The 57,671-nt window shown below is 42.5% G+C and carries 52 protein-coding genes and 1 riboswitch; of the genes, 35 read left to right on the plus strand and 17 right to left on the minus strand.

Annotation, left to right across the window (positions count from 1 at the left end; genetic code table 11):
* Nucleotides 1-379: 379 nt before the first annotated feature.
* The 3 genes from EIZ39_RS00005 to EIZ39_RS00015 are packed head-to-tail and all read right to left on the minus strand — an operon-like array spanning nt 380 to nt 4,074.
* Entirely contained in the window at nt 380-1,279 is a 900-nt protein-coding gene (locus EIZ39_RS00005; RefSeq protein ID WP_129196148.1) for a hypothetical protein, read from the minus strand.
* Complete coding sequence (locus EIZ39_RS00010; RefSeq protein WP_129196150.1) at nt 1,260-2,837, minus strand: hypothetical protein; 1,578 nt, start codon at nt 2,835-2,837, stop codon at nt 1,260-1,262. Before EIZ39_RS00010 ends, EIZ39_RS00005 begins: the two co-directional genes overlap by 20 nt.
* The gene (locus EIZ39_RS00015) at nt 2,830-4,074 is read right to left on the minus strand and encodes an O-antigen ligase family protein (protein ID WP_129196152.1); all 1,245 of its coding nucleotides are present in this window, start codon (nt 4,072-4,074) and stop codon (nt 2,830-2,832) included. The genes EIZ39_RS00010 and EIZ39_RS00015 overlap by 8 nt, the downstream gene beginning before the upstream one ends.
* 188 nt (nt 4,075-4,262) lie before the next feature.
* Between EIZ39_RS00015 and EIZ39_RS00020 the strand changes: the two genes are divergently transcribed.
* Together EIZ39_RS00020 and murJ are read left to right on the plus strand one after the other, a co-directional pair.
* Nucleotides 4,263-5,390 (plus strand): glycosyltransferase, encoded by a 1,128-nt coding sequence (locus tag EIZ39_RS00020; RefSeq protein ID WP_129196154.1) that lies wholly within the window; start codon nt 4,263-4,265, stop codon nt 5,388-5,390.
* Nucleotides 5,383-6,921, plus strand: coding sequence for a murein biosynthesis integral membrane protein MurJ (gene murJ / locus EIZ39_RS00025; protein WP_164984817.1), 1,539 nt, complete (start codon nt 5,383-5,385; stop codon nt 6,919-6,921). The genes EIZ39_RS00020 and murJ overlap by 8 nt, the downstream gene beginning before the upstream one ends.
* Here the strand turns inward: murJ and EIZ39_RS00030 are convergent.
* Nucleotides 6,899-7,153, minus strand: coding sequence for a hypothetical protein (locus EIZ39_RS00030; RefSeq protein WP_129196159.1), 255 nt, complete (start codon nt 7,151-7,153; stop codon nt 6,899-6,901). The two genes, murJ and EIZ39_RS00030, sit on opposite strands and share 23 nt — an antisense overlap.
* 163 nt (nt 7,154-7,316) lie before the next feature.
* Nucleotides 7,317-8,402 carry a polysaccharide pyruvyl transferase CsaB gene (gene csaB / locus EIZ39_RS00035; protein ID WP_129196160.1) on the minus strand — a complete coding sequence of 362 codons (1,086 nt, stop codon included), beginning with the start codon at nt 8,400-8,402 and terminating at the stop codon, nt 7,317-7,319.
* Between the two features lie 181 nt (nt 8,403-8,583).
* Here csaB and EIZ39_RS00040 point away from each other — a divergent pair, with 181 nt between their 5' ends.
* The 10 genes from EIZ39_RS00040 (at nt 8,584) to EIZ39_RS00085 (ending at nt 20,469) form a co-directional block, all read left to right on the plus strand.
* Nucleotides 8,584-9,585 (plus strand): LCP family protein, encoded by a 1,002-nt coding sequence (locus EIZ39_RS00040; protein ID WP_164984818.1) that lies wholly within the window; start codon nt 8,584-8,586, stop codon nt 9,583-9,585.
* A gap of 130 nt (nt 9,586-9,715) precedes the next feature.
* Nucleotides 9,716-11,161 carry a spore germination protein gene (locus EIZ39_RS00045; RefSeq protein WP_129197861.1) on the plus strand — a complete coding sequence of 482 codons (1,446 nt, stop codon included), beginning with the start codon at nt 9,716-9,718 and terminating at the stop codon, nt 11,159-11,161.
* Nucleotides 11,162-11,266: 105 nt separating this feature from the next.
* Nucleotides 11,267-12,946: an AMP-binding protein gene (locus tag EIZ39_RS00050; protein WP_129196164.1), complete on the plus strand. Its 1,680-nt coding sequence runs from the start codon at nt 11,267-11,269 to the stop codon at nt 12,944-12,946.
* A gap of 173 nt (nt 12,947-13,119) precedes the next feature.
* Nucleotides 13,120-13,707 (plus strand): fatty acid metabolism transcriptional regulator FadR, encoded by a 588-nt coding sequence (locus EIZ39_RS00055; RefSeq protein WP_129196166.1) that lies wholly within the window; start codon nt 13,120-13,122, stop codon nt 13,705-13,707.
* Between the two features lie 66 nt (nt 13,708-13,773).
* On the plus strand, nt 13,774-14,559 hold the full coding sequence (locus tag EIZ39_RS00060) for an enoyl-CoA hydratase (RefSeq protein WP_129196168.1): 786 nt from the start codon (nt 13,774-13,776) through the stop codon (nt 14,557-14,559).
* 33 nt (nt 14,560-14,592) lie between these two features.
* Nucleotides 14,593-15,360, plus strand: coding sequence for an electron transfer flavoprotein subunit beta/FixA family protein (locus EIZ39_RS00065; protein WP_129196170.1), 768 nt, complete (start codon nt 14,593-14,595; stop codon nt 15,358-15,360).
* 15 nt (nt 15,361-15,375) lie between these two features.
* Nucleotides 15,376-16,350, plus strand: coding sequence for an electron transfer flavoprotein subunit alpha/FixB family protein (locus tag EIZ39_RS00070; RefSeq protein ID WP_129196172.1), 975 nt, complete (start codon nt 15,376-15,378; stop codon nt 16,348-16,350).
* Between the two features lie 152 nt (nt 16,351-16,502).
* Nucleotides 16,503-16,820, plus strand: a complete 318-nt coding sequence (trxA, locus tag EIZ39_RS00075; protein ID WP_129196174.1) for a thioredoxin — start codon at nt 16,503-16,505, stop codon at nt 16,818-16,820.
* 179 nt (nt 16,821-16,999) lie between these two features.
* On the plus strand, nt 17,000-18,790 hold the full coding sequence (gene uvrC, locus EIZ39_RS00080) for an excinuclease ABC subunit UvrC (RefSeq protein ID WP_129196176.1): 1,791 nt from the start codon (nt 17,000-17,002) through the stop codon (nt 18,788-18,790).
* 87 nt (nt 18,791-18,877) lie between these two features.
* Nucleotides 18,878-19,069: riboswitch (Lysine riboswitch) on the plus strand.
* Between the two features lie 161 nt (nt 19,070-19,230).
* The gene (locus tag EIZ39_RS00085) at nt 19,231-20,469 is read left to right on the plus strand and encodes an aspartate kinase (RefSeq protein ID WP_129196178.1); all 1,239 of its coding nucleotides are present in this window, start codon (nt 19,231-19,233) and stop codon (nt 20,467-20,469) included.
* Between the two features lie 50 nt (nt 20,470-20,519).
* Here the strand turns inward: EIZ39_RS00085 and EIZ39_RS00090 are convergent, their stop codons facing one another.
* A complete protein-coding gene (locus EIZ39_RS00090; RefSeq protein ID WP_129196180.1) occupies nt 20,520-21,095 on the minus strand; it encodes a biotin transporter BioY in 576 nt (191 codons plus the stop codon).
* Nucleotides 21,096-21,181: 86 nt separating this feature from the next.
* Nucleotides 21,182-21,658 (minus strand): DUF2507 domain-containing protein, encoded by a 477-nt coding sequence (locus EIZ39_RS00095; protein WP_164984819.1) that lies wholly within the window; start codon nt 21,656-21,658, stop codon nt 21,182-21,184.
* Between the two features lie 313 nt (nt 21,659-21,971).
* Here EIZ39_RS00095 and EIZ39_RS00100 point away from each other — a divergent pair, with 313 nt between their 5' ends.
* The 7 genes from EIZ39_RS00100 (at nt 21,972) to EIZ39_RS00130 (ending at nt 26,746) form a co-directional block, all read left to right on the plus strand.
* Nucleotides 21,972-22,619, plus strand: coding sequence for a succinate dehydrogenase cytochrome b558 subunit (locus EIZ39_RS00100; RefSeq protein ID WP_129196185.1), 648 nt, complete (start codon nt 21,972-21,974; stop codon nt 22,617-22,619).
* A gap of 12 nt (nt 22,620-22,631) precedes the next feature.
* The gene (gene sdhA / locus EIZ39_RS00105; protein WP_129196186.1) at nt 22,632-24,386 is read left to right on the plus strand and encodes a succinate dehydrogenase flavoprotein subunit; all 1,755 of its coding nucleotides are present in this window, start codon (nt 22,632-22,634) and stop codon (nt 24,384-24,386) included.
* Nucleotides 24,386-25,135: a succinate dehydrogenase iron-sulfur subunit gene (gene sdhB / locus EIZ39_RS00110; RefSeq protein WP_129196188.1), complete on the plus strand. Its 750-nt coding sequence runs from the start codon at nt 24,386-24,388 to the stop codon at nt 25,133-25,135. The genes sdhA and sdhB overlap by 1 nt, the downstream gene beginning before the upstream one ends.
* Nucleotides 25,136-25,244: 109 nt before the next feature.
* The gene (locus EIZ39_RS00115) at nt 25,245-25,634 is read left to right on the plus strand and encodes a hypothetical protein (RefSeq protein WP_164984820.1); all 390 of its coding nucleotides are present in this window, start codon (nt 25,245-25,247) and stop codon (nt 25,632-25,634) included.
* A 12-nt stretch (nt 25,635-25,646) separates the two neighbouring features.
* Entirely contained in the window at nt 25,647-25,997 is a 351-nt protein-coding gene (locus EIZ39_RS00120) for a sulfite exporter TauE/SafE family protein (protein ID WP_205668495.1), read from the plus strand.
* On the plus strand, nt 25,994-26,392 hold the full coding sequence (locus EIZ39_RS00125) for a sulfite exporter TauE/SafE family protein (protein WP_129196194.1): 399 nt from the start codon (nt 25,994-25,996) through the stop codon (nt 26,390-26,392). Before EIZ39_RS00120 ends, EIZ39_RS00125 begins: the two co-directional genes overlap by 4 nt.
* A 123-nt stretch (nt 26,393-26,515) precedes the next feature.
* A complete protein-coding gene (locus tag EIZ39_RS00130; RefSeq protein ID WP_129197863.1) occupies nt 26,516-26,746 on the plus strand; it encodes a helix-turn-helix domain-containing protein in 231 nt (76 codons plus the stop codon).
* Between the two features lie 141 nt (nt 26,747-26,887).
* Here the strand turns inward: EIZ39_RS00130 and EIZ39_RS27045 are convergent, their stop codons facing one another.
* The 3 genes from EIZ39_RS27045 to EIZ39_RS00145 form a co-directional block, all read right to left on the minus strand.
* Nucleotides 26,888-27,226, minus strand: coding sequence for a hypothetical protein (locus EIZ39_RS27045; RefSeq protein WP_205668496.1), 339 nt, complete (start codon nt 27,224-27,226; stop codon nt 26,888-26,890).
* A 110-nt stretch (nt 27,227-27,336) separates the two neighbouring features.
* The gene (locus tag EIZ39_RS00140; protein WP_129196196.1) at nt 27,337-27,678 is read right to left on the minus strand and encodes a hypothetical protein; all 342 of its coding nucleotides are present in this window, start codon (nt 27,676-27,678) and stop codon (nt 27,337-27,339) included.
* 158 nt (nt 27,679-27,836) lie between these two features.
* Nucleotides 27,837-28,064 (minus strand): hypothetical protein, encoded by a 228-nt coding sequence (locus EIZ39_RS00145; RefSeq protein WP_129196198.1) that lies wholly within the window; start codon nt 28,062-28,064, stop codon nt 27,837-27,839.
* A gap of 262 nt (nt 28,065-28,326) precedes the next feature.
* On the opposite strand from EIZ39_RS00145, the gene EIZ39_RS00150 reads away from it, so the two are divergent.
* The 14 genes from EIZ39_RS00150 (at nt 28,327) to yihA (ending at nt 44,294) form a co-directional block, all read left to right on the plus strand.
* Complete coding sequence (locus EIZ39_RS00150; RefSeq protein ID WP_129196200.1) at nt 28,327-28,587, plus strand: metal-sensitive transcriptional regulator; 261 nt, start codon at nt 28,327-28,329, stop codon at nt 28,585-28,587.
* Between the two features lie 57 nt (nt 28,588-28,644).
* Nucleotides 28,645-29,592: a thioredoxin-disulfide reductase gene (gene trxB, locus EIZ39_RS00155; protein WP_129196202.1), complete on the plus strand. Its 948-nt coding sequence runs from the start codon at nt 28,645-28,647 to the stop codon at nt 29,590-29,592.
* Between the two features lie 146 nt (nt 29,593-29,738).
* Nucleotides 29,739-31,313: a putative polysaccharide biosynthesis protein gene (locus EIZ39_RS00160; protein WP_164984821.1), complete on the plus strand. Its 1,575-nt coding sequence runs from the start codon at nt 29,739-29,741 to the stop codon at nt 31,311-31,313.
* Nucleotides 31,314-31,373: 60 nt separating this feature from the next.
* A complete protein-coding gene (gene racE, locus EIZ39_RS00165; protein WP_129196206.1) occupies nt 31,374-32,210 on the plus strand; it encodes a glutamate racemase in 837 nt (278 codons plus the stop codon).
* 60 nt (nt 32,211-32,270) lie between these two features.
* A complete protein-coding gene (locus tag EIZ39_RS00170) occupies nt 32,271-33,344 on the plus strand; it encodes a GerMN domain-containing protein (protein ID WP_129196208.1) in 1,074 nt (357 codons plus the stop codon).
* Between the two features lie 130 nt (nt 33,345-33,474).
* Nucleotides 33,475-34,218, plus strand: a complete 744-nt coding sequence (gene rph, locus EIZ39_RS00175; RefSeq protein ID WP_129196210.1) for a ribonuclease PH — start codon at nt 33,475-33,477, stop codon at nt 34,216-34,218.
* Nucleotides 34,219-34,222: 4 nt separating this feature from the next.
* Nucleotides 34,223-34,819, plus strand: a complete 597-nt coding sequence (locus tag EIZ39_RS00180; RefSeq protein WP_129196212.1) for an XTP/dITP diphosphatase — start codon at nt 34,223-34,225, stop codon at nt 34,817-34,819.
* 66 nt (nt 34,820-34,885) lie between these two features.
* Nucleotides 34,886-35,968, plus strand: a complete 1,083-nt coding sequence (locus EIZ39_RS00185) for a tetratricopeptide repeat protein (RefSeq protein WP_129196214.1) — start codon at nt 34,886-34,888, stop codon at nt 35,966-35,968.
* Nucleotides 35,969-36,133: 165 nt separating this feature from the next.
* Nucleotides 36,134-37,426 carry a trigger factor gene (gene tig / locus EIZ39_RS00190; RefSeq protein ID WP_129196216.1) on the plus strand — a complete coding sequence of 431 codons (1,293 nt, stop codon included), beginning with the start codon at nt 36,134-36,136 and terminating at the stop codon, nt 37,424-37,426.
* Between the two features lie 96 nt (nt 37,427-37,522).
* The gene (gene clpP / locus EIZ39_RS00195) at nt 37,523-38,113 is read left to right on the plus strand and encodes an ATP-dependent Clp endopeptidase proteolytic subunit ClpP (protein ID WP_129196218.1); all 591 of its coding nucleotides are present in this window, start codon (nt 37,523-37,525) and stop codon (nt 38,111-38,113) included.
* Nucleotides 38,114-38,124: 11 nt separating this feature from the next.
* Nucleotides 38,125-39,390 carry an ATP-dependent protease ATP-binding subunit ClpX gene (gene clpX / locus EIZ39_RS00200; protein WP_129196220.1) on the plus strand — a complete coding sequence of 422 codons (1,266 nt, stop codon included), beginning with the start codon at nt 38,125-38,127 and terminating at the stop codon, nt 39,388-39,390.
* Nucleotides 39,391-39,596: 206 nt separating this feature from the next.
* Nucleotides 39,597-41,282 carry an ATP-dependent protease LonB gene (lonB, locus tag EIZ39_RS00205; RefSeq protein ID WP_129196222.1) on the plus strand — a complete coding sequence of 562 codons (1,686 nt, stop codon included), beginning with the start codon at nt 39,597-39,599 and terminating at the stop codon, nt 41,280-41,282.
* A 76-nt stretch (nt 41,283-41,358) separates the two neighbouring features.
* Nucleotides 41,359-43,692: an endopeptidase La gene (gene lon / locus EIZ39_RS00210; RefSeq protein WP_129197865.1), complete on the plus strand. Its 2,334-nt coding sequence runs from the start codon at nt 41,359-41,361 to the stop codon at nt 43,690-43,692.
* The gene (gene yihA / locus EIZ39_RS00215) at nt 43,689-44,294 is read left to right on the plus strand and encodes a ribosome biogenesis GTP-binding protein YihA/YsxC (protein WP_129196224.1); all 606 of its coding nucleotides are present in this window, start codon (nt 43,689-43,691) and stop codon (nt 44,292-44,294) included. The genes lon and yihA overlap by 4 nt, the downstream gene beginning before the upstream one ends.
* 174 nt (nt 44,295-44,468) lie before the next feature.
* Here the strand turns inward: yihA and EIZ39_RS00220 are convergent, their stop codons facing one another.
* Together EIZ39_RS00220 and EIZ39_RS00225 are read right to left on the minus strand one after the other, a co-directional pair.
* Nucleotides 44,469-45,266 carry a Cof-type HAD-IIB family hydrolase gene (locus EIZ39_RS00220; protein ID WP_129196226.1) on the minus strand — a complete coding sequence of 266 codons (798 nt, stop codon included), beginning with the start codon at nt 45,264-45,266 and terminating at the stop codon, nt 44,469-44,471.
* A gap of 11 nt (nt 45,267-45,277) precedes the next feature.
* Entirely contained in the window at nt 45,278-46,207 is a 930-nt protein-coding gene (locus tag EIZ39_RS00225; RefSeq protein WP_129196228.1) for a DMT family transporter, read from the minus strand.
* A gap of 193 nt (nt 46,208-46,400) precedes the next feature.
* Between EIZ39_RS00225 and EIZ39_RS00230 the strand changes: the two genes are divergently transcribed.
* Entirely contained in the window at nt 46,401-48,020 is a 1,620-nt protein-coding gene (locus EIZ39_RS00230) for a methyl-accepting chemotaxis protein (protein WP_129196230.1), read from the plus strand.
* Between the two features lie 134 nt (nt 48,021-48,154).
* Here EIZ39_RS00230 and EIZ39_RS00235 read toward each other — a convergent pair whose 3' ends face one another.
* Nucleotides 48,155-48,982 (minus strand): ABC transporter permease, encoded by an 828-nt coding sequence (locus EIZ39_RS00235; RefSeq protein ID WP_129196232.1) that lies wholly within the window; start codon nt 48,980-48,982, stop codon nt 48,155-48,157.
* Nucleotides 48,979-49,749, minus strand: a complete 771-nt coding sequence (locus EIZ39_RS00240; protein ID WP_129196234.1) for an ABC transporter ATP-binding protein — start codon at nt 49,747-49,749, stop codon at nt 48,979-48,981. The genes EIZ39_RS00235 and EIZ39_RS00240 overlap by 4 nt, the downstream gene beginning before the upstream one ends.
* A gap of 387 nt (nt 49,750-50,136) precedes the next feature.
* Here EIZ39_RS00240 and EIZ39_RS00245 point away from each other — a divergent pair, with 387 nt between their 5' ends.
* Nucleotides 50,137-54,567, plus strand: a complete 4,431-nt coding sequence (locus EIZ39_RS00245) for an Ig-like domain-containing protein (protein ID WP_164984822.1) — start codon at nt 50,137-50,139, stop codon at nt 54,565-54,567.
* Between the two features lie 41 nt (nt 54,568-54,608).
* Here EIZ39_RS00245 and EIZ39_RS00250 read toward each other — a convergent pair whose 3' ends face one another.
* Genes EIZ39_RS00250 through EIZ39_RS00260 form a run of 3 tightly spaced genes read right to left on the minus strand, consistent with a single transcriptional unit; the run spans nt 54,609 to nt 57,631 of the window.
* Complete coding sequence (locus EIZ39_RS00250) at nt 54,609-56,564, minus strand: hypothetical protein (protein WP_129196238.1); 1,956 nt, start codon at nt 56,562-56,564, stop codon at nt 54,609-54,611.
* Between the two features lie 11 nt (nt 56,565-56,575).
* Nucleotides 56,576-57,244, minus strand: coding sequence for a PilW family protein (locus tag EIZ39_RS00255; protein WP_129196240.1), 669 nt, complete (start codon nt 57,242-57,244; stop codon nt 56,576-56,578).
* 3 nt (nt 57,245-57,247) lie between these two features.
* A complete protein-coding gene (locus tag EIZ39_RS00260; RefSeq protein WP_129196242.1) occupies nt 57,248-57,631 on the minus strand; it encodes a prepilin-type N-terminal cleavage/methylation domain-containing protein in 384 nt (127 codons plus the stop codon).
* Nucleotides 57,632-57,671: the final 40 nt, after the last annotated feature.

Raw genomic sequence — 57,671 nt, forward strand, 5'->3', positions numbered from 1 at the left:
AAGTGTCCAAACTTAGGGGGCTAAGCCGATACGGTCCGTTATTTTTGGGGAATTCCTCGTTTCTTAGGGGTAATCGGACATTGATTCCGCTATTCGGTCGTTTAAAGAGCCTTTTCTCTCATTTTTGGTTAAATAAGGGATGATATGTCCGAAAGCACCTATAATAAGAGGCTTTTCAAGAAAATAAAGGCTCCATTGTCCGATCAATCTGAAAAACCTAAACACAAACAAAAAAGGGCATTTTCATCAACATGGCAGTTGAGAGAAGCCCTTCTTTGGTGATTTTGACTGCAGATTGAATATCCTCGGGAAGCTGTTAAAATGAAATCAGTTACCTTTGGGGTCTGATTCTTTGTTTTGGTCACTTCTTTTCTCAATCTTATTCAGTCACCGGCACTTCTTCTTGAATCCCCTCAAGATCCCCAGCTTTAATCTTTTCTTCGTAATGCTTTACCCATTTTTCGATTTCTTCAGGAGGTTGGACACGATCAACAATGCCTGGATCACCAAACTTAAAGAAACGGAAGAAGGTTTCTTGGTCTACGTAACCACCGCCAGGAAGCGGCATCACAATCCAGGTGCTATTCTGATAAATGTACCTGTCTTTTTTACCAATCCAAAGCGTTGTTTTTACAACGGTATTTTCCAACACATGCTGTAGAGATTCATTATTTTCTAGTCTAGATTTCAAATCCTCAAACAGGGGGGAGGTGGATTTTTCGATCCACTCCTTCCCATTAATTCTCACTTGGATAACGTCACAAGGAACACTCAAGATCTCTTGATCAGGAAGTTGCTGCGCACTTTCCATGAGAGGAAGCCAGTCTAGGAAGCCTTGGAATGGATCGTACGGCAGAACTTGATCTTCAGAAGCTTGAAACCATACATCCCCCTTTTTCAGGTAGTAATGGTCTTCCCAACGATAGTAGTTAAAAGGAATGCCAGCCATCCTTCCATTAACGAGATAGGCTTCCATGGGACGAATCATGACTCCTTCATACATACTGGTGGTCTTCCGATCTCCAATGCTGTTAGAAACATGGCCTGTGTACCAGAACTGGGCGCTGGAATCAATATCGTCATCAGGGTGACCTTCAATTGTAGTTTCCACTGCTTCCTGAAGCAGCTGACGTGCATCGATGAGTTTCAACTCCGTCTGTTGTTGCTGTTCTGTCGGTGTATATACCGTCTTGCTGGAAGGAATTACTGTACATCCGCTCAGCAAAAGACTTAAACTTAAGCCGATGAGTGACAATCCTCTAAGTTGTAGGCTTCCCATGACGAATCCTCCTTCCCGCTAGATAGAGTATGAGAGCCACTGTCATTCCAATTAAGAGGGAATTAACAGGAATTGAATGTCTGCCCCAGACAAAAATCTTATGCGTTCCCTGAATCGAAGTGATCAGCTCCTGATGTCCATCTCCGTTGATATCGGCATAGATGGCATTGTTCATGGTGAGGAACACTTTCCAAATCTGTGCTAATCCTTCTTCCGTAAATCGGAAACCTGTAAGGTAACGCGTATCTTTAGCACGAACCGCGCTTTTGCTTAATCCCACCAACTCATGTTGGTTACCTGTTTTCAGGTAGTCCTCGAATCGGAAGCTTCGTTCTTCCGTATTCCAAAGGATCTTCCAAGTTCCATCCGCTTCAGGAGAAAGCAGAGTAGAATATGGATGTTTAAGCATGATTTCTTCTTTTCCATCGTTATTTAAGTCAACCATCTTATACTGACTTTGGGCTAAACCTTTATGCATATCTCTTGTCAGCTCATGGGTTACGGTCATCTTGCCATCTACCATCTGTAAGAGGTGGACATCCGACCCGAGTACCAATAAGCCTTCGTGCCCGTCGCCAAGCTTAATAGCATCAATGATTCTAGTAGCAGGAGATGGAGTCTGGAAGAAAGAGTCTGCATAGGTTCCACTTAGATAACCATTCTTTAGTGTTACGCCTTGATATTTGGTTCCTACTTGATCTTTCTTGTCATAAGCGCCGTCATTTTTAGCTAACTCTTGCTCAATATTTTCAATGTTTAGCAGCATGGCTCGATAAGGAGCGGTCCCAAATTGCATCATACCCTCTGTTAAAGGCTGGCGTTGGATAAGCGGTTCAAGCTCCAGTCGTTCGTTAAGGGTGTAATAGGGAAAACCGATATATTCCTTAGGTAAGAGAGCAACAATGCGCTCACGGTCTAATTGTTCCTGTGGAATACGATTCATCTGACCATTATCCCATTTATAGACATAGAGAGATAAAGGCTCTTCGTCTAGGATATAGGTGGGCACGATGGGTTTAGAAGGGTCGAGCGTTGCTTTGACCTCTTCAGCATTTCCTAAAGTAATAATTTCTTCTTTACCATCACCGTCAATATCGCGAGCAATAATCGAGAAGTAGGATGTCCTTTCACCAATATAGAGCTGCTCGGAATTCCATACCTTATAGAAATACGGAAGCATCTGAACTGTCTTATGAGGTAGGGCTACATTGAGCACAAGAGCGACGGCAAGAGCAATCGTAAAGGCGGATAACCGAATCTGAGCATACCACCGACTAATCGGAAAAAGAAACAAAAAGATAAACCCAACCGATAGGATGAAAGGAATAAAGTCTAGTTCCCGAAAAGCATTTTCCATGGATTGATCCAAGAGCAGGAAAAGGAAGGTATAGACGATCGCTTTCTTCCGGGCCTCTTGCGGAATGAGCCAAAACATAAGCAACGCCAGAGGCACAACCAAGAGTCCATAGTAAGAGAACTCTGCTAAGGCTGGAATGACGAGTAAACGATGAAAAAAGTAAAGATATAAACAATAGAGAAGCAGCAACACACTAGTCATGGTTTTCTGCACCTCCTACCTGCTTGTCCCGAAGATAGGGAAAGGAAAGCATCATACCTGCAAGCAACCAGAAAAAGGTGTTCATAAAGGGAACCTCAAATATATTTTCTACGGCATTATGCAAGACGACGGCGACAATTCCGGTAAAAAGTCCTGCATAGAGGAAGAAGGCTGAACGATCCTTTTGCCTTCGCCAGATCTGGTAACCATTCTTCATTAATGAGCCCATCAGCCAAAAGTAAATACCTAGACCAATGATCCCCATCTCCGCTAAGGTTTTAAAATAATAACTATCCACGTAGATGGTACCGAAGTGGCGATCACCAACAGCCCCACCGTAATGACCTAAACCAAGACCATATGATGGATTTGCCCTCATCATGTCATACGCTCCTAACCAACGCCCGATTCGACCGTCCGCTGAGCTCTTCTCGATATATTCATCACTGAATAGGTTCGTAATACGCGAAGTGACAGGAGGGACAAAGATCGTAGTCAGAACAGCGACAATGACCAAGATAATCAAGAGCTTGCGGTTAAAGAAGGCACAGATTAACCCGATGGCCCCGGCAAATGCGAGCCATGCCCCACGCGAATAGGTAAAGAAGAGAACACTTAGCATCATAAGACCAACAAGCATCCAAAACCAACGACTCTTTCCTTCTCTTGTAAGAGCATAACCAAAAGCAATCGGACTCATGAGAGCCATATAGCTGCCTAATATATTTGGACTTTGTACGATCGAGAAGGCACGGGTGCGAATATTCTCACTTGCATCAACCCAAGAACGCGGAGTTTCAACCTGTAAAATGACTTGCATAAGTCCATATAGCGCAACCAGCCCGGCTACAATGAGTAGTTTCTGCAGAACCTGCTTGACTTCCTCACGGTCATCTAATATGTAAAACCCAATAATAAAAGCTATCATATATTGATAGACAGCTCGAAACCCTTCAATGTTAATAAAGAAGTTTTTCATATCCATTACCCAAAATGCAACTCCCAGCACAACAAAGGCGAGTAATGGCGTTTTTATGGCAGGCAGCTTTCGATTGGTTTCAATGATCCTCCAACCACAAATAAAGAGAAGGAGCAACAATACCCCTTCATCCCATAGAGAGGAAACAACAGGGATGGGGACGATCACTCGCAAAAAATAATCCAAAATAGGAAAGAATAAAAGCAGTGTGAGCCAGGAAAAACGATTGAAAATAAGGGATTGGCCCTTCGCGATCATGGGGTAAGAACCTCCTTGCGTAATGTTTCCTCAAGATAGATAAAGGAAACCTTTGTTAGTTACCTATACTATTACCGCACATGCAATTATAAAAATCAAGTCTAATGATTGCGCAGTAAGGGTGATGTGAGATAAAATTAATTTACTTATTTTTTATTTGGTGTGCCGTCAGGAAGTGAGAAGAAACGATGGAACAGAATAGAACGGTTGTCCATGTGATTGGTGGGGGAGAGTTTGGTGGAGCCGAACAGCATATTCTTCAACTCCTTACCCTGCTGCCACATTATGGATTGAAAGGAAAAGTAGTCTGTTTTTATGAAGCGGGCTTTTCTCATGAACTAAGAAATCGTGGAATAGAAGTCGAAGTGTTGAAGTTTGACCGTTTTGACTTTCGTCTCCTGTCAGGACTGCGAGAGGTTTTTGAGAGGGAACAGCCTCTAATCATACATACACATGGAGTGAAAGCGAATTTTTTTGGCCGTTTGGCCGCTAGGAAGTTTCCTCATATTCCTCTGGTGACTACGATACATAGTTTACTGCGCTTTGATTATACCAATCAATTGGCTTATTTTTTTGCCTATCGAATGGAGAAGTGGACTAGATCGTTTACCGATAGGTTCATTGCTGTTTCTCGTTCAATCGCGGATTACCTGCAAGAAGAAGGAATAGAGTCTAAGAAGATCTCAGTCATCCATCACGGAATTGATGTCGATCAATTTTCTCAGGGGAAGGCTGTGCTGCGAGATGAGCTAGGATTAAGTCCGGACGACTATCTGATTGGAGTCGTTTCTCGCCTTGTTAAGATTAAGGGAATGGACTATGCCATCTCAGCGATGCCCAAAATATTGCAAGCCAATCCCCGTGCACATCTCGTGATCGTCGGTTCTGGTCCTGAAGAAGCGGAATTGAAAGCGGCTGTAGAGCAACATCATGTGACCGGACATGTGCACTTCGTTGGGTTCCGCAAGGATATAGCCAATTGTCTGCATAGCTTTGATTGCTTTGTTAGTGCATCCCTATCCGAAGGCTTAGGATTGAACATCTTAGAAGCAATGGCTGCCTCTCTGCCTGTAGTTGTTACAGGGGTAGGAGGGGTAATCGATTTTACCCAAGATCGCAAGAATGGTTTACTGATTGAACCACAGTCATCCGAGGATATAGCAATAAAGGTAATTGAATTAATGAACAACCCCGGTTTTGCCAAGAGCTTAGCGGAGGAAGCGTTTCGCCAAGTAGAGCAGTCGTTTTCTCTTCATGCGATGCTGACGAATACGGTCCGGTTGTATGAACAGATACTGGAGGAAACCGATGGCTAATTTCTTCAAGGCAACCATGATTCTTTTGGCCGTTACCATTTTGGGACGGCTTATTGGTTTTTTAAGGAATGTTTTTATTACAAATGAGTTCGGGTTGGGGATGGAGACAGATGCCTATTTCATGGCATTTACGATTCCACTGACCTTGTTTCTCGTGATCCCCGGGGCTATCAATGCAGTGCTGATTCCTATATTTAAGGGAATGATGGGGGACGAGTACCGACAGAGGCGCAATGAATTATTTCAGAAAGTGTTAACGGCTGTCTTTATCCTATTCTCGGTTCTTACACTCGGAGGCATGATATGGGCAGCGGAAATCGTCTCGGTACTAGCCAAGGAGTTTGATCCGGAGAAACAGCAATTAACAGCCGAATTGCTTCAAGTCATGATGCCTTCTATTTTATTCATCGGACTTGTTTCAGTGTTTTCAAGTGTACTTAATGCTCACAACGAGTTTTTTGCACCGTCATTGGGCACAGTAATTTCTGGTGTGTTGGTTATTTTTTCACTTTATACGCTTGCTCCGTTAATAGGCATGGCGGGAGTAGCTTGGGGAACTACGATAGGTTTTATTCTTTTTGCCATTTATTTAATCTTACCGCTTAAAAAGAAGGGATACTCACTCGGGTGGAATATACAGTTTGGTCATGATGAACAGATGAGGATCATGAGGGACCGTTTTCTTCCTATCATGGCGGGTATGGTGATCTCTCAACTTTACGTTTTTATTGAGCGGTTTCTCGTATCTGGACTTGGGGATAAAAAATTATCCTCTCTTGTCCTTGCCAATAGTATTGTCCAATTGCCAATAGCCGTTTTCTCTGGGGCATTAGTTGTTCCTTTGTTTCCGCTCCTAGCTGAATATGTAAAGAAGAAGCAGATATTCGAGATGAAGCAAATCATGGGGAAAGGAATCCTGTATCAGTATCACGTGCTTTTACCCACAACCCTAGGGTTAGTGCTTCTCTCTCAAGAGATCGTCCGTTTTTTTTACGCTCATAAAGAAACCTTTTCGGATCAAGATGTGGCCTTGACCGCTTGGGCTATGATTTTTTATGGAATTGGAATCCTTGGATGGATGGGAAGGGATATGCTGACTCGTGTCTTTTACTCCTTAGAAAATACGAAAATCCCGGTGATCGCAGGCGGAATAAGCGTGATCCTTTATATTGGGATCGCTGTGATGCTCATACCGATTCTTGATCATGGCGGGATTGCTTTAGCATTCTCTATAGCATCGTTCATTAATCTATTCATACAAGCGGTACTATTAAGGAAAAAGATTGGTCAACTGTTTACTGCAGCTTTTTATCAATCACTGGGGAAGGGAGCTCTCGCAGCGGCTGTGATGTCCATGATTATTGTCTGGTTGAGAGAACCTACAAAGGATCTTGGAATATTTCATGTCCCTGTGATTGTCTTAGTGGCTATGCTCGTTTACGGCGGAATCTTATACCTCATGAAGGATGAGGCAGTCAGGGAACTCGCAGAAAAGCTGTTTTCAAGGTTTAGGAACCGACTAATTCGCTAATTTGATAGCTAACTAAACGATCAAGCGCCCATTTTTTTAGCTCGTCGTGGCTTTTTCCTGAGAATGAGGCGAAGACATGCTTATCACTATCAAGATGATCTACAGAAAAAAAGGTGAGAACCCATTTCCCTTCCTCTTGTTCAATGGAGAAACGAACAAACTGGCCTTCTTTCCTTTTCCAATCAAATAAAAGATGGAGTAATTCCTCATTAGCATGATGGATCGCTTTCATCGTTTGAAACCTCCTGAACTAAACGTTGATTTTCGTTTACTAGGAGGTTTCTTTCTTCTTAGCCTGATTCCCTTCCCTCTCTACAAAACAAGTGCTAACCCGACAAAACTAGAACAGATGCGACAGGCAAACGGACAAAAAAAGAGCCCATGATGCTTGGGCTCTAATCTCTGTTCAAGAGTTGAATAGCAAGGTGACTGCTCTGTTCAGCTTGATGCCGCAACTCCTCAATCTGTGGGGTTAACCGTTCCCTAACAGAGGAAAGCTCGTCCAAATTTCGGGTAACCACCTCGTATAGTACGGGATAGCTAAGGGATTGTATCGATCCTGCTGAATCCATATTAACTCGCTCAATAAATCGATCAATCTTCGGATCATACGACACACCGACAAAAGGCACCCCTAATACAGCAGCTATGATAATGGAATGAAGTCGCATTCCAATCACGAAGTCCATATTTCCAATAAAGCTGATAATTTCTTGAAAGTTCATCTGTTCATCGAGAAGTACGGCTCCGGATTCCTCCATATATTCAATAATATCTCGAGAGGGGGCTACGTCTGCTGGATATTGCATCGGCAGAAAGTAGACATTCCAGTTCTTACGAATCATCTCATCGGCCATTTGGGCCATGACCCGTTTATAATTTTCTTCATTTTTCCATTTTCTTATCGATATCGCTATAGACTTTTTCTCATTCATGACTAGCTTAGGTTTAGCAAGACCTAAGTTTACATCAGAACGTTGTATCGTGACAGCCGGATCAGCTGTAATGTGGATGGGTCTTGTAACACCTAAACTCCTCATATCATCTGCTGAGCCTTGATCTCTAACCGTAATCACGTCAACCTTATTTACGATGGACTTAATCAAAACTTTACTCAGTGGGTGAGTGATGGGTCCGAAGCCTTGGGCAAAGAAGATCACTGGTTTCTTCAACATCTTGGCCATCATGACAATGCTCAGGTAATACATGACGCTTCTTGGACTAGTTGCATCCTGTAATAAACTGCCTCCACCCATGATGAGTAAATCAGAGTGCTTCAATTGACGAAGAATAGTAGGAAAACTCCAGCGATTATAGGCAGGGATACCAAACAAAGCCGTGGTTTCCTTCGGCTTGTTGGAGAGGACAGCAATATCTATAGTGGGGCCATGTTTTCTGAGGGAGTTGATAATGCCGAACAGAACGGTATCATCGCCTGCATTATCGAAACCATAATATCCAGAGATTAACACCTTCTTCATGAAGCGACCTTCTTTCTTGCGTTACTGACAATGCCGAGCAGATTTGGTGCATAGTACACTTTAGTATAGCAGTTTGATGTTTGAAAGGGAAGTTTTCACATCGTGAATTCCTCTAGATTAGAGTAGATCTTAGAAGTTTGTCAAATACTTTAGATATATGCAAAACGAAGGGGCTATAAACATGAAGAGAGTAATCTTATTAGCCATTTTGTTTTTCTTTGTCGGAACGATAGGAGTAGCTGGATATGGCTACTTGAAATATAAAGATATGACAGAGCAATGGTATGTTCCCTTAGAGAACGAACAGCCCGAGGAAGCGGTTAAGGAAAAGGGAGAAGAGAAACCTGAACGGAAAGAACAGAAGAAGGAACCTGAAAAGGTGGAGTTATCCCCTTTTAATGTGATGCTTCTTGGGGTAGATACGCGGGGAGAGAAGAAGTCAAGATCGGATACGATTATGCTTGCCGCAGTGAATCCTATGCTGCAGAAAGTCAGCCTTTTATCCATTCCTCGAGATACCGTTGCGAGAATCCCTGGTTACGGCAAAGATAAATTTAATCACGCTATGTTTTATGGTGGACCATCTCTTGTGAAGAAAACGATGGAAGAATTTTTTGATATTGAAGTAGAACATTACATTACTTTAGATTTTGAAGGTTTCACTAAATTAGTGGATGAACTGGGCGGTATCGAAGTAGATGTAAAGCGAAGAATGAAATATTATGATCCGACAGACGGTACGAATATCGATATACGAGCAGGTCTTCAGGAGCTTAATGGTAAAGAGGCATTGGATTATGCAAGGTTTCGAAAGAGTGATATAGGTTCAGATGCCAGTGATTTTGACCGAATGGACCGCCAGCAGGAAGTGGTGCGAAAACTTGTTGACAAGGCAACATCCTTTTCTTCCGTGTTGAGGATCTTTCACATTATGGAAATCATCGGAGACAACGTGAAGATGGATTTTAGGGAAGAGGAAGTGAGAAAGCTAGCCATGCTTTTTAGAAACTTTTCATCTTCCAGTATCGCTACCATTGAGTTGCAAGGAACGAATGAGAGAATGCCTATGCATGGATATAACATGTGGGTGTACACGGTAAACAATGAAGAGAAGAAAAGGATTCAAGGTATCATTCAGGATACACTCGAAGTTAATTCCCCAATTGAAAACGCAGCACCTTAAAGGAGATCCTCATCTGAAGAGGTATCTCCTTTTCTTTTAATGGAAATAAATGTGTTGTAAGCAAGAGGAAAGTAAAGATCTAATTGGGGGTGAAAATGTGGATAATCCAGCAAGTAAAAAAGTCCAAAACATGACGGAACTTACGACCAAGTTGGATGAGAATGTGGCCTTTCTGAGGGAAGCTCTAGGGGTGGGTAAGAGCTTTGACGTGATTCATCGAGAGCTTGAGTTCGGAGGAAGGAAGTTTGGACTCTTTTTCGTAGATGGCTTTGCTAAGGATGATGTCATGAACGTCATTACGATTCATCTAGCTAAGCTAGACCGTGAACAGTTAGCACCAGATGCTGTGTCGAAATTAATTAAGACACATATTGGGTATTTGGAAGTGGAAAAAGTCAAGGAGATGGATAAGATCATTTCTAGCGTTTTAGCCGGACCTTTAGCTCTCGTTATTGACGGCTCAGATGAAGCGCTCATGATTGATGCCAGGACTTATCCAGCTAGAAGCCCAGATGAACCTGATATTGAGCGTGTTGTGAGAGGGGCTCGTGATGGATTCACAGAAACTCTTATATTCAATACAGCATTGACGAGAAGAAGACTGCGTGATCCATCCTTGCGGATGGAATACATGCAGGTAGGGAAGCGTTCAAAAACGGATGTCGTCGTCAGCTATTTAGAAGATATAGCGGACCCAGAGTTGGTTCAAGATATTAAGGACCGCATTGAGAAAATTGAAATTGATGGGGTACCCATGGCGGAGAAGTCCATCGAAGAATTCATTTTTGATAAGAATTGGAATCCGTTCCCTATGGTCCGTTATACCGAAAGACCAGATGTTGCCGCTGTCCATTTACTTGAAGGACATGTATTGGTTTACACCGATACTTCGCCAAGTGTTATGATTACACCCACTACCTTTTTTCATCATGTGCAGCATGCTGAGGAGTACAGACAAAAACCTGTAGTCGGTGCATATCTAAGGTGGGTTCGTTTTATTGCTATGCTCGCGTCGGTATTTATCCTTCCCCTGTGGATGCTTGTCGTGTTTGAGCCTCAGCTGTTGCCTAAAGAACTTGAATATATTGGTGTGAATAAACCTGGAAATATTCCGTTGTTAGTGCAGATCCTGTTTGCTGAGATTGGAATCGATGCCTTGAGGATGGCTGCCATACATACTCCGTCATCTCTAGCGACTGCGCTCGGTTTAATAGCTGCCTTAATGATTGGTCAGGTTGCCGTAGAAGTTGGCTTATTATCAAATGAGGTTATTCTTTACATATCAATTGCAGCAATAGGAACGTTTGCTACTCCTAGTTATGAATTTAGTCTGGCAACACGTATTGTACGTTTAACCTTATTGTTTGCTGTTGCCTTTTTCCATCTCCCAGGATTTATTATGGCAACGGCAGTCTGGTTTGTATTGCTCATGTTCACCAAGTCATTGGGTACACCTTATCTATGGCCGCTTCTCCCTTTGAATGCGCGGGCACTTCTTGATATTATTGTACGTTCGCCGGTTCCAGCGAAAACGAAGAGACCTAAGATTCTAAATCCTCAAGATCCGACGAGATGATTATATCGGGTTATTAAAGCACTACAGCTTGTGGGAATGTGTACAAACCGCATTTTCATAAGTATTAGTAGTGCTTTTTTTATGTTTACAAATGGAGGGGGTTGCATGGACAGTAAGCCTTGGGTAGCCCATTATCCCCAACAGGTGAAGGAACATTTAGATTACCCTAATGCAGCGTTGACTGAACTATTAAGAGAGGCGGTAGAACAATACCCTAATCAAAAGGCCATTCACTTTCTTGGCAAGACGATAACGTACGCACAATTAAATGATAAGGTTCAACGGTTTGCCTCTGTCTTAAAATCTTTTGGGGTCAAGAAGGGGGACAGAGTTGCTCTGATGCTCCCTAATTGTCCCCAGTCCGTCATCTGTTATTACGGCGTTCTACAAATTGGGGGGATCGTAGTACAGACCAATCCTCTCTACATGGAGAGAGAATTGCTTCATCAGCTTAATGACTCCGGAGCAAAAGTTATGGTTTGCCTGGATTTAGTCTATCCGAAAGTGAAAAAGGTGTGGGAGCAAACGAAACTAAAGGAGGTATTCGTAACAGGTTTACAGGATTTCTTACCTATTCCAAAGAACTGGCTGTTCCCACTTATTCAGAAAAGGAAAGGGATGTTTGTCTCCATTGATTATGAACAGGAACGTTGCCGGCATTTGCAGCAGCTTCTAAAAAATGCACAACCTCTAATTGAACAAGAGGAGATTGACCCACAAGAAGATTTAGCCCTGTTGCAGTATACGGGAGGAACGACCGGTGTGGCTAAGGGGGTCATGCTTACCCATCGCAATTTAGTCGCTAATGTCATCCAAGCTAAAGCATGGTTCTATAAAGCTCGTTATGGGGCAGAGAAGGTGCTTGCTGTTGTTCCCTTCTTCCACGTATATGGCATGACAGTAGGGATGAATTTCTCTATTTCAATTGCAGGATGCCTAGTGATGGTTCCACGCTTTGATATCCCATTATTATTAAAAGCTATCCACAAACAAAAGCCTACCATTTTCCCCGGAGCTCCCACCATGTATATCGGATTATTAAACCATCCAGGTTTAAAAAAATATAATATTTCATCCATTGATGCTTGTTTAAGTGGTTCTGCTGCATTACCTATTGAGGTTCAAGAGAATTTTGAAAGTTTAACCGAAGGGAGATTAGTTGAGGGATACGGGTTGACAGAATGTTCTCCTGTTACGCATGCCAATCCTGTGTGGGACCGTCGAAAAACAGGAAGTATCGGCCTTCCATGGTCAGATACGGAGGTGAGGATTATTCATCTTGAAACAGGAGAGGCTCTTGCTCCAGGAGAATATGGTGAATTGGCAGTGAGAGGACCACAGGTCATGAAAGGATATTGGAATCGACCGGAAGAAACCAAAGCCGTCTTTCAAGGAGATTGGCTTCTAACAGGGGACATAGCCTATATGGATCAAGAAGGATATTTTTACATCGTAGATCGCAAGAAGGATATGATTAATGCAAGTGGATTTAATGTCTACCCTCGAGAAGTGGAAGAGGTCCTGTTTGAGCACAAAGCGGTCTTAGAGGCTGCCGTAGTCGGTGTGCCTGATCCTTACCGAGGAGAAACGGTCAAAGCGTTTATTGTGCTTAAGGAGGGAGCGGAAGTTTCATCTGAAGAGTTAGATGAGTTCTGCAGAAAGCGATTATCCGCCTATAAGGTTCCCAAGTATTATGAATACCGTACGGAGTTACCCAAGACCATGGTGGGTAAGGTGCTGCGCAGAATGTTGATTCATGACGACGACGATAACAGTGAGTCTTAGGAGGATAGGGAATCTTGTGACCGAGGTTCCCCTTTCGTCCTCTGGTTGTAAACAATGATTTTTGAAGAGTCAGGATATTCAGTAAGGAATCGATTGACAAAAAAAGGGGGCCTATTTAAACTAAGTATTGAATGAATAGTCATTCATTTAATTATTCATGAAGAGGTAATGAGATGGCCAAGAAGACGGGGGAAAAATATCAGGCAATTATTGAAGCGGCGGTGAAGGTCATCGCGGAAAATGGCTATCACAATGCCCAAGTGACCAAGATTGCAAGAGTTGCTAACGTCGCTGACGGAACGATTTATCTTTATTTTGACAGTAAGGAAGATATATTAATCTCCCTGTTTCACGAGAAGATGGGAGAGTTCATCAGAGAGTCTAGAGAGCGAATTGAAAAAGCAGAAACAGCAACGGATAAGCTAAAGCAGCTTGTTGTAAGTCACTTTAGCCATCTATCAACTCATGTGGACTTCGCTTATGTTACCCAAGTTGAGCTGCGTCAATCGAATCCTAGGATTCGCCAGGGTATCCGACAATCGATTAAGAGCTATCTGCAGTTGATTGATCAAGTCGTGGAGCTTGGTATGGAAGAGTCTGTGTTTCGGGCGGATATCCCTTTATTCACCATTCGGAAGATGATCTTCGGCACACTAGACGAAGCTGTAACTTCATGGATTATGAACGATCGCAAACATGATTTGATGACCATGGCAGATCCCATTCATGAACTATTTATTCACGGATTAAAGTGCAAATAGTTTGAATTTACTAGTATAATAAAGTAGATTAACGATTAATTACATACTTACATTTGGAGGGGTAGCATGGAGTTTACGAATGTAGGCCTGAAGGTAGAGAACCGAGTTGGTTATGTCGTCATTACTCATCCTCCTGCTAACGCTCTGAATGGGGACACATTTGATGGCTTGAACGCTTGTTTAGACTATATCCTTGAACAGGATGAAATTAAAGTTGTAGTTATTACAGGAGCTGGGAAATTTTTTGTTGCTGGAGCTGATATTAAGGAATTTCATCAAGCTTTCGGAGATGGGGAAAAGGGTAGACAACTCGCCGAGGTTGGGCAAAGGGTATTTGATCGTATGGAGCAATTTCGCAAGCCGATCATTGCCGCGATTAACGGGGCCTGCTTGGGTGGTGGGTTTGAATTGGCCTTAGGGTGCCATATGAGGATTGCAGCCGAGGAAGCGATGATGGGGCTTCCCGAACTGAAGCTGGGTTTAATCCCAGGTTTCGCGGGTACACAGCGTCTGGCTAGAATCCTTCCGAAGAGCAAAACGATAGAGTTGCTCCTTACAAGTGAATTTATGACAGGAAGAGAAGCAGAGAGACTGGGCCTTGTTAATTACGCTGTCCCTCTTGAGGAAGTCCTACCAAAAGCGAAACAACTTGCAGAAGCGATTGCAACAGAAAAAGGAATGTGTGCAATTGCCGCTGCGCTTCAGGCTGTTAACCAAGGACTTAATCGAAGTTTTGAAGAAGGTCAAGCTTTAGAAGCGGAGCTGTTTGGCAAGATGTTCCTAACGGAAGATGCTAAAGAAGGCATTACAGCCTTCGTTGAAAAGAGAAAACCGCAATTCACGGACAGATAACAGGATGAAAGAAAATTTAAGGAGGAGAAGCGGATGAACATATTAGTAGTATTAAAGCAGACCTTTGACACAGAAGAGAAAGTTCAAATTCAAAACGGAGCTATCGCCGAAGACGGTGTCGAATATATAATCAATCCCTATGATGAATATGCGGTTGAAGAAGCCATAAAGCTGCGAGATGAGTTCGGCGGTGAGGTGACGGTTATAACCGTTGGACCAACGCGTGCAGAAAGTGCTCTTCGTACCGCACTTGCCATGGGCGCAGACAAGGCGGTAATCGTAGATGATGAGTCTTTATTTGGAGATGAATATACGATTTCTCATGTCTTGGCAGCCGTTGTGAAGGATCGTGCCTATGACGTTATTCTAGGGGGAAACATGTCGGTTGACAACGGGGCAGGTCAAATTGGCCCACGATTAGCTGAAGTCCTCGGAATCCCACATGTAGCGACTATCACGAAACTTAGCATTGATGGATCTAAGGCCACAATCGTAAGAGATATCGAAGGGGATGCGGAGACGATTGAAGTTGAGCTTCCTGTTCTAGTTACTGCTCAACAGGGGTTGAATGAACCACGTTATCCTTCTCTACCGGGGATTATGAAAGCGAAGAAGAAACCGATGGAACGATTGGGTGCAGAAGACTTAGGCTTAAATCCAGAAGATCTTAAAGCCAAGACCATGATTATAGAGCAATACTTGCCACCTAAGAAGCAAGCAGGACGTGTACTTTCTGGCGATCTAGGTGATCAAGTAAAAGAGCTAGTTCAGCTTCTTCGCAATGCTGATAAGGTCATATAAGGGGGAGGACAAAAGATGAGCAGAAAAGTTCTTGTACTAGGTGAAACTCGAGACGGGGTTCTAAGAAACGTGTCTTTTGAAGCCCTATCTGCCGCACAGTTGGTAGCTGAGGGAGGGAGTATTGTAGCCGTTGTTCTTGGAAGCGGGGATGATCGTTATGTTAAGGAGCTAGCGCAATATGGAGCTAGCCAAGTCATTCTTGTGGATCATGATCAATTAACTCAATATACGTCAGATGCTTATACTCAAGCGCTTAAACAAGTGTGGAACGAAGTGTTGCCAGATGTTGTTTTCATGGGCCACACGTCTATAGGGAAGGATCTTGCGCCCCGTATAGCAGCGCGATTAGGTCTGGGCTTGGTTTCGGATATCACGGACCTTGAGCTGGATGGGGGAGATATTGTCTTCACTCGTCCGATTTATGCAGGTAAGGCTTTTCAAAAAAAGAAGTTTGTTGAAGGGACGATTGTAGCAACCATTCGTCCTAATAACATTTCTTTGGCACAACCTGAGCCAGATCGAACGGCAGAAGCTATTTCGCTAACAGTGGATATTAAAGATTTACGAACCTTGGTAAAAGAAGTTGCCCGCAAGACTGTAGATGGTGTTGATTTATCGGAGGCGAAGGTTGTCGTTGCTGGAGGAAGAGGCGTAAAAAGCACAGAAGGTTTTAATCCCTTAAAAGAACTAGCGACGGTGTTAGGGGGAGCTGTGGGAGCCTCCCGTGGAGCGTGTGACGCGGAGTATTGTGACTACTCTTTACAGATTGGGCAGACAGGGAAAGTGGTTACACCAGACCTCTACATTGCTTGCGGAATCTCTGGAGCAATACAACATTTAGCTGGAATGTCTAATTCGAGAGTAATTGTAGCCATTAACAAGGATCCTGAGGCACCGATTTTCAGTGTAGCTGATTACGGTATCGTTGGAGATTTATTTGAGGTTGTTCCAATGCTCACTGAGGAGTTTAAGAAACTATTGAATGCTTAAGGGTCTAAGGAGCGTGAATCACGGATAAGTGGTCATAAGATGTGCATATTAAGATTGTGCTAAAGACCCATTTCATGAGTGGAACTTTAAATGAAATATGATATACTTACTTCTGGAAAGTTGAACCAGACGGTGAAGGAGGAACAGATAACATGGCAATCCAAAATGTTACAGACAATAATTTTGCTCAAGAAGTAGAAAATGCAGGTACGGTATTAGTTGATTTCTGGGCTCCATGGTGCGGACCTTGCAAGATGATTGCGCCAGTACTAGAAGAACTTGATGCAGAAATTGGCGACAAGATTAAAATTACGAAGTTGAACGTGGATGAAAATCCAGAAACAGCTGGACGTTTTGGTGTAATGAGCATACCAACTTTGCTTGTTATGAAAGACGGTAATGTCGTGGATAAGGTTGTTGGCTTCCAGCCAAAGGATGCATTACTAGGTACTTTGAATAAACATCTATAATTTTTGCTTTTAAAAGAGGTTGTTCCTAAGAGTTGGTCTTGTAAGACTTGGGCTCTAGGGTCAACCTCTTTTTGGTTTTTTATTAGAATCACTCTTTAACTGGTTGGCGGAACCTTCCGTGTCGCTCTGAGATCTTCCTATGATAAAATGAAGGCAATAGAAGACGAGGGTGAGGAAAGATGAATCTAAAGATTAAAGAGAAGCTAGCTGTCCTTCCTGATAAACCAGGATGCTACTTAATGAAAAATGAGGAAGATCAAATCATATATGTTGGAAAAGCAAAGATCCTTAAAAACCGGGTTAGATCGTACTTCACAGGCAGTCACGACGGGAAGACGCAGCACTTGGTCCAAGAGATCACTGACTTTGAATATATTGTAACAAGAAGCAATGTCGAAGCTATGTTGCTTGAATGTAATCTCATTAAGCAGCACCAACCTCGCTACAACGTCAACTTGAAGGATGACAAGACCTACCCTTACATCCGGATTACAAATGAGCCGCACCCAAGACTTGAAGTTACACGTAAAGTAGTGAAGGATGGATCTAAGTACTATGGGCCGTATGCCAACGCAGGAGCGGCTTCTCAGACGAAAAATCTGCTAGACAAGCTCTATCCTTTAAGAAAGTGCCGCAATATTCCTAAGAAGGTTTGTTTGTACTATCATTTAGGACAGTGTGTTGCTCCGTGTGAGCAGGAGGTAGACCCATCGGTCTATAAGCCATTAGTAGACGAGATACATCGATTCCTCAATGGGGGGCATGGTGAAATTCGAGATCAGCTTGTTCAGAGGATGATGGGGGCCTCAGAACAGCTAGAATTCGAAAAGGCTAAGGAGTACCGGGACCAGATCCAGGCGATTGATGCCTTGATGGTGAAGCAACAAGTGACGTTTACAGATCAGGTAGACCGTGATATCTTCGGGTTTGCAACGGACAAAGGATGGATGTGTGTTCAAGTTCTTCATGTTCGTCAAGGGAAGCTTATTGAACGCAATGTTTCGATGTTTCCGTATTACGGAGAGGCAACAGAAGACTTTATGTCTTATGTCACGCAGTTTTACTATGAAGGACAAACTAAACCTAAAGAAGTCTTCCTTCCGGAAAGCACGGATGTAGAATCTTTGCAGCAATGGCTTGATATCAAGGTCTTGGTCCCTAAAAAAGGAGAAAAGAAAAAACTAGTGGATCTCGCTACGGAGAATGCACGGGTGGCGCTTCAAGAGAAGTTCCAATTGATTGCTAAAGACGAATCAAGAACCCTGCAAGCCATTATTAATCTTGGTGAACAAATGGGTATTGGAACTCCCCACCGGATTGAAGCTTTTGATAACTCGAATATTCAAGGAACGGATCCTGTTTCCGCGATGATTGTGTTCACGGATGGAAAACCGAACAAAAAAGAATATAGAAAATATAAGATTAAGACCGTTAAAGGGCCAGATGATTATGAATCTATGCGCGAAGTTGTCAGAAGGCGTTACACTCGTTTGTTACAAGAGAAGCTTTCTTTGCCAGATCTCGTATTAGTAGATGGAGGGAAAGGACAGATTTCGGCGGCTGTAGATGTGCTAGAAAATGAACTTGGGTTGTTTATTCCTGTATGTGGACTTGTGAAGGATGACAAGCATAAGACAGCGAATCTTTTGTTGGGAGACCCTCCTGTTCTTATTGAGCTTAAGCGGGATAGTCATGAATTCTATTTGCTTCAACGCATACAAGATGAGGTTCATCGGTTTGCGATTACCTTCCATCGCCAAGCCCGCGGGAAATCTATGTTATATTCTCAGCTTGATGATATACCAGGGATAGGCCCCAAGCGTAAACAACTATTACTGAAACATTTTGGTTCCATTAAGAAGATGCGTGAAGCTACTGTAGATGAATTCAGAAATCTCGGTATTGGAGACAAGTTGGCTAAGGAAATTCTACAAGCTCTAAGACGCGAGGAGGAATCATCTTCAGAGTGAAAAAAGATTGTTCTAAATTTGGTGTTGTGATACAATGTTAGGGCGAAAAACTTGATAACTTCATAATGTTGACACCTCACTTCTAGATAGTGAGGTAGAGGCGCGAAGATCATGAATACTCTATTGGAGAACCGGTTAGTTCTAGGATAATAGAGGAAAGGGAGCTTCGCCGAAGTGCATGCCTTTGTAACCGGAGGGCTGTGCTGGGTCTGCAGTGAATAATTGCAGAACTGTCATCGCAGGATATTCCCGTTCTTGCGATGGAGTACTATCTCCACTTAGGGAAAAGAAGGATGGGTCTTCATGTTGCTTATGGTAGCTTTGCGTTTTTATGCTGCCTAAGATCTATGTTAATTAAGACAACATAAGGCTTGCCTTTACGTTGTCTTTTTTATTTGTCTTTAATTAGGAAAATTCAGAAAATAGGGAGAGAAGAGCTGATGGGTTTAATTGTCCAGAAATTCGGAGGAACTTCAGTAGGAACGATTGAAAGAATTCAGAAGGTCGCAGATCGAATTATCCAAACGAAAAATAAAGGAAATGATGTCGTTGTTGTCGTTTCAGCCATGGGGAAGTCCACAGATGTACTAGTGGAAATGGCGAAGCAAATCTCCCCCAATCCATCGGACCGGGAAATGGATATGCTGCTTACGACTGGGGAGCAGGTTAGCATTGCACTACTCACCATGGCCTTACAGGAGAAAGGCTGCCCCGCCGTCTCCATGACGGGTTGGCAAGCGGGCATCGAAACAGAAGGTATTCATTCCAGAGCGCGCATTAAACAGATTGATAATGGAAGAGTTCAACGCGCTGTAGATCTTGGGAATGTAGTTATCGTAGCTGGATTTCAGGGAGTTTCATCTGAAGGGCAAATCACCACGCTTGGTCGTGGAGGATCGGATACGACAGCTGTGGCCTTAGCCGCCAGTTTGCAAGCTGATCTCTGCGAAATTTATACAGACGTTGTCGGTGTCTTTACCGCAGATCCAAGAATTGCGCCTTTGGCTCAAAAATTAGACCGTATCTCGTTTGATGAAATGTTAGAACTTGCAACCCTTGGAGCAGGTGTGCTCCATCCACGCGCCGTAGAATGTGCGAAGAAGCATAACGTAAAGCTTACCGTTCGATCTAGTTTTTCAGAGGAAGAAGGAACCATTATTGAGGAGGAGATAGATATGGAAAAGGGATTAATGGTTAGTGGAGTTGCACATGATGACCAGGTTGCAAAGGTGACAGTTACCAATATGTCCAACCAAATTGGAACCCTATCGAGCTTATTTACAACATTAGCTGAGGCTCATGTGAATGTGGACGTCATTATTCAGAGCTCCTATGAAGCAGCACTGACGAATATTTCTTTCTCGGTTTCTAGTAATGACTTGGATAGAACGCTCGAGATCCTTAAGCTAAATCAAGAAAAGTTGGGCTATGAAGATGTCATTTCTGAAAAAGGCCTGGCTAAAGTATCGATTGTTGGTGCAGGAATGGTTACGAATCCTGGCGTAGCGGCTAATATGTTTAAAGTTCTAGCTGAAGCAAACATCAATATTAAGATGGTTAGTACATCAGAGATCAAGGTGTCCTGCATTATTCCAGCAGAACATACTCAAAACGCTGTAGAAAGTCTACATACGGCTTTTGGATTAGATGCATTGGAAGTCGCAGTTGTTCAGGGGTAATGATAAAAAAGCGATGGTCATTAGCTCTTTGCTAAGACCATCGCTGATTGTTACATCTGATATTTTTTCGTGAGTGATCCATGCGTTGCAAGCAATCCTGCACTGACCAAGCGCTTTCGGATCATGACACCGAGAATTGTGGCTGTGACGAGCTTAATGGCGTCAGGTATAAGGAACGGAAGCATTCCAAATTGTAGAGCCTGTATCCAGTCAACAGCAAGGACAATCTTGAGCTGAGTGACTCCAGCCGCGTAAATAATTAGCAGCCCAATCACATTAGCGAAGATGGCCTTGGCTAAAGTAACGGGTCCTCTTTCCATGATAAAGCCAATAACAAATGCGGCGAGAATAAAGCCAAAAAGGTAACCACCCGTCTTGTCAAATAAATATTGAAATCCGCCTTTAAACCCGGCGAATACAGGGGCGCCAAATGCGCCAATTAGTACGTAGACGATCATAGAGATAGAACCATACCGGCTGCCTAAGATCATGGCTGCTAGAGTGACAGCTAGGGTCTGCAATGTAAACGGCACAGGTGGAATGTTCAATGTGATCTGGGCGCAAATCGCTGTGATCGCAGCAAACAGGGCTGCTAGGATCATCATTTTTAAATTTTCATTTCTCAAAATTAGCTCACCTCACCAATTGTTAACTGTTTAATTAGTATAAGTTTACATATTGATGAAGAGCGCTGTCAATCAAAAAAGCGCTACTAGGTTATAGCGCTTTTCTCATCAATTGAAATTTCTATAGTGGCTGATGACGAACCTTTGTGTTCTTGTATCGTCAGGGTGGCAGCACAATAGTGTCCTGTGAGCTTTTCCATAGCACCGGCCATTAATCCCGCTTCGAGGTGGAGAGAGCTTTCTAGGCGCTTCTTAGGAAGTAAGTTTAAACGATTGTGAGTAAGGCGATAGCTTACACTGGACGGAGATTGATGCTCAAGATGGACTTGTCCGAAATCTAGCTGCAAAAAAATATCTTCTAATTCTTCAGCTACACTTATTTCTAATGCGTTCCCAATTTCTTTGCCGACCCAATATAAGATATTTGTCTCAGAGTCACCTAACACAATTTCTAGTATTTTTTCACGAAAGAAGAAATATCCTAGCATGGAGTTGGAAATACTTTCCGGAGGGAGCAAAATTCGTTCTCTAAATAAAGATGAAACAGCGAAGCTCTGCCGCATAGTCATTCCTCCTTGATACAAGTATTGTTACACTCTATGACAAACAAGGGATTAATATGAAAAAACAATTTTGACAACTGGACTTCCTTTCTTGACGCTGGTACCTTCAAGGAGTAAAATAAATTTGTCACAATTTGTCCAATCCTTTTGGCTTCCTATGGAAGCTTTTCCTATGCATCCAGGAAAGGAAGATATGTTATTCTTAGGAGGGAGTGCTGCTAGAGAGAGACTTTATGGGTAGGGTTGATGGAGAAGAGACCAAAGAAAGAGAAGAACAAAAAACTGTTTTCGACTACTGAAAGGGGGCCGCACCATGGCAGCCAATGGTCATTTTTTTAACAGGAAGCTTCACTCCTTGTTGGGAGTCATTCCTGTCGGCGCATTTTTAATTGTCCATTTGTATAGTAACTTTTTAGCTACTCAAGGTAAGGAAAGATATACCGAACAAGTATTAGCATTGGAAAAAATTCCTTTTCTTATATTAGTAGAAATCTTATTTATTTTTCTGCCACTACTTTACCATGCAGTTTACGGACTTTATATTGCCTTCCAAGCGAAACATAATGTAGGGAATTATGGTTATCTTCGTAATGTTTTGTTCTTCCTACAACGTTTAACAGGTATCGTTACCTTGATATTTGTCGTTTGGCACGTATGGCAAACACGTGTACAGAAAGCTCTTGGTAATGTGGAAGGCGCAGAATTCTTTGACTTGATGGTTGATATTTTTAATAACCCATTTATGGTTGCTTTCTACGCTATAGGGATTCTTTCCGCAACGTTCCATTTCGCTAACGGTATGTGGTCTTTCCTAGTTTCATGGGGAATCACGGTTGGTCCTCGCGCACAACAAATTTCGACGTATGTATGGATCGGCTTCTTCATCGTCCTTTCTTATATCGGAATTATGTCAATGTTCGCCTTCATCAACCCAGTAGACGTCGCAGCGATCAAAGGATAGGGGGAGAAACAGATGAGTAAAGTCATAGTTGTTGGTGGTGGATTAGCAGGTTTAATGGCCACCATTAAAAGTGCAGAAGCTGGTGTTCCAGTTGATTTATTTTCTTTAGTTCCTGTTAAACGTTCCCACTCCGTATGTGCCCAAGGGGGAATCAACGGAGCGGTTAATACAAAAGGAGAAGGAGATTCTCCTTACGAGCATTTTGATGATACGATTTATGGTGGGGACTTCTTAGCAAACCAACCACCTGTTAAAGCAATGTGTGATGCTGCTCCAGGAATTATCTATATGTTTGACCGTATGGGAGTAATGTTTAACCGTACACCTGAGGGGTTAATTGACTTCCGTCGTTTCGGAGGAACCAAGCATCACCGTACGGCGTTCTCTGGTGCGACAACAGGTCAGCAATTGCTTTACGCTTTAGATGAGCAAGTTCGTCGTCACGAAGTGAATGGATTAGTTACAAAGTATGAGCACTGGGAATTTACTTCTATTGTTCAAGATGAAGAGGGAACCTGTCGCGGAATCGTCGCTCAGAACCTTCGTACAATGGAATTGAAGACTTTCCCAGCGGATGCGGTAATTCTCGCAACGGGGGGACCTGGAATTATCTTTGGTAAATCCACTAACTCTGTTATCAATACAGGAACAGCGGCATCTGCGGTTTACCAGCAAGGTGCATACTATGCAAACGGTGAGTTCATCCAGATTCACCCAACGGCTATCCCAGGAGATGATAAGCTTCGATTGATGAGTGAATCGGCTCGTGGTGAAGGTGGACGTGTATGGACTTATAAGGATGGTAAGCCTTGGTATTTCCTAGAGGAAAAATATCCTGCGTACGGAAACCTCGTACCTCGTGATATTGCGACTCGTGAGATCTTCCATGTGTGCGTAGACCAGAAGCTTGGTATTAACGGAGAAAACATGGTTTACTTGGATCTATCTCATAAGGATCCACGTGAATTGGATATCAAACTTGGCGGTATCATTGAGATTTACGAGAAGTTCATGGGTGAAGACCCTCGTAAAGTTCCAATGAAAATCTTCCCGGCGGTACACTATTCTATGGGTGGTCTATGGGTTGATTATGATCAACAAACCAACATTAAAGGATTGTTTGCAGCAGGTGAGAGTGACTATTCTCAGCATGGTGCGAACCGCTTAGGAGCTAACTCCTTGCTATCTGCTGTATTTGGCGGTATGGTGGCTGGACCTAAGGCTGTTGAGTACATCAAGGGCTTGAGCAAGTCTGCTGCAGATGTATCTAGCAAGTTCTTTGACCAGCAATTGAAGAAGGATCAACAACAATACGACAACATCATGAAGATGGATGGAAGCGAAAACGCCTATATGATCCATAAGGAACTAGGTGAATGGATGCTTGATAACGTAACTGTTGTTCGTTTCAATGATCGATTGAAGAAAACAGATGACAAGATCCTTGAATTAATGGAGCGTTATAAGAAAATTAATGTTAGCGACAGTGCAAAGTACAGCAACCAAGCTGCTTCCTTTACACGTCAGCTATGGAATATGTTAGAGCTAGCACGCGTAATCACCATCGGTGCTCTTAACCGTAACGAAAGCCGTGGAGCTCACTACAAGCCGGAATTCCCTGAACGTAACGATGATCAGTTTATGAAGACCACGATGGCTGCCTGGAGTTCTGAAGGACCTAAGTTCCATTATGACGATATCGACGTTTCCCTCATTGCTCCTCGTAAGCGTGATTATACGACCGATAAGAAGGGAGCGAAGAAGTAATGGCAGATAAAATGGTAAGCTTTGTCATCACTCGTCAAGACGGCCCAGAAGGAAAACCGTACAATGAGGAATTTACAATTCCTTATCGCCCTAACATGAATGTAATCAGTGCCTTAATGGAAATTCAACGTAACCCTAAGAATGCTAAAGGGGAAAGCGTAGCACCTGTAGTATGGGAATCCAACTGCTTAGAGGAAGTATGCGGCGCTTGCTCCATGGTTATTAATGGGAAGCCAAGACAAGCTTGTACAGCTTTAGTAGATAAACTAGAGCAACCTGTTCGTCTAGCCCCTATGAGCACCTTCCCGGTTGAGCGTGACTTAATCATCAACCGTCACCGTATGTTTGATGCCTTGAAGCGTGTTAAGGCCTGGATTCCGATTGATGGAACGTATGACCTTGGGCCTGGACCTCGTATGCCTGAAGCCGAGCGTCAATGGGCCTATGAGCTTTCTAAGTGTATGACATGCGGAGTATGTATGGAAGCTTGCCCGAATGTTAACGATAAATCTCCATTTATTGGACCATTTGCTGTTTCTCAAGTTCGTCTGTTCAATGAGCATCCTACAGGAAAGATGAATGCTCATGAGCGTTTGGAAGGATTAATGGGAGATGGTGGGGTAACAGATTGCGGTAACTCTCAGAACTGCGTTCAATCCTGCCCTAAGGGCATTCCTTTAACCACTTCCATTGCCGCAATGAACCGAGCTACAACCTTACACAGTATTAAGAAGTTCTTTGGTTCTTAATAGACAATTTCTAAGACTGTCCCAAGTCGTATGGGGCGGTCTTTTTTTTGCGTTTTGTGTATCGTTTGAATGGGGATAATTCATACTACGGGGAGGGATGTGAAATCATATGTTTTTTCATGGAATTCAAATGCGTTATTTAATAAAACAGTTTCCTTTTCTTAATCCCAATGCACATGTGAGTTCCAAGCATAGGGATCAACTTAAGGATCGCATTCACCTTATTGAGAGATTCGGATTGGAGCCTGTCCATTTGTTAGAGAACAGTCCTGATTATCCAATAAGAAAGTGTTTAAAGGAGTGCTTTTCCTTTGGGGATGTCGTACTCGCTTTTCAAGAGCTTTCTTCACCTATTTTACAATTAAGCAAACATGAGCTTGGGGTTACTTATTTAGATGTACGCCATTGCGATTATGTCTTTGTATTAGAGAAGAAATGGTTAGACTTTTTTAAAGAGGTACAACTAAATAAGCCTATTTTTGTTGTTAATGATAATTGAGGGTGATCTCTGTTGAATTGGTCAAAAAAATTAGGGATTGGTTTTCTGACTGGGTTAATCAATGGTCTTATTGGAGTGGGTGGAACACTCTTAGTACCGGCATTAATTCATGTTCTAGGAACAGATAGAAGGATTGCTCATGGAACGTCGCTAGCCATTATACTTCCGACTTCGATCATTAGTATTATCATCTATAGTTTATCGGGAGCCATGCCTTTTAATGTAAGCTTATATATCTCTATAGGGGGACTTTTAGGCGGTTACGTGGGAGCAAGGCTGCTGAGGAAGATTTCCGTACTCTGGCTTAAGCGGATCTTTTCTTTGCTAATGATTATTGCAGGGATAAGGATGATATGGCCATGAATGAATCGTTCTACTTGTTTGCTATTTTAGGGTTACTGATGGGTGTGCTTTCTGGGCTAGGTTTAGGAGGAGGCAAGCTATTAATTCCTGCTCTTGTCCTTTTTACTTCAATAGGCCAAGCCGAAGCGCAGGGGGCAACCTTATTATCTTTTGTTCCCATTTCAATCGTAGCTATTTTAACTCATATGAAGGAGCGAAATATTGATTGGTCACTAGTGGGCTGGGTTGTTATAGGGGCTATAGGAGGATCGCTACTAGGATCCATGATGGCCATGGGACCTTTATTGCCTTATCTTCGTATCGTTTTTGGAATTTTTCTTATCGGCTTAGGCATTTTTGAGCTTCTCGTTAAAGACAGGGTGAAGAAAAAGATGAACCGTACCCAGACCACTTGAATATACTGTAGGCGCAGGCCCAATCCCGCAGGAGTCCGCACCGCCAACCATGCCCAGTCATAGTATATTGTGACTGTATCCTTAGCCTTGTTATTGAGCCCGTAGCAAGGAGGGGTGGCACTATTGAAGGGAAACGACCAGAAAGCGAAGCCGTTACTAACTAATCGGGAACGAGAAGTATTCGAGCTATTAGTGCAAGACAGAACAACAAAGGAAATTGCAAAGCAACTGTTTATCAGTGAGAAAACGGTGCGTAATCACATTAGTAATGTGATGCAAAAGCTAGGCGTCAAAGGAAGGGCGCAAGCCGTCGTTGAACTCTTAAAATGCGGAGAATTAAGCTTTCCTGAGTAGCCTGATCTTAAATGAAGGTCGTTTACATCACAAACGGTTGTTGGTTGGTAGTTAAGGACCCCATTCCATAACCCTGTCGATAAGGCAGGGGATTTTTCTTTTTATTTATAAAAAGAGGAGAGACGAATAGAATGTCTCTCCTTAAACCTTATCTACTTGTTCTTTAATGAATTGGTCGTTGAGTACGTTATAGGCGTTTTCCAGTCCTAAATGTGGGCTAGGTTCATCCATCATCCTAGCTTCATGCAAGTCCAAGTTATTGGAAGGGGAATTATGGTGTTGCATAGGATCTGTTGTATTTTCTGCCTCACTCCGCATTCCTGAAGCCGATTGGCGCATTTGATCTACGAGGTCCAATACTGTAGAAGTACCCTTAGCGGCTAGTTTTCGTGTTGCCTGTCTAGCTTCTGGGGATAGGGCTAAGATAACGGATGCAGCGGTAATGACCATGCCAATAGGCGATTTAACGAACTTAAGCATTTAATTAGCACTCCTTCCAGAGTAGGTTGCTTTTACTTTACGCAATAAGCTAGAAAATAATCCCCATAGGGCACTGCACGGGATGCGGATCATTTGTTTGTGTGTTGCATTTATGTATCCGAGGTTTGACTAGAACAAATCCTATCGATCTCTTCTTGAAGAGATGGAACCCTCTCTATAAGCGCTTCAAGCGAGGGGACGGAAGAATCCAAACTAATGAATTGTAATTTTTGATCTCTGAAAAAGGCGAGCAATGCTAAAGGTGTGATTCCACCACTTCCACCTCCCCCATAATAACAACCTGTGATTTGAGAATGAACCTTTAAGACAGGCAATAAAATGACCGAGGAGAGAACTTGAACAGTTTTACCGATAAGAATTTCTTCCCTGGCTAACTCATTCATGCTCTCGAGAATTCTTCGAACTTGACCTTCCAAGGAAAGGTTTTTCATATGATCACGTCCTTTAATCTTACACCCCCAATTATTTCCTAAAGGCGCTTAATTTATGTCGGCTTCTTGAATAATAATGAGTGATTTGATTTGAGTGCCTGTTTTAATACAGAAAAAAGGATCTCCTCTATTCCAGAAGAGGAGATCCTTTTTTTGTATTATGAAACAAAGAAGTCTTGATAACACATATTCATCTCTTGCCAAATAGGGGAATCACTAGCGACATCTATGTCTAATTCCTCAAAAATCTCCAGCAGTGTCGTGCATAGTAAATATCTTTCCGAAGGATCTTTTTCTCTCTTAATCCGTGTTAGAAGATGTTCTGCTTCGACTTTCATTCTCTCCCGGAAAAGAATTTCTCCATTGGCATTCACTGAAATCCTCACTCCCAGCTCCTCATTTTGTCACTATTATAACAAGGTTTACTACATTTTGCTTTCTGTTATATAACAAAAAATCAAGAAGTTAAGCGATTACAAATTGGTCATTCTTTGTTTTTCACCGTTATACTTATTATTTTGATTCATATGTGTTTTTTGACTATACATGAGCAGTGAGAGATAAAGACATGTAAAACACCTGTTTAAGTATGAATAATTAGAGTATAATATTATACGTGTATATGTATGAAAAATGAGGTGATATATCATGGATTACTCAGATGAGATAAAAAATAGGCTCAAGAGAATGGAAGGGCAAGTAAGAGGGATTTTACGCATGATGGAAGAGGATAAACATTGTAAGGATGTAGTAAGTCAACTATCTGCAGTACGGAATGCAGCAGATAAAGCTATAGCGACCATCGTAGCGGCAAATCTAGAGAAGTGCATTTTGGAAGAACAGGCGATTGGAAGAGATTCGAGCAAGTTGGTTAAGGAAGCTATCGAGCTATTGGTTAAAAGTAGATAACTTACAGAATAATAACTTTGTCGTGCATTAATACTAAAGCTTTAAAGGAGTGTTTGTATGAACAAAGTGGTTATTATTGGAACAGGTCCCGCTGGACTGACAGCAGCCATCTATTTAGCTCGTGCAAATATGAATCCTCTAGTCATTGAGGGCCAACAGCCTGGTGGACAACTTACATTGACGACAGAGGTTGAGAATTTTCCAGGGTTTCCAGAGGGGATTATGGGTCCGGAACTCATGGATAATATGCGTAAGCAAGCTGAACGATTTGGTGCAGAATTTAAAACAGGTTGGGTAAAGCAGGTCGATTTCTCAAAGCAACCCTTTAAGTTAACCGTTGAAGGTATGGGCGAAATTGAATCACAATCCCTTATTATCTCAACCGGGGCGTCAGCAAAGCTACTAAACATTCCTAGGGAAAAGGAAAATATGGGCAGAGGGGTAAGCACCTGTGCGACCTGTGATGGTTTCTTTTTTCGGAATAAAAAAATCATTGTGGTGGGCGGAGGTGACTCTGCTATGGAAGAAGCCAACTTTCTCACCAAGTTTGCGAGTGAGGTAAGGGTTGTTCACCGACGTGAAGAACTCCGGGCTTCTAAGATCATGCAAGATCGGGCTAGGAGCAATCCGAAGGTAAGTTGGAGTCTGAATTGCACTCCCTTAGAGGTGGTGGCCGGTGACTCCGGCTTGGCAGGTCTTAAGGTCAAAAACAATGAAACTGGCAAGGAAGAGATGATTGAAACCAATGGTGTTTTCGTTGCTATTGGACATTCACCTAATACGGGCTTCTTGCAAGGTGCTCTTAAAGTCGATGAATTGGGTTATATTGAGGTTAAGCCAGGTACGACTGAAACAAATATACCCGGCGTATTTGCATGCGGTGATGTGCAGGACCATAAATACCGACAAGCCATTACCGCAGCGGGCTCAGGTTGTATGGCCGCCTTGGAGTGTGAACGTTATCTAGACGGAAATGCAGTGCATGATTGGAGTCAAAGTTTGTAAATGAATATAAGCAATATGAGGTAATAGGTCCTACGGTAGAGAGTAGGGCTTTTTTCTTTTTATCGACCATATAGACTAGGGCTCTACAAGGATTAGTTATGCTATAATGAGCTTTAGTTTTTAAAAAGAGAGGATCGGAAATTAAGGTGTCCAATTCATCGTTTATTAGAGGAGCCATTGCACTGAGTGCTGCTGCGTTTATCTCTAAACTTCTTGGCTTATTTTATGTTATTCCATTAAAGCACTTTGCCGGCGATGTTGGGCTAGCCTTATATCAAGCCGTTTTTCCCATCTACAATACCTTACTCATTTTGTCCGTATCGGGAATTCCCATCGCCATGTCGAAGTTAATTTCTGAAGAATTAGCGAATGGCCGCACCATGGAGACTATCCGTATCACCAGGAGCGCTTGTTTGTTGATGATTGTTGTTGCTGGCGTAGGGTTTATAGGCCTCTACCAAGGTGCTGATATCTTGGCCGGGTGGATTGGGAATAGGGATACGAAGTATTCCATTCAAGCCTTGGCTATGGCGATGTTGCTTGTTCCTTTTGTTGCTGTTCTTAGAGGTTATTTTTATGGCTATCAACGGATGAAGATTGGGGCAGTCTCTCAAGTCATCGAACAGTTAGTTAGAGTAAGTCTAATGATTGGGTTTGTCTACTGGTTAGTAATGGAGGGAAGAGAGATGGCTGTGGTTGCAGCCGGGGCGGCATGGGGAAGTTTCTTTGGACTAGCAGTATCCTTACTCTTTCTTCTTATAATCTATCTTTCTACGCGAGAAAAAACTAGGGGAATTAAAAAACCTAGCACCTCCTGGAAGGGAGAATATAGCTGGAAGCTGATTAAAATTGCTGTTCCTGTTAGCCTCAGCACTCTTATGTTACCTCTACTTGGCATGGTGGATTCCATGTCTATTATTAATTTACTCAAGTCTTCTGGATTATCTGTTGCATCCTCAACCACAGAATTCGGTTTATATAGTAGAGGGGTACCAATTGTTCAATTCTCGGCTTTCTATGCGACAGGTTTGGCCGTTGCCGTGGTTCCTGCTTTAGCTTCTGAATTATCGGTGGAAGCTCAGGGTCGTAAGATCTACCAAACTCTAAAGATTACCTTTCTTATCGGCGCACCTGCTAGCGTCGGAATGATGATGATTGCAGAGCCTCTAAACGTGTTGTTTTATGGGAATAGTCAGGGAAGTGAAGCTTTAATTGTTCTTGCTGCATCTACTTTCTTTTTGTCCTTGTCTATCACTACGTCGGGCTTACTTCAAGGACTTGGGAAGCCTATATGGCCAGCTATTATTTTATTAATAGGCATCGTGGTTAAAGTAGTAGGAAATACCTTACTGGTTCCTCGCTATGGAATTATTGGAGCTGCTTACTCTACTTTGTTTACGTATGGCTGTATATCGCTTCTTTGCCTTCAAGCTGTAATTCGGGTTCATGCTCGTCCTCTCATCCCTGGGAAGCAAGTAGGGAAGTGGCTTGCCCCCTCTGTTAGTATGGGCTTAATAGTAGCCATCGCAATGGCCGAGTTTATCAAGTTTGTCCCTGTTATGGAAAGCCATCGATTGTTTTCGCTTTATGAAGTTGTAACCCTTCTTATTGTAGGTTTCATTAGTTATGGAATAGGGCTGTTATTCTTTCATGTCATTACTTGGAGGCAATTGTTGGATTTCTGGCAAGGTCGAGTATTGGGAAGGCATGGAAAGGAGTAGAGTTTCTCTTCATGATGAATATGATATACCACATATTTATGAAAAAAGGATGAAGAGAACGTGGATAAAGCTATAGGTGTAATAGATTCAGGAGTGGGAGGCTTAACTGTTGTCAGAGAAATTATGAGGCAGCTGCCACAAGAGAGGGTCTTCTATTTTGGGGATACGGCTCGCTGTCCATATGGCCCACGGTCAACAGATGAGGTTCGTACCTTTACCTTACAGATGGTTTCATATTTATTACGACAAAAAATTAAAGCGTTAGTAATTGCTTGTAACACAGCAACTGCTGTTGTTTTTGATGAAATTATGCAACATGCCCCGATTCCAGTCATCGGAGTTATTGATCCGGGGGCTAGAACGGCGATCAAAGAAACGAAATCAGGTGTAATCGGGGTTATTGGGACTGTTGGGACAATAAGAAGTCGTGCCTATGAAAAAGCATTAAAAAGGATTGCGCCTGACGTAGAGGTGTACAGTTATGCTTGTCCTGATTTTGTGCCTTTAGTAGAGTCAGGGATACCGGACCCTGCCGCTGCATTAGAAATTGTAAAAAACTCCTTGCAGCCCTTAACTACAACGTCGATTGACACCTTAATTTTAGGGTGTACCCATTATCCGCTGCTCGCTGATGTAATTGCTCAGGTTATGGGAAAAGAAGTCAAGCTGATTAATTCAGCTAAAGAAACAGCTAGAGAATTAAGTTCCGTCTTACATTATCGCAAGTTATTTACGGAAAACAGCGAGAATGTGCCACCAACTCATAAATTTTTTGTTAGTGGTTCTTCCTCCGTCATGAAGGTGATTGCGCAGAGTTTTCTGCATGTCCCTTTAGATCTTCAACAAGTGGATGTAAGCAACGAAAAAGTTTGTACCATTTCTTGGACAAAAACTTAGTCTAAAACTCCTCAAGGCTCGTATACATATACTACAAAAACCTTGAGGAGGGAAACGAATATGTCACGGAAATGGTTGGTCTCCTTGTCCCTAACAACGACTGCTATATTATTATCAGGTTGCGGATTGTTCGGTCCGGAACAAACGGTTGGACCACAGCCGATTGATCCGCCCCATATGAGTCAAACGGGACCTGTAGGGGATAGCAAAGAAGTAACGCTTAATCTTAACCCTGAGCAAGGCCAAGCTTCCGATACCACGGCCGAAGCAGCTCAAATGATCGCAATGCCAGTCTATATGATGGATCCAGACGGTTATGTTGTTCCTATCTCACTTCAACTTCCGAAAGCAGAGGGAGCAGCTAAGCAGGTCTTAAGCCATATGGTTAAGGGTGGTCCTGTAGAATTGATGAAGCCGGAAGGGTTCACGCCCTTGATTCCCGAGGGTACAAAAATTCTTGGGATGACAATTAAAGATGGGGTAGCAACTATTGATTTTTCACCTGAATTCAAGAACTATGAGGCCAAGAATGAGCAGAAACTCATTGATGCCATTACCTTTGCTCTCACGTCCTTCGATACCATTAAAGAAGTAAATATCTGGATTAATGGGTATCCCCAAGATGTGATGCCTGTGAATGGTACACCCATTTCCTCGTTGACCCGTGAAAACGGGATCAACGTGGAACTTGCTAACAATGTACAAGTAGGGAACACCACTCCTATTACCCTGTATTTCCAAGGAGAAACCGCGGATAACGCGCCCTATTATGTTCCAGTGACTCGCCTGATTCCTAGGACTGACAATAAAGCCATGGCGACGCTCGAACAGCTTATCCAAGGTCCTAAAGATGGGACAAATCTCTTCTCGTCCATCCTACCTACTACAAAGGTATTAGACGTGAAGATGGAAAATGGGGTTGCTGTCGTAAATTTTGATGATAAACTACTTAGCTATAATGATGGTAAAGCCAATCCGATGGCCATGGAGTCCATTCTTCTGTCTCTGACGGAGAATGCTGAGGTTGGAGCGGTTCAGTTTATGGTAAATGGACAAATGAATGTAATGGCTGGAGAAAAGGACTACAGTAATCCGGTATCTAGACCGATTGAGCTGAATCCGCGTAAATGGTAAGAGGTGATTAGAACACCTCTTTTCTTTTTGTCTTGAACAAATCTTGATAATTTCCAAGGTCTTTTGGGGATGATATTAACGGTGGAAGATATGTTATAATTAACCAGTATTCGTGAGGAGGGGTAAAATCATGCGTATAGATGAACGCGGATCGGATCAACTAAGAACCATAAAAATGACGAAAGATTACATATTACATGCTGAAGGTTCCGTATTAATTGAAGTAGGCAATACTAAAGTGATTTGTACCGCTACAATTGAGGATAAAGTTCCTCCCTTTATGAGGAATCAAGGCAAAGGATGGATTACAGCAGAATATTCCATGTTGCCAAGAGCAACAGAGACAAGAAATATTAGAGAGTCTAGCAAAGGGAAGTTAAGCGGCAGAACCATGGAGATTCAGAGACTCATTGGGCGAGCACTTCGTTCTGTTGTCGACTTGGATAGACTTGGTGAAAAAACAATCTGGTTAGATTGTGATGTTATTCAAGCTGATGGAGGAACGAGGACGGCTTCTATTACAGGCGCCTTCGTTGCTATGGCAGATGCCCTTGGAAAGCTGAAAGAAAAGAACGGCTGGAGTCGTCTTCCAATCCGTGACTTTTTAGCGGCAACCAGTGTGGGAATGGTCAATAGTAATTTAATTCTTGATTTGAATTATGTAGAAGACTCAAGTGCAGAAGTCGATATGAACATCGTAATGACAGGCAAGGGACAATTTGTTGAAGTTCAAGGTACGGGAGAAGAGAGTCCGTTCACTTATGAACAACTGCAGGGATTGCTGGAGCTTGGTAAAAAGGGTGTAGAGGACCTAATACGTTATCAGAAAGAGGCTCTTGGAGAAGTAGCGGCTTTGATTGGGACGGAGGAGTAAGTCTGTGCAAAAGCAGTTAGTGTTAGCCACCCGCAATAAGGGAAAGGTTCAAGAACTTAAGGCTATGCTTGCCGGTTATGATATTGAGGTTATGGGACTAGATCAATTCCTTAACTGCCCTGAGGTGGAGGAAGATCAGGACACTTTTGAAGGGAATGCGATTAAAAAAGCCCAAACGATTGCGGAGTTTCTTCAGGTTCCAGCTTTAGCAGATGATTCAGGATTAGAAGTTGATGCGCTGCAAGGCAGGCCTGGTGTATATTCAGCAAGATTTGCTGGAGTGGACGCAACGGATGAGGACAACAATCGCAAGCTTTTAGAGTTGATGCAGGGAGTGCCAACTGGAGAACGCAGTGGACGTTTTCGATGTGTACTTGCTTTGGCTGTGCCTGGGCAGGCCACGGCAACCTGGCACGGAACTTGTGAAGGAAAGATCGGGATTACGCCCCGAGGAACAGGTGGATTTGGCTATGATCCCTTGTTTTTCCTACCAATTGAGGGAAAGACGATGGCCGAATTTACGAAAGAGGAAAAGAGTAAGATTAGTCACCGCGGTATGGCTATGAGAAAAATGATGGTCGAGATCGCCGGTCTTATGTGATTGAAACGATAAAGGAAAGCCAGTGCGGTGGCTTTCCTTTATGCACTTACTTTAAGAGGAGATGTTATGGTAAATAAGAAACAGGGAAATGTAGTCCTGTTTCCCCAGCTTCTTGAAAGGCATCTAGAGATAGCAATGGAAGCTAGGGAACAGGGAAACTTCCAATTAGCAAGGACCCATCTAGAGCAGGCGCATGAGCTTGAACCAGATGATACGTCCGTGCTATTTGGTCTTATGGTGACTTATTTTGAACTGGGAATGTATAGAGAGGCTGAGAGGATAGCGGAGCAGATTCTTGACTCAAATAAGGGAGAGTTTAGCGAAGTCATGCATCTATATGTCCTCGCTCTCGTTCAGCAAGAGAAATATGATCAAGTATGTGATGTGCTTGAGCCTTTGCTAGATCATCCATTAGTGCCAGACTATTTGCAAAAAGAGTTTACGGAAATACTCCAAACTTGTCAGCTTCTTCGAGGAACAATACAAGAAGAAGAAACGGGCTCTCTGTTAAGAAAGTCTATTGAAGAAAAGCTAAGATCAGATCCCGACTACCTGAATTTGCTGATTAATGACCTTCTTGGGGGAGAAGTAGAGAAACAACTACAAGCCATAGAGCAACTGAAATTTTCAGGTCATCCAGAAGCGATACGGGCTATCTTGCAGCTTCTCACTCAAGATGAGGCCGATCCTGTTTTGAAAACGTTAAGTCTCTATGCGTTAAAGGAACTAGGATGGGCGGAAACTGTATCGTTAAATAAGTTTGGACAATGGTTTAGTGTTGACTTAGCTCAATTGCCCGAAAAAAATCGTTTCGGTAACCAGGAGCAAAGAGTGATGGAGATTGTGGCTGAGATAGTAGCAGATAAAGATCCAAGCTTGCTCTCTTTCGCCTTGCAATTATGGGTAGAATACATGTATGCTTGTTATCCAAAGCCTCCTTTGACAGGCAAAGTAGAAGGCTGGGCTGGCGCCTTGCATTTTGTTACCACTGTTTTGCTTGGTCAAGTCGTATCCAAACAGGAGCTGGCAAGCTTGTATTCCGTATCGGTTTCTACTCTAACAAAAAATTACAAGGTTATAAGCGAATTTCTAAAATTTGGGACTCAAGATCGTAAAGCTATACATAAATTACCTCTTGATGGGGTGTAAATGAGCGGTTGAACTGCTATAAGTTTATGATATATAATGTAGTGGTTATAATCATAATAATTGCGATCCAACCGAATAATTCAATATGTTGATTATTTTGGATGTACATAAGATCTAATCCATAAGTGAGGATCCGTACCAAAAATCAGGAGGAGAAAGCATAAAATGAAAGCGAATTGGGAAAAACTTGAAAATAACCAAGGTGTTTTAACCATCGAGGTAGAGCAAGCGCAAGTGGAAGAAGCTGTAGATCAAGCTTTTAAGAAAGTTGTAAAGCAAGTTAACCTTCCAGGATTCCGCAAGGGCAAAGTACCTCGCAAAATTTTTGAATCCCGTTTTGGTGTAGAATCTTTATATCAAGATGCACTTGAAATTCTTTTCCCTACTGTTTACGGACAAGCTGTTCGTGAAACAGGAATTAACCCGGTTGATCGTCCAGAAGTAGATGTAGACCAAATGGGTAAAGGACAGAACTGGGTAATCAAGGCTACTGTAACCGTTAAGCCTGAAGTACAACTTGGTGATTACAAGGGAATCGCTATCGAAGCGAAGGAATTCCCTGTAACAGATGAAGAGGTAACTGCAGAATTAACAAAAATGCAAGAAAGAAGTGCTGAATTGAACGTCATCGAAGAAGGAGAAGTTGCTAGCGGAGACTTTGCTATCATCGACTTCGAAGGATTCGTTGATGGGGTAGCTTTCGAAGGCGGTAAGGGCGAAAACTACAACCTCGAGATCGGATCTAACACGTTCATTCCAGGATTTGAAGAGCAAATTGTTGGCTTGAAGAAAGATGAAGAGAAAGATGTTGTTGTAACTTTCCCAGAAGATTATCATTCCGCTGACCTAGCTGGTAAAGAAGCAACATTCAAAGTGAAAGTAAACGAAATTAAGCGTAAGTCTCTTCCTGCTCTAGATGATGAGTTCGCTAAAGATGTAAGCGAGTTTGAAACTTTGGACGAATTGAAAGCAGACATCAAGAATAAACTGGAAAAGAAAGCAGAAGAAGATAAAGAAAACTATGAGCGTCAAGCTATCATCGAGAAAGTTGCAGAGAACGCAACGATCGACATCCCTGAGATTATGATTGAGTCCGAAGTTGACCACATGATGAAGGATTTTGAACAACGCTTGAGCTATCAAGGAATTAACCTTGACTTATACTATCAATTCTCTGGTCTAGATGAAGAGAAGCTAAGAGAGCAAATGAAGGAAGAGGCATCTAATCGAGTGCGTAACTCCCTAACTCTAGAAGCAATCTCTAAAGCAGAGAACGTAGAAGTAACAGATGAAGAAGTAGAAGAAGAAATCAATAGCTTAGCTGATATGTATAAGCGTCCTGCTGAAGAGATTCGCCAATTCTTTGCTGGAAGAGATCAAATGGAAGGCATTAAGAATGACATCCGCATCCGCAAGACGATTGACTTGCTAGTTGAATTGAATAAGCAGGCAGCTTAAGGCTTTTATGTTGAAGAAAAACAAGGCACGAAGAATCTCGTGCCTTGTTTTTCCAAAAATGATACAATAGAAAGAAAGGGAAGGGGGAATATCCTTATGCCTTTTATACCTATGGTTATTGAGACGACTAATCGGGGAGAGCGTGCTTACGATATCTATTCCCGACTGCTGAAGGACCGAATCATCTTTTTGGGCAGCGAAATTGATGATGATGTGGCTAATGCGGTTGTCGCTCAGTTACTGTTTCTTGCAGCCGAAGATCCAGACAAAGATATCCACTTATACATAAACTCACCCGGCGGTTCTGTGACTGCTGGCATGGCGATCTATGATACCATGCAATTTATTAAACCTAATGTGTCAACGATTTGCATAGGGCTTGCGGCAAGCATGGGTGCATTTCTTCTTGCGGCAGGTGAAAAGGGTAAGCGTTATTCTCTTCCTAATAGTGAAATCATGATCCATCAGCCATTAGGTGGTGTGAGGGGCCAGGCAAGTGATATCAAAATCCACGCCGAATGGATCTTAAAGACAAAGAGACAGCTTAACGAGATACTAGCTGAGAAAACAGGTCAACCTTTGGAAAAAGTGGAGCGAGATACCGATCGAGATAACTTTATGGGTGCACTGGAAGCGAAAGAGTATGGAATCATCGACGAAGTGATCACCCGTAAAGACCAAGCCTAAGGGGTGATTTCATGTTTAAATTTAACGACGAAAAAGGCCAACTAAAGTGTTCATTTTGCGGGAAGTCCCAGGATCAGGTTCGAAAGCTAGTAGCGGGTCCGGGAGTATATATTTGTGATGAATGTATTGAATTATGTACTGAGATTGTTGAAGAAGAGCTAGGGACGGAAGAGGAAATTGACCTTAAGGAAATTCCGAAGCCGAACGAGATCAAGAAATTCTTAGACGACTATGTCATCGGCCAAGATGAAGCGAAGAAAACCATGGCTGTTGCCGTATATAATCACTATAAGCGGATTAATACAGGAGCTAAGGTAGATGACGTTGAGTTATCTAAGAGTAATATCTTGATGCTGGGGCCTACCGGTAGTGGTAAGACCTTGATTGCCCAGACTCTGGCTCGTATCTTGAATGTGCCTTTTGCAATTGCTGATGCCACTTCATTAACTGAAGCAGGGTATGTTGGTGAAGATGTAGAGAATATTCTACTTAAACTCATTCAAGCTTCAGACTACGATGTAGAGAAAGCAGAGCGCGGTATCATCTATATCGATGAGATTGACAAGGTCGCAAGAAAATCTGAGAATCCTTCGATCACGAGAGATGTATCTGGTGAAGGGGTTCAGCAAGCTTTATTGAAGATTCTTGAAGGTACAGTAGCGAGCGTTCCTCCTCAAGGTGGACGTAAGCATCCTCATCAGGAGTTCATACAAATTGATACTTCTAATATCTTATTTATCTGCGGTGGAGCTTTTGATGGGATTGAACAGATCATTAAGCGCCGTGTGGGCAAGAAGGTCATTGGATTTGGTGCAGAAGGCGTCGATGGCAAACGTGATCTGAAGCCGGGTGAATACTTGAAGATGGCTCTTCCAGAGGATCTGCTTAAGTTTGGACTAATTCCAGAATTCGTGGGTCGTCTGCCTGTGATGTCTTCCCTAGAGCCTCTTGATGAAGATGCCCTGATTCAGATTCTAACAGAGCCTAAGAATGCTCTAGTCAAGCAATACCAGAAGCTTCTTGAGATGGACGGGGTGGAACTCGAGTTTACTGAGGGTGCTCTTAAGCAAATCTCGAAGGAAGCTATTAAGCGTAATACAGGTGCACGTGGATTGCGTTCGATCATTGAAGGCATTATGCTAGATGTCATGTATGATCTGCCTTCTCGTGATGATATTGTGAAGTGTGTGATTACGGAAGAGACCGTACGTGATAAATCGGAACCGAACATGTACACAGAGCAAGGATTAATTGAAAAGCCTAAAGAAAGTGCCTAAACTTTCTTAGAAAGAGGCTGACTCATAAGGGGTCGGACTCCCACAACTGAACTATATCTAGTTGAATTGGATTAGATATAGTTTTGTGGGGTCTGACCCCTTTGCTTATTTTATTCTCCCCTGTTCATGACCTAGGCACATCAAAGGACTAATTTTTTCTTCAGAAGGCAATAATACACCGTATATAGACTAACGGGAGGGATATTATGAATTGGTCGATGTTGCTTATGGTAGTACAGGTGTTTTTTGCTGTCATTATCGGGATTTACTTCTGGAATTTACTCCGAAATCAACGTACGAGTAAAACGGCTGTTGATCGCGAATCACGCAAGGAAATGGAATCCTTACGAAAGCTTAGAGCCATATCACTGACAGAACCGATTGCGGAGAAGACTAGGCCGTCCCACTTAAGTGAGATTATTGGACAACAGGATGGAATAAAGACATTAAAAGCAGCTCTATGCGGTCCCAATCCGCAGCATGTTATTATATATGGTCCTCCTGGGGTAGGGAAAACAGCGGCGGCACGAGTAGTCCTAGAGGAAGCAAAGAAAAATGAACAGTCCCCCTTTAATGCGAATTCTAAATTTATTGAATTGGATGCAACAACCGCGCGTTTTGATGAGAGAGGTATAGCTGATCCCCTTATTGGATCCGTACATGATCCAATTTATCAGGGGGCAGGAGCTATGGGGCAGGCCGGCATACCGCAACCGAAGCCAGGAGCAGTCACGAAAGCGCATGGTGGAATGTTATTTATTGATGAGATCGGTGAATTACATCCTATCCAAATGAACAAACTTCTAAAGGTACTGGAAGACCGCAAAGTATTTTTGGAAAGTGCATACTACAGTGAGGAAAACCCTTCTATTCCAAGCCATATCCATGATATTTTCCAAAACGGTTTGCCAGCCGATTTTCGTCTCGTGGGAGCCACAACAAGAACACCTGATGAAATTCCACCAGCGATTCGCTCACGTTGTTTAGAAATCTTTTTCCGCCCTCTCTTATATAGCGAGATCGAAAAAATTGCGGAAAATGCAGTGAAAAAGATCAATTTCGAAGCCGAGCCAGGGGCGATTGATGTGATTTCTAGGTATGCAACGAATGGAAGAGAAGCGGTTAATACCGTTCAAATTGCCGCAGGACTTGCCATCACAGAAAATCGTAAGACTATTACCAGGGCTGATGTGGAATGGGTCGTTCACAGTAGTCAAAAATCTCCCCGGGCGGAAAAAAAGGTGCATGAAAAACCACAAGTGGGTTTGGTCAATGGGTTGGCAGTATATGGACCTAATATGGGAATGCTTCTAGAAATCGAGGTTACAGCGAGCAAAGCAGAGAGTTCTGGATTAGGTAAAGTGACCATTACAGGGGTTGTGGAAGAAGAAGAAATGGGAAGTCGCCAACGGACTATTCGACGGAAATCCATGGCTAAAGGGTCTGTTGATAACGTATTAACGGTACTCAAATACCAGGGATTACGGACAGAGGATTATGACTTACATATCAATTTCCCAGGCGGTACACCCATTGATGGACCATCTGCAGGGATAACGATGGCTACAGCAATTTATTCTGCTATTCATGATGTCCCTATTGATAACTTAACGGCTATGACGGGTGAGGTCAGCATTCATGGCAGAGTCAAGCCTATCGGTGGTGTGGTAGCTAAGGTGGAAGCAGCCAAACAGGCAGGTTGTAAGCAGGTAATCATTCCAAGGGATAATTGGCAGGCCATTTTTGAAACTATGGAAGATATCCGTGTGATCCCTGTGGATCGAGTGGAGGAAGTATTCGATCTGGCCATCCTTGTTGAAGAAGCCGAAAATGAGTCGGTTATGCTCCCAGGGCCAGGCGATGTGCTCTCCGCATCGTCCGTAACGTTGTAATATCGGCGGAAGAATTAGACAACTGAAGTCAGTTAAGTTACAATTATGTCCATAGTAGAGCCATGGAGGTGTCATGATGGGAACAACAGATAGAGAAAGAGAGATACCAATGCTCCCTCTCAGAGGTTTGCTGGTTTTCCCAAGTATGGTTCTTCACCTAGATGTAGGCCGGGAAAAGTCCGTTAAGGCGCTTGAGAAGGCTATGGTTGAAGATAATTTGATCCTTCTTGCAACGCAAGAAGAGGTCCATCTGGAGGAACCGACAAAAGAGCAAATTTTCAAAGTGGGTACAGTAGCCCGAATTAAACAAATGCTAAAGCTACCCAACGGCACTATTCGGGTTCTGGTGGAAGGGCTGAAGCGTGCAAGGGTGAACCATTTTGTTAAGGAAGACGAATTCTTTGAAGTACATATGTCGATCCTAGACGAAGTCGTTGACGACTTAACTGAAGTGGAAGCTCTCATGAGATCGGTCCTTAAGGCGTTTGAGCAGTACATTAAGCTTTCTAAGAAGGTGACACCGGAAACCCTTGCCTCTGTTTCCGATATTGATGAACCGGGTCGCTTAGCTGACGTGATCACATCCCATCTTGTGCTTAAGATGAAGGATAAGCAAGAGATATTGGAGATGGTCAATGTCAAGGAGAGATTGGAAAAACTCCTAGAATTGCTAAACAATGAACGAGAAGTTCTAGAACTAGAACGGAAGATCGGCCAGCGTGTTAAGAAACAGATGGAGAAGACGCAGAAGGAGTATTACCTTCGTGAGCAAATGAAGGCGATACAAAAAGAGCTAGGCGATAAGGAAGGCCGTGCCGGTGAAGTCGATGAGCTTCGCAAGCAGCTGAAGGAATCGGATGCGCCAGATCGGGTGAAGGAAAAGATTGAGAAGGAAATCGAGCGGTTAGAGAAGACTCCTCCCACATCGGCTGAAGGGAATGTTATCCGCAACTATATCGACTGGCTCTTCTCCCTTCCATGGACGAAGAGAACAGAAGATAACCTCGATATTAAGAATGCCGAGAGAGTGTTAGATGAAGATCATTATGGGTTAGAGAAGGCGAAGGAAAGGGTGCTGGAGTACTTAGCTGTACAAAAGCTAGTAGACCGCTTGAAGGGACCTATTCTTTGCTTAGTTGGGCCTCCTGGTGTTGGGAAAACGTCATTAGCAAGATCTGTAGCTCGTTCTTTAGATCGCGAATTCGTCCGAATTTCTCTCGGTGGTGTTAGAGACGAAGCAGAAATTAGAGGCCACCGCAGAACCTATGTTGGAGCTATGCCCGGTCGCGTTATCCAGGGAATGAAAACGGCCGGCACGGTTAATCCTGTATTCCTATTGGATGAGATTGACAAGATGGCTAATGACTTCCGTGGAGATCCTGCAGCAGCCTTGCTTGAAGTGTTAGACCCGAATCAGAATGATACTTTTAGTGATCATTACATTGAAGAGCCTTATAATCTCTCTTCGGTTATGTTTATTACGACGGCCAATGCCGTGCATACCATTCCGCGACCTCTGTTAGACCGTATGGAGATGCTCTATATCCCGGGCTATACAGAGATCGAGAAGTTAAAGATATCCGAGCAATATCTCTTGCCGAAGCAAAGAGAAGAGCATGGGTTAAGCGAAGAACAGCTGCAAGTGACTGAAGATGCTTTACTAAAGGTCATCCGTACGTATACACGTGAAGCGGGAGTGCGTAACCTCAATCGTATGATGGAAACGATCTGTCGTAAGGCTGCCAAGCTCATTGTCGCTGGGGACAAAGAAAAGGTAGAGGTCACCATCGAATCCATCGAAGAGTTGATTGGCAAACCGAAGTATAGATATGGTCTCGCTGAAACCGAGGATCAGGTCGGAGCCTGTACGGGGCTGGCTTGGACTGAGACAGGTGGAGACACCTTAACGATTGAGGTGGCAGTCCTCCCGGGTAAAGGAAAGCTCACCTTAACAGGTAAGCTAGGCGATGTCATGAAAGAATCTGCTCAGGCGGCTTTCAGCTATATTCGCTCCCGAGCTAAGGAATGGAATATTGATCCAGAGTTTCACGAGAAAAACGATATTCATATCCATGTTCCTGAGGGTGCGATTCCAAAGGATGGCCCTTCGGCAGGGATTACCATGGCTACTGCATTGATTTCAGCTTTGACGGGAATTCCGGTTTCTAGAGAAGTTGGGATGACTGGTGAAATCACCTTGCGTGGCCGCGTGCTCCCTATCGGTGGATTGAAAGAAAAATCACTTGCTGCTCATCGTGCCGGGTTAAAAACGATCATCATGCCTAAGGATAATGAGAAAGACATTGACGATATTCCAGAGACGGTTCGTCAGGATCTTACCTTCATTCCGGTAGAGCATCTTGATCAGGTACTCGAGCAAGCATTAGTAAAGAAGAGGGTTACCGTATGAAAGTAACAAGCGCGGATTTTATTATAAGCGCTGTTGGACCTAAACAATACCCGCAGGATGCCCAGCCAGAGATCGCTCTGGCCGGGCGTTCTAATGTGGGGAAATCTTCGTTCATCAACAAGATGTTAAATCGCAAAAATTTAGCACGCACTTCCTCCAAACCAGGAAAGACCCAAACCTTGAACTTCTTTAAGATCAATGGAGAGTTTTATTTTGTCGACGTTCCAGGGTATGGCTTTGCTAAGGTTTCTAAATCAGAAAAAGAAAAATGGGGAAAGATGATCGAGGAATATTTTATTGGGAGAGAAGAACTAAAGGCTGTAGTTCAGCTTGTTGACCTACGGCATCCTCCGACTCGTGACGATCAAGACATGTATGAGTTCCTTAAGCACTACAATATACCTGTCATTATCGTGGCGACGAAGGCTGATAAGATATCTAAGGGACAATGGCAAAAGCATCAGAAAGTGGTTAAGGAAACGCTCAATGTAGAAAAGGGCGATTCAATCATTTTATTTTCATCCGAAACAGGTCAAGGGAAGGATGAGGCCTGGAAGGAGATCTGGAATCGGATCAATGAGAAGGTTCCAGCTGTGGAATAGGTTTAAGAGGGTATCCCGAAAGGTCGGTAAAACCGGGGGATACCCTCTTTGTTTTTTTATTCTATTTATGGACCTAATGACTGAGTTAAGTTTCAAAGCGCCGGATTGGTGCCCCGAAATCGTAGTGGACCGATTTTCAGGGTGTCAAAGCGTCGGATTGCTGCTTTGACACCTCTACTCCTGCTTCAGAATAAAACGATCGATCACGTACTTCACGCCATCTTCATTATTTGTCTTGGTAATGAAATTGGCAATCTGCTTTAATGATTCCACGGCATTTCCCATCGCCACACCAAGTCCCGCCACTTCTAGCATCTCATGATCATTCCAGCTATCCCCAATGGCAATGACTTCAGAGAGGTCACATCCAACATGCTGAGCTAGAAAACGAACAGCATCCCCTTTTGTTCCTTCTTTATGTAAAACCTCAAGGAAATAAGGCTTTGACTTCGTAATATGGACTTCTTGTCCGATCATCTGCTTGAGTTGCTCTGCGTGTGTGTCCAAAACGTCCGGGTCTTCAAAGAATAATAGCTTTGTTAATGGCTTAGTTAAGATCTCTTCGACGGGTTCAATAATGTAAGGGACCTTCGCCATGTGAGAATACTCTTTGATTTTATCGTTGTCTTCTAGGCCTACCAGTTTATCATCATAGTAGCCTTGCAGATGCAAGTTGTGCTTTTCTGCATATTCGTAGAGGAAGCGTGCGATTGCAGGAGGGACAGATCGTTCATATAGCACTTCACCATCTAGAAGATTCTTAACAAGAGATCCTTGGTAAGTAATCAAAGGCACGTTAAGGTCAATCTGGGCTGCGATTTGCTTTGCTGAAGCATACATTCTCCCTGTTGCCAATGTTACGGTAACTCCTTGTTCTATGGCTTGCTTGAGAGATTCTTTCGTGGCTTCTGTTACCTTCCAATCATCGTTAAGAAGGGTATCATCCACATCAATGGTTATTAGTTTATACATCGTTCACACTCCTAGTGATTTTGTGGGACTGTTTTTTTCTTTTTCATATTATTTAGTAATTGTTCTGGTTGAAGCTCAGATAGGATCATACCAATAAAGATCAGCAAACATCCACTAAGTGCTTTGAATCCTAGCACTTCATCTGTCCAGATAAAAGCGGCTAAAGCAGCAAATACAGGTTCCATAGCAAAGATCAAAGCTACACGTGTTGGTGTTGTAAATCGCTGGCAGATGGTCTGTGTGAGAAAAGCCAAGGCTGTGGCTGGACCAGCTGTAATCAGAAGAGCCCATAATACATGATTCTGTGTCAGTATATCCTTATTGAGATAAGTTTGCCCATTTTCAAATAGAAATGACGCTCCAGCACTTAGAACAGAAACGGTGAAGATTTGAATAAGAGCAAGCGGTAGGGCTGGATAGGATGGAGCATACTTTCCAGTGAATATAATCTGCATTGCAAAACAAATAGCACAAAGAAATACTAGAAAATCGCCATTGTTCATATTCAAAGAATCACTCAAAGTAAGTAGATAAAGTCCAATCGTCGCGACTAGAACACCGATGATTGCGGGCCACTTGGGACGTTGCTTTAACAGCATGAGGGAAAAGAGAGGCACGAGTACAATGGATAGTCCCGTAATAAAGCCTGCCTTAGATGATGTGGTATAAAGTAAGCCTACCGTCTGAAAGGCATATCCGCCAAAGAGCCAAATGCCAAGGACTATTCCACTTCCTATCATCTTCTTCGAGAAAGCCCGTAATTGTTCTCGGTAAAATAAAAGGATGAATAAGAATAATAGTCCTGACGCTAATAAAAAGCGAATGGCATTGAAAGCATGGGGAGGCAGAGTAGAGATTGCATTCTGCACAATGACAAAGGTCGTACCCCAGACAAATGCTACTAAAAGCAAACTAAGATCAGCAAGTAGTGACTTTTTCACAACAGAGAACCCCTCCGTAAAATTATCAAATTGACACTATTATACAGCAACTAGTTGTAAAGAAAAATGATGCAACTCTTTTTCCAATTTTCTTGCAGTTCCCAGTCGAAGCAGCAGGAAATTTAGCAGAATAGCTAGAATAATATTTATCACTATAACCTGTTTTCTATCCTACTGAAGTGAGGTAGTCGTTATGAGTGAAGCCGCAGTTAATTCTCGTCAAGCCAAGAAAGCGATAGATAAAGTAACCCGAACAGCAGGAAAAATAGAACCCTTGTTAAGGAAGATGGATTCCATTGAGGATGTCGTTCCGGAAATACGAAAGCTTCTTGATCAGGATCTTGAACAGGATGAATATTATGTATTGGTAGATGAAACGGGACATGCTTGGGTGCACACCAATCGGTTAAGGGAAGGCGGATTGTTTAACGATTCTGTGGGACTTAAGTCAGCAAAAACCCATACAGCTCTGGTTCAGCTGTATCATCGCAATACAGGAGAGGTGTTAATCGATGCTTCCATTCCCGTCATCCGAGAGGGGAAGAAAAATTACAACTTAAGAATGGGTCGTATTGCGTTACGCCCTTTTCTTAAGCCTGTTGTCTATGGTCTCGGAATGATACCAGGGGCTATAACTGCCTTGATTTCTTGGGGATTGGGTTTACCTATTCAAGATGTAGGGCTTATCGCTATGATCGGATTATTGCTTGGAATGGCGGGAGCCTGGTATCTACACCGTAAAATTCAAGGAGGACTAAACGAGTGGTATAGTTTGACTCGCAGTATTTCCGCAGGGAACCTAACGGTATTGGCAGCCCAGCAAGGGCGCAATGAGTTAAGCCAAATGGGATATGAATTAAATAAAGTCGTATTAGGCATGAAGAGTATTGTAGAGGAATTAGCCGCTGCTGCGCATACTACACAAACAATAAGCGAATCCCAGGCTCAAGAGGCCAGCCACCAAGCTCAAGCCTTTGAAGAGCTTACTCAGTTAATGCAGTCCTTTCGTAGCGGTACTGACCAACAATTGTCGGGCTTACAAACCTCCCATGCCATGATTCAGGAGATGGTTTCTGCCTCTGCAGAGATGCTGAAAGGGATAGAAAGCACAGTGAAGTGGAGCGATAATGCGTTTGAGATCGCTTCGAATGGGATGCTAGCGGTGAATCGCTCGGACGAACAAATGAAAGCAATTGAGAGTATCGTGGAGAAGGCAGCGGAAAGGATTCAAAAAGTAGCAGACGAATCCGACCAGATCAGCCAGAAGATCTCAGCTATTACTCATATTGCCCGCCAAACGAATATGCTCGCTCTCAATGCTTCCATTGAAGCTGCTCGAGCCGGGGAGAGCGGTAAGGGGTTTGCTGTAGTGGCGAGCGAAGTCAGAAAGCTGGCCGAAGAAACCTCGAGATTCGCTGAGGATATCATGACAGACCTAGCAAAGAATCGCATGGACGCCTTGGAAGCCGTAAGAAACGTAACAGAAGGCGTCACAACGATCTCTGAAGGGGTTAAAATTGTTCATCAAGCTGGTGTCTCTATTAATCAGTTAAACGATACGATTAAGAAGATGAGAGAACAGGTCTTGAGTAATAAGGAACACTCCGGTCTGCTCCAACAAGATAGTCAGGAAGTGCAAAAGATTATGGACAGGGTGACGACCATCGCCGAACAGTTTACGGAGTCTATGGAGTGTGTAGCTGCCTCAATGGACCAACAAACGACCGGAGTCCAGCAATTGGCGATTGAAGCGAATAGATTGTCCCAGCAATCCGAAAAGCTGTCGCAGATCGTGAAGAGATTTAGGGTGTAATGGATAAAAGAATGACTTGGAGGGGTCTGATTCCCACAAATAGAACTATTTCTGATTGTCTAATAATATAGATAACATTCAGATATAGTAGTGTGGTCTGACCCCTTTGAAATAAGTCACCCTTATAGAAGCGTTTAATCGCGATTTCGCAAGAGAATCTTTTCCGTAAACTGTACGAGATGGTACATAATGGTCGCGCATATCGCAATGATAAATAAGCTGACAAAGACAAGCGTCAGATTGAACACTTGGAATCCGTAAATGATTAGATAGCCAAGTCCCTGCTTTGAAACAAGGAACTCACCTACAATGACTCCAACCCAAGCTAAGCCGACGTTGACTTTTAAGGTAGCAATAATCGCCGGAAAAGAAGCAGGGAGGATAATCTTGCTAAAAATTTGTGCTTTGTTGGCTCCGAAAGTTTGCACGAGTTTGATATAGTTTTGATCCACCTCTCGGAAGCTTCCATAAACAACAATGGTTGTTACGATGACGGATATCGCCACCGCCATGGCTACAATAGCCATGAAGCCCCCGCCAAAGGCAACAATGAACAAGGGACCGAGTGCAACCTTAGGCATTCCATTTAAAACGACTAAGTAAGGATCGAGCAAGCGGGATAAAAATTTGGACCACCAGATGGCAATTGCGATCAATGTACCTGCCACAGTTCCCGCAATAAAGCCGACCACCGTTTCCCATACAGTTGCTAAGGTGTGATGATGCAAGTCTCCACGCCACAGCATATCCCAAAAGGTTCCCCATATTCTAGAAGGACTACTAAATAACAAGGGATCAATCCATCCAGAGCGAGAAGAGATTTCCCACAGGGCAATGAAGATGAACAATAGAGAAAACTGTGCGATACCAACACGGAAGCTGTAAAGTCTCTCCTTCTTTAAGAAGTCACCATGCTCAGGTGATTTTTCACCACGTCTTAACCAACCTTCCAACCCATTCATTTATTATTCAACTCCTTCCATACCCTCTGGAAGTAGCTTTGGAACTCAGGCTTCTCTCTTGACTCAAATGGCAAAGGTAAACGTAAGCAATCTGGAATCTCAATGATCGTTTTGATTCTACCAGGTCTAGATGCTAAGACAACGACTCGGTCTGACATCGCGATGGCTTCGGAAATATCATGGGTCACTAGGATCGCGGTTTTCTTTTTTCGGCGCAGCGTATCTATGACCAAGTCCTCGAGTTTAAGTTTAGTTTGAAAGTCTAATGCAGAAAAAGGTTCATCCAAGAGAAGAATATCAGGATTGGTTGCCAAGGTTCTAACAAGTGCCACCCTTTGTCTCATTCCTCCAGACAGCTGATTTGGCAAGTGATCTTTGAAAGATAGAAGCCCCATCTCGGAAAGCAGTTTGAGAGCGCGTTTCTCACTATCTTCATTTCGTGCATTTTGTATTTCTAACCCAAGAAGAATATTTTGCTTAATGGTACGCCAGCTAAGCAAGTAATCCTGCTGCAGCATGTAGCCAATCTCCTTGGAAGGGCCAGTCACTTGTTCATCCTTAATGAGAATCTTGCCTTTAGTAGGAGGGAATAAACCGGAGAGCATCGATAGAAGGGTACTTTTTCCGCAACCGCTAGGACCAAGAATACTAACAAATTCACCATCCCCAACAGTGAAGTGGATATCCTCCACGGCATGGGTTTCACCGTCACGCGTAATAAAGGTCTTCGTCACATGATCAAAGGTAATCATCGGGTTAGACCGCATGAACGCCCACCTCCTTGTTGTAGAGTATGCGGTGGAGGTGGGGTGGGTGAATGCAGGGACTGAATTTAACCCGCTTTACAAATGTTGTTGTAGAGCTAAATAAATTTTCGTTTTTTGTTTACAGCTTAAATGTTGGATATATTTGGTCAGGTAAAAATAGAGATTTAATCAATTGGAGTGGTTCATTTCCACGATTATTTAAGTTAAGATAGATATAGGAAAAATTGCCTTTTGTTAGGCCTTTTGGCAGGGGGTTGTTGATGGCTATAAAAAAGAACTTAGAATACCTTTCCACTATTTATTGTGAAATGCTACAACTAGTAAAAGAGAGTGGTAGAAACATAGGTAGGTGAAAAAATGAAGGATATAGAGGGGGGAGTGATATATATGAGAAAGGTAATCTGTATTTTATCTCTTATGGTAATGATACTTGGTAACCTACTGTTTCCTTTCGGACAAACTGCAAATGCCGGATCATCTAACGGAAATACAACGAATAATGATGTGATCATGGATTGCAGTCAGTGCAATGTAGGTGTAGGGGAAGAGAAGTCTATTTCTGCAACGATTAGTCCGGCGAACGCTCAATCCTTGAAATGGAAGGTTGGCAACAGCGCTATAATAGAACTTGTTAAAAAGAAGGGCGGTACCATTAAAGTTATAGGCCTGAAGGCTGGAACTACAACCATAACAGCTTATCATGGCGACGGCAGTAACAAAGGAAACGGCAATAAGTCTGTGACTTGTCAGATTACAGTTAGTCCTGAAACGCCCAAGTCACCAACTGAATTTCCGAAGTTAGAAGCAGATATGAAGGCGGCTGAAGGGGAAGTGTTAAAGCCCAGCAATGCCAATGCGAAAGGAAGAGTGGATATTACTCTTGTTCCAAAGGGTAATGTTGCAGAGATTACACGGCAACCGGTGGATGTCGTTTTGGTATTTGACAAATCGGGATCGATGAATAATAGGGTTGGGAATAAAAACCAGACGAAGCTGGTACTGGCCCAAAATGCAGTCAACGAAGCTATTAATATTTTTAAATCTTATAATTCAGGGAATATCAATATTGGTGATCGATTAGCCCTTGTACCCTTTTCAGATGATATAGAAGCAGAGAGCAAAGGGGTATACAACCTTACGGCGAACACCAATAACGCCTTTGAGCAGCAAATATTAAAAAAGGTGAATTCTCTACAGACAAACGGAAGTACAAATTATACAATATCTCTGAAAAAGGCTAGTGATATCCTTAAAAGTTCTACACGACAAAAGTATATTATTTTTCTTACAGATGGCATGCCTACACATTCATCCAAAGTGGAATACGTCAATGGCACCTTTTACACTTTATCAGGTTCTTCCAAAAGGTTTTCAGGGAATAAAGAAGTCAACTATCTTCTATTAAAAAACAACAATGGAACTTGGGTTGGAAGTAAGTATTTTCTAGATAATGGAGACCACTACTTTTTCAGTGGAACGACGTCGAACCATATTAGACAGGAAATCATCCAGCAGGTTACAAGTGCTGCCGCCGAATTGGGTAAACAGAACGTTAAACTGTATACTATTGGCTTCGGGGACTCGGCTGGACCAAATCAAGAAATTGATATGAATTTACTGTCTAATCTATCCGAAATCACCGGGGCAGAAGCTAGACATGGGACAGTGGACAATCTAAATACCGTGTTTCGCTCCGTCTCGGAAGAAATCAGTAAACTCAATATGAGCGAGATTAGTCTAAGATTGAAAATAAAAGGCGGGAACTTAGGGCAAAATGTTCAGATACCAGATGGGTCTGCTGCTTACTTAGAAGGAGATTACGCGGTTCTTCATTTGAGGGATGTTCCCTACCAGCTTAATGGGGGAACACCACCAATTGAGTCGTACAATCTTCCTTTAGAGTTTACAAAGGAAGGAACTTATACTTTCGACGAAGCCATGCTGGAGTACAAGGATCTTTCAGGGAATCCTCAGAGTTACCGATTACCTAATCCGGTTACGGTGGTTGTGCGAGCCCAAACGGAGCCTACCTTTCAAGGAACAATGTCTTATTCCCAGCAGGCTAATAATCTAGTGATTTCTCAAGATCCTGGGTTGAATCGTAATACATTTACAGTAGATTACAATTTGTCGCCTTCTGAAACTTTAAAACCAATGGATAGGGGAAAAATGACAGATATTAAGTTGGTTCAAGCTCTCCCTGAAGGAGTAACTGTAATTAATAAAAATGATCCAGGGATTGTTGTAATATCTGATGATGATGGACAAAGAGCAGAAATTAGCTTTAGCTCTGTAGAATATAAAAATGGAACTTTTATACCATCCGCTAGCCAGATGCGTCAATTGCAACTAAGCGTGGATTGGGCGCTTCGGACTAAACTGACTAATCCGCAGGTAATCTATAAAAACAATGAAAGCCTTGATAGAATGATATCCATCCAAGCTCCCAATCAGCAAATAAGAGCTAGAGTTGAGTTAGAGGATAGTAGAGGCTTTATCTATGAGGGTGATGACTTGGGCAAGATCAGTAAGATCAACCAACAGGACAATAGTTCAGTTGATGCGCTTGTCCTTGCCTCCTATCCTGTAAAAAAGTTAACCTATTTGCAAGACGAAAATGGGTTGAATAATAACGTAATCCGCATTGAATATCAAGATGTGGCTAGAAAAACCATATATGTGGAATATCTACCAATGATTCCGGGAATTGAACTAAAAAAAACACCTAGTCAACTTATTCTAGACGAGGATGACTCTTATTCAAACGAAGATGTAATCGGATGGTTGGCTGAAAGGATCCCAGACCCTAATTCTCGTGTCCAATACAAGTATCGCTTAACCAAGGATGGGAGTACAGTGCCTTGGACGACGCTTGCAAGTGTAGATGCAGAAATTACAATGGTTGATGATGGTACCTATCTTCTGGAGGTAAAGGGAGAAGGAGGTTTTGCCAACGGTGAGGGAGTATTAAGAAGGATTACTGTTGATAAAACAGCACCGCAGATAACGATAATTACGCCAGCAGACAAGAGTCAACTTTCTCAAGGGGATATTACGATCCAAGGTCAAGTGGTTGATAAGAATCTAAGTTCTTTCATCTTAAAGGATCTTAACGGGACATCCCAAAACATTCCTATTGAGGTCAAGGCAGACGGAAGCTTTACGCATCCTCTAACTCTACAACAAGAGGAAAACGTTCTTGTCTATTATGCCGTTGATGCTGCTGGAAATGAGAGTACAAAAGTGCATACTCTTACCCTTCTAAAGAATGGAGCTCCTATTGTATCTACACCTATAGAGGATCGAATCTTAATTATTAGTGAAGGCAACAAGGCAATTAACTTAAGTGATCATTTTACAGACCCTGATAAAGATCCCTTAACCTTTACAGCATCTAGTGGTGATGAGTCTAAAGTTAAGGCGTCCATCGTGGGAGGTGAATTGGTTCTTACCCCATTGGAAGTCGGGACCGCTGAGGTAGAAGTAACGGCGAATGACCAAAGAGGGGGGCAAGTTACTCTCTCATTTACTGTAAGTGTAATTGAAGCCAATTCTCCCCCAACTCTAGTTAGATCCATTGATAATAAGATCCTTTATCTAGGCCAGGGTTCGGTAGTAATCGACCTTACTGAGCATTTCGTTGATCCTAATGGAGACACCCTTACTTTTAGTGTATCTCCTACGAATAGTGAGATTTCCCGTTTATCAGTTGAGGAGAATTTATTAACGATAGATCCGCTGGCTATTGGAGACTTGAATGTTACAGTAACGGCAGATGACGGTGAGGGAGGAGACTTGTCTACAACGTTTTCGGTCACCGTTAAGATACGTGATATATCTCTTAGCATAAATCCTGTTCCTGTTCTAAAAATAGATGATAAGCATCAACTGGTGGTCACAGTCCATCCACCGAACTTCTTTAATAGAGCAGTTGAATGGTCTTCAAATAATCCGGAAATTGCAACTGTTGATCAGAATGGAGTTGTTACAGCCATTAAGGGCGGTGTAGTTACCATCACTGCAACATCTAAGTATGATCCAACGAGGAGTGCAAGTGTTGAAGTTACCGTATTTGACTTCGGATTAACGCAAAACGGAATTGTCGGTGACTATGTCATCATTGATGTTGTTCCTATTCCAGAAACCGTTAGGGATAACACAGTTTGGTATAAATATGATTATGCAAATCAATCAACCAATAGAGACTGGATTAAAATTGATGTAGCGTCCAAAAACAAATTTACTGTTGGTATTACTCTTGAAAAAGAGGTAAAGGAAAACAAGCTGGTCTTTGTAGAAGGTCAAAAAATTAAGGTAAAGGCTGTTATAGGTGCAACCGTAGTAGAGAAAGAGTTGCCAGTAAGTTTTATACCAAAAAATCCGTCGTTTATTGATAATAGTGGAATAAAGATTGATATTAGATCTTCGACTGATGGAGAAGGGAGCTCGTCCTCTTCAGGCAATCGTGCAGCGAGAGTTGTACTCTCCTATCGAGTTATCCTTCCGGAAGGTATAAAAAGTGCATCCTTTGAACCTTTTGTTCAGACAGATGGTAAAACTCATCAGACGCCTTACTATTCAATTAAAGATGTAAGAAACAATCAATTTGTTCTTCAAGGACAAATGTACGAAGATGGTATTGGGAAATTTTCAACACCTGTCATTAAATTCTTAAAATCCTCAACTGGTTATTCTCAGCAATTTAATGTTGAGGCCGTTGTCAGCTTAACCTTGATAACGAATAGTGGTGAGCGCTTGCCTTTTGAATTGAGAGATGATTTGAAAGTAACGGTGTATGCCAGAGAAAAACTACAGTAATCATAAGAAAAAGTTGCAGTTTATATAACTGCAACTTTTTTCTATTTACTCTTTTCGATCACGATGGATTCTTGGAAATTTCTATACGTTAGATCATAGCTATTTGTATATAACCGATTCGCATGGGGAAGACCTGGAGTCGGCTTCTCAAATATTCCACGATTAAACTGGAGAACAAACCGTGCTGCTAAGTCATCGTCATTAGATTCACGAAGTGTGTTTAGTTCAATGTTGGCCTGTGGGTTCAATCCTGAGCCCGTGGCAAGTCCTCCGTATATCCAGTTAAAGGAATTAGATGAATATACGGTTATAGTCTTCTCTGAGTAGAGATAGGCTGAAAAAGGTGATAAAGTATTCCATTGATTAACGGGTACATAGTTTTCATTAAGAGTTAGGTCATCATTATACTTTGTAGTTTCGTCAATATACCTATTGGATAGGGTAATGATTCCTGTTGATATAATAACGAGATTTTGATTAGCTAAATTAGATATTTCTCGGATGACCACATTTCCATCTACAAAAATACTCCCATTAATATTAACATCCCCAACGATGTCTAGATCCCCTTTAATATAAATGGTACCGGAAAAAGTAAAAGGAGTATCTTTATCATTATGAACGCCAATGGAGAAAGAGTTTGTACGCCCCATTTCGACAGAGGCATTATTGTTCAAATAGTAGAGATCGGAGTCGAGCTTCTTGTTCTTAATCGCTTGAGGTCCAATGTATAGCTTATTAATATAATTAGCTTGTAATAGGTCACTTGTAAGCCGGGCAGTGGGTAAAAAACCATCGGCATTCGATCCATCATGATCGCTGGATCGAAAATTGCCTTGTCTTGTTTCAATAAAGGCTGTACGGTTCGTAGATTTCTGTAAGTCAAGTTGTTGAAAGCCATCAGTCCAAGAAATTGGTTCACTCTTATTTGAAGAATCCTCAAGCATAATCGGTGGAGAGTCTCTCTCTACGGTAGCTAGTTTGCTAGAATCTTCGATAGATGCAAATTCGGAGTGGATAAAATCAGCCAAATCCACATTATCTGAAAATAAAGAATGACTCGTTTGGGCTTTTTTAACAAGAGGCGGCTCCATTCCAGGATAGTAAGGCTTTGTTGGATCAGCGGAAATCAGCCCATTACTTTCAATCTTATCTAAAGGTCTAAATATCGCTCTAAGGTGTTTGCGGCTTGCACTTTCGATATTGACAGAAGGCGGAAGGGGATCAGTTGGTGTTAGCGAGGAAAAGGAGGAAATCATAGGTATGTTTCCTAATCCATTTTCCACGAAGACAACCCCTTCAATATAAGGCTGGTTATAGGAAGGTCCAGGATGAGCCTCTGGAATATCTTTGTTAAGTTCGTTAGAGTATGAGCTTGTTCTATAGTTTACAGTAGTAAGGATTTTTTTTGCGCTAATGTTACCAATGATATTACTTCCGCCAAATAACCTTAGTTCATTAGGTGTGCTTAAAGCGTAATGAAAGGCAGAGGGTACCGTGTTGATATATACCGTAGCGTCAAGTCTAACACGCATTAATCGTTGATTTCTGTCGCCTTCGGCAGCAGTTGGAATACCAATTACTGAAACCTCCACTTCTTTGCTAAAAGGTTGTGAATAGGGATCAAAGGGGGGGTTCTTAAACTCAACCGTATTTTTTTCGTTATACATAATGGCGAAGGAACCGGCTCCATTTGGAAGTTTATACTCTGTGAATTTTTCCTTTCCATCTTGTGGGGAAGAAAATTTTTCTTTTAGAAATTGGGTTACCACGGCATTAACGTCATGTCCGGGTGTGGAAACGGATGTTTCCACTGATCTCTGGAAATATTGCAACCCGGCTTCTGCAAGCATCTTTCCTTGAATCTCTTCCGTTGCAACCATTCGATGTTGAAAGGATTGAAAGACAAGTCCTAGTAGAGCGGTGCCTAAAACGGTGAATATAACAATAATAAGAACAACAGTTAATAAGGCAAAGCCCTTCTGATTTGATTTCATAGTGTTACCTCTCATTGACTATTACTTACAGGGAACTCTGTTTTGACGAATCGAATATACTCAAAAGGACCTTGGTTGTTTTTTACATATTCTTCAATTTCCTTTATGTCTTTAAAACTAGCTTGCTGTTGATTAACGATTATAGGGTCGCTGTTTTCGGCCGTCTTGGGAGCAATGATAAAATAAGTCGTTAGCAGCTGCTGTTCTTCGTCTAAAGAAAATAATCCATTCACCACATATGAACTCTTGTTGAAGTCAAAGTCTTCGAAGTGATAGGTATGTTTGGTAACCGTAGATCGAGGTGTTGAACTGCTGGGAACCTCAATCCTATAAGTGGCTAAGTCGGTGTGGTAAAGATTTTGCTTAGTCGAGTCAATCGTTAAATCACTAACCAATTTTCCGCTGTTAATTAGTTTAATCATATTGTTTTTATCATCTGACCTTGTCGTTTGCAGCTCGAAATAATTAGCGTATTGGATTTTTTTCATGACATCAGCTATGACAAAATCGAGTTCTTGACGAAGGTTCGTCTGTTTTACGGTTTGCTGGAACACCGTAAAACCTGATAAGTAGAAGCTTGAAAGCGGGATAATGAAAAGGAAAAGGATAACCGTAGCAGCAAGAAGCTCTATAAGTGTTACCCCGTTTTGGTTATTTACATTTTTTAGATATTTCTTCATAGACTAATCCTCAGCAAGGGTAATCGTAGATAATAGATTGGATGATATTCTTTCACTGCTTGAATAGATGTTAACCGTTATTAACTTAATAGGTGGATAATCCTGAAGGAATACTACAGGGTAGTAGTCTCTATTATTAATTTTTTGTTCTTTGCATGTAATAAGGTTTGGATCAAGTCCTGTGTTTACACATTCATTTCCAATTTTCCACTGTTCTGCTATCTGCCTAGCCAAATTAATCGCAACCACTTCGCTATCTTGTTTAGTAGAAATGGTGAAACTGTTGATAAAAAAGGCGCCAAATAATAGGAAGACAAAAGAAAAGAGCAATACGGCCACAAGGACCTCCAGTAATGTAAATCCAGAATTTTGTTTAATTCTCATCATTTATCCTGCCTTTTTAGTAAAACTTTAGTATGTGCTTTCT

The organism is Ammoniphilus sp. CFH 90114, assembly GCF_004123195.1.
GTDB lineage: Bacteria > Bacillota > Bacilli > Aneurinibacillales > RAOX-1 > YIM-78166.

Bases quoted from the DNA above. Each gene is read 5' to 3' on its own strand.
- EIZ39_RS00005 (WP_129196148.1), bottom strand. From the start codon at position 1,279: ATGGGAAGCCTACAACTTAGAGGATTGTCACTCATCGGCTTAAGTTTA.
- EIZ39_RS00010 (WP_129196150.1), bottom strand. From the start codon at position 2,837: ATGACTAGTGTGTTGCTGCTTCTCTATTGTTTATATCTTTACTTTTTT.
- EIZ39_RS00015 (WP_129196152.1), bottom strand. From the start codon at position 4,074: ATGATCGCGAAGGGCCAATCCCTTATTTTCAATCGTTTTTCCTGGCTC.
- EIZ39_RS00020 (WP_129196154.1), top strand. From the start codon at position 4,263: ATGGAACAGAATAGAACGGTTGTCCATGTGATTGGTGGGGGAGAGTTT.
- murJ (WP_164984817.1), top strand. From the start codon at position 5,383: ATGGCTAATTTCTTCAAGGCAACCATGATTCTTTTGGCCGTTACCATT.
- EIZ39_RS00030 (WP_129196159.1), bottom strand. From the start codon at position 7,153: ATGAAAGCGATCCATCATGCTAATGAGGAATTACTCCATCTTTTATTT.
- csaB (WP_129196160.1), bottom strand. From the start codon at position 8,402: ATGAAGAAGGTGTTAATCTCTGGATATTATGGTTTCGATAATGCAGGC.
- EIZ39_RS00040 (WP_164984818.1), top strand. From the start codon at position 8,584: ATGAAGAGAGTAATCTTATTAGCCATTTTGTTTTTCTTTGTCGGAACG.
- EIZ39_RS00045 (WP_129197861.1), top strand. From the start codon at position 9,716: ATGACGGAACTTACGACCAAGTTGGATGAGAATGTGGCCTTTCTGAGG.
- EIZ39_RS00050 (WP_129196164.1), top strand. From the start codon at position 11,267: ATGGACAGTAAGCCTTGGGTAGCCCATTATCCCCAACAGGTGAAGGAA.
- EIZ39_RS00055 (WP_129196166.1), top strand. From the start codon at position 13,120: ATGGCCAAGAAGACGGGGGAAAAATATCAGGCAATTATTGAAGCGGCG.
- EIZ39_RS00060 (WP_129196168.1), top strand. From the start codon at position 13,774: ATGGAGTTTACGAATGTAGGCCTGAAGGTAGAGAACCGAGTTGGTTAT.
- EIZ39_RS00065 (WP_129196170.1), top strand. From the start codon at position 14,593: ATGAACATATTAGTAGTATTAAAGCAGACCTTTGACACAGAAGAGAAA.
- EIZ39_RS00070 (WP_129196172.1), top strand. From the start codon at position 15,376: ATGAGCAGAAAAGTTCTTGTACTAGGTGAAACTCGAGACGGGGTTCTA.
- trxA (WP_129196174.1), top strand. From the start codon at position 16,503: ATGGCAATCCAAAATGTTACAGACAATAATTTTGCTCAAGAAGTAGAA.
- uvrC (WP_129196176.1), top strand. From the start codon at position 17,000: ATGAATCTAAAGATTAAAGAGAAGCTAGCTGTCCTTCCTGATAAACCA.
- EIZ39_RS00085 (WP_129196178.1), top strand. From the start codon at position 19,231: ATGGGTTTAATTGTCCAGAAATTCGGAGGAACTTCAGTAGGAACGATT.
- EIZ39_RS00095 (WP_164984819.1), bottom strand. From the start codon at position 21,658: ATGCGGCAGAGCTTCGCTGTTTCATCTTTATTTAGAGAACGAATTTTG.
- EIZ39_RS00100 (WP_129196185.1), top strand. From the start codon at position 21,972: ATGGCAGCCAATGGTCATTTTTTTAACAGGAAGCTTCACTCCTTGTTG.
- sdhA (WP_129196186.1), top strand. From the start codon at position 22,632: ATGAGTAAAGTCATAGTTGTTGGTGGTGGATTAGCAGGTTTAATGGCC.
- sdhB (WP_129196188.1), top strand. From the start codon at position 24,386: ATGGCAGATAAAATGGTAAGCTTTGTCATCACTCGTCAAGACGGCCCA.
- EIZ39_RS00115 (WP_164984820.1), top strand. From the start codon at position 25,245: ATGTTTTTTCATGGAATTCAAATGCGTTATTTAATAAAACAGTTTCCT.
- EIZ39_RS00125 (WP_129196194.1), top strand. From the start codon at position 25,994: ATGAATGAATCGTTCTACTTGTTTGCTATTTTAGGGTTACTGATGGGT.
- EIZ39_RS27045 (WP_205668496.1), bottom strand. From the start codon at position 27,226: ATGCTTAAGTTCGTTAAATCGCCTATTGGCATGGTCATTACCGCTGCA.
- EIZ39_RS00140 (WP_129196196.1), bottom strand. From the start codon at position 27,678: ATGAAAAACCTTTCCTTGGAAGGTCAAGTTCGAAGAATTCTCGAGAGC.
- EIZ39_RS00150 (WP_129196200.1), top strand. From the start codon at position 28,327: ATGGATTACTCAGATGAGATAAAAAATAGGCTCAAGAGAATGGAAGGG.
- trxB (WP_129196202.1), top strand. From the start codon at position 28,645: ATGAACAAAGTGGTTATTATTGGAACAGGTCCCGCTGGACTGACAGCA.
- EIZ39_RS00170 (WP_129196208.1), top strand. From the start codon at position 32,271: ATGTCACGGAAATGGTTGGTCTCCTTGTCCCTAACAACGACTGCTATA.
- rph (WP_129196210.1), top strand. From the start codon at position 33,475: ATGCGTATAGATGAACGCGGATCGGATCAACTAAGAACCATAAAAATG.
- EIZ39_RS00185 (WP_129196214.1), top strand. From the start codon at position 34,886: ATGGTAAATAAGAAACAGGGAAATGTAGTCCTGTTTCCCCAGCTTCTT.
- tig (WP_129196216.1), top strand. From the start codon at position 36,134: ATGAAAGCGAATTGGGAAAAACTTGAAAATAACCAAGGTGTTTTAACC.
- clpP (WP_129196218.1), top strand. From the start codon at position 37,523: ATGCCTTTTATACCTATGGTTATTGAGACGACTAATCGGGGAGAGCGT.
- clpX (WP_129196220.1), top strand. From the start codon at position 38,125: ATGTTTAAATTTAACGACGAAAAAGGCCAACTAAAGTGTTCATTTTGC.
- lonB (WP_129196222.1), top strand. From the start codon at position 39,597: ATGAATTGGTCGATGTTGCTTATGGTAGTACAGGTGTTTTTTGCTGTC.
- lon (WP_129197865.1), top strand. From the start codon at position 41,359: ATGGGAACAACAGATAGAGAAAGAGAGATACCAATGCTCCCTCTCAGA.
- yihA (WP_129196224.1), top strand. From the start codon at position 43,689: ATGAAAGTAACAAGCGCGGATTTTATTATAAGCGCTGTTGGACCTAAA.
- EIZ39_RS00220 (WP_129196226.1), bottom strand. From the start codon at position 45,266: ATGTATAAACTAATAACCATTGATGTGGATGATACCCTTCTTAACGAT.
- EIZ39_RS00230 (WP_129196230.1), top strand. From the start codon at position 46,401: ATGAGTGAAGCCGCAGTTAATTCTCGTCAAGCCAAGAAAGCGATAGAT.
- EIZ39_RS00235 (WP_129196232.1), bottom strand. From the start codon at position 48,982: ATGAATGGGTTGGAAGGTTGGTTAAGACGTGGTGAAAAATCACCTGAG.
- EIZ39_RS00240 (WP_129196234.1), bottom strand. From the start codon at position 49,749: ATGCGGTCTAACCCGATGATTACCTTTGATCATGTGACGAAGACCTTT.
- EIZ39_RS00245 (WP_164984822.1), top strand. From the start codon at position 50,137: ATGAGAAAGGTAATCTGTATTTTATCTCTTATGGTAATGATACTTGGT.
- EIZ39_RS00250 (WP_129196238.1), bottom strand. From the start codon at position 56,564: ATGAAATCAAATCAGAAGGGCTTTGCCTTATTAACTGTTGTTCTTATT.
- EIZ39_RS00255 (WP_129196240.1), bottom strand. From the start codon at position 57,244: ATGAAGAAATATCTAAAAAATGTAAATAACCAAAACGGGGTAACACTT.
- EIZ39_RS00260 (WP_129196242.1), bottom strand. From the start codon at position 57,631: ATGATGAGAATTAAACAAAATTCTGGATTTACATTACTGGAGGTCCTT.